The 56,581-nt window shown below is 40.3% G+C and carries 58 protein-coding genes and 2 tRNA genes (2 of these 60 cut by a window edge); 19 read left to right on the forward strand and 41 right to left on the reverse strand.

Annotation, left to right across the window (positions count from 1 at the left end):
- The 9 genes from AAEU30_RS09730 to AAEU30_RS09770 all read right to left on the reverse strand — a co-directional run.
- Positions 1 to 174 carry the beginning of a TatD family hydrolase gene (locus AAEU30_RS09730; RefSeq protein WP_421960330.1) on the reverse strand. The gene continues 609 nt to the left of window position 1, outside the view, so 174 of the gene's 783 nt are visible here — the first part of the coding sequence; its start codon is at positions 172 to 174; its stop codon lies beyond the left edge, outside the window.
- On the reverse strand, positions 174 to 695 hold the full coding sequence (locus AAEU30_RS09735) for a hypothetical protein (RefSeq protein WP_421960331.1): 522 nt from the start codon (positions 693 to 695) through the stop codon (positions 174 to 176). Before AAEU30_RS09735 ends, AAEU30_RS09730 begins: the two co-directional genes overlap by 1 nt.
- Positions 696 to 1,439, reverse strand: coding sequence for a twin-arginine translocase subunit TatC (tatC, locus tag AAEU30_RS09740; RefSeq protein WP_087531289.1), 744 nt, complete (start codon positions 1,437 to 1,439; stop codon positions 696 to 698).
- 46 nt (positions 1,440 to 1,485) lie between these two features.
- Positions 1,486 to 1,815, reverse strand: coding sequence for a Sec-independent protein translocase protein TatB (gene tatB / locus AAEU30_RS09745; protein ID WP_290209980.1), 330 nt, complete (start codon positions 1,813 to 1,815; stop codon positions 1,486 to 1,488).
- Between the two features lie 5 nt (positions 1,816 to 1,820).
- Positions 1,821 to 2,060 (reverse strand): Sec-independent protein translocase subunit TatA, encoded by a 240-nt coding sequence (tatA, locus tag AAEU30_RS09750; RefSeq protein WP_087531287.1) that lies wholly within the window; start codon positions 2,058 to 2,060, stop codon positions 1,821 to 1,823.
- Positions 2,061 to 2,127: 67 nt separating this feature from the next.
- Complete coding sequence (ubiB, locus tag AAEU30_RS09755) at positions 2,128 to 3,732, reverse strand: ubiquinone biosynthesis regulatory protein kinase UbiB (protein ID WP_421960332.1); 1,605 nt, start codon at positions 3,730 to 3,732, stop codon at positions 2,128 to 2,130.
- Positions 3,733 to 3,749: 17 nt separating this feature from the next.
- Positions 3,750 to 4,355, reverse strand: coding sequence for a ubiquinone biosynthesis accessory factor UbiJ (locus tag AAEU30_RS09760; protein ID WP_421960333.1), 606 nt, complete (start codon positions 4,353 to 4,355; stop codon positions 3,750 to 3,752).
- 37 nt (positions 4,356 to 4,392) lie between these two features.
- The gene (gene ubiE / locus AAEU30_RS09765; protein ID WP_087531284.1) at positions 4,393 to 5,148 is read right to left on the reverse strand and encodes a bifunctional demethylmenaquinone methyltransferase/2-methoxy-6-polyprenyl-1,4-benzoquinol methylase UbiE; all 756 of its coding nucleotides are present in this window, start codon (positions 5,146 to 5,148) and stop codon (positions 4,393 to 4,395) included.
- Between the two features lie 98 nt (positions 5,149 to 5,246).
- The gene (locus AAEU30_RS09770) at positions 5,247 to 6,233 is read right to left on the reverse strand and encodes a GGDEF domain-containing protein (protein WP_421960407.1); all 987 of its coding nucleotides are present in this window, start codon (positions 6,231 to 6,233) and stop codon (positions 5,247 to 5,249) included.
- A 433-nt stretch (positions 6,234 to 6,666) separates the two neighbouring features.
- On the opposite strand from AAEU30_RS09770, the gene AAEU30_RS09775 reads away from it, so the two are divergent.
- Complete coding sequence (locus AAEU30_RS09775) at positions 6,667 to 8,367, forward strand: DUF885 domain-containing protein (RefSeq protein ID WP_421960334.1); 1,701 nt, start codon at positions 6,667 to 6,669, stop codon at positions 8,365 to 8,367.
- Positions 8,368 to 8,489: 122 nt separating this feature from the next.
- Positions 8,490 to 9,971, forward strand: a complete 1,482-nt coding sequence (locus AAEU30_RS09780; RefSeq protein WP_421960335.1) for an FMN-binding glutamate synthase family protein — start codon at positions 8,490 to 8,492, stop codon at positions 9,969 to 9,971.
- A gap of 26 nt (positions 9,972 to 9,997) precedes the next feature.
- On the opposite strand, the gene mtnK is transcribed toward AAEU30_RS09780, so the two are convergent.
- On the reverse strand, positions 9,998 to 11,215 hold the full coding sequence (mtnK, locus tag AAEU30_RS09785; RefSeq protein ID WP_421960336.1) for an S-methyl-5-thioribose kinase: 1,218 nt from the start codon (positions 11,213 to 11,215) through the stop codon (positions 9,998 to 10,000).
- Positions 11,216 to 11,347: 132 nt separating this feature from the next.
- Here mtnK and mtnA point away from each other — a divergent pair, with 132 nt between their 5' ends.
- Positions 11,348 to 12,373 (forward strand): S-methyl-5-thioribose-1-phosphate isomerase, encoded by a 1,026-nt coding sequence (gene mtnA, locus AAEU30_RS09790; RefSeq protein WP_421960408.1) that lies wholly within the window; start codon positions 11,348 to 11,350, stop codon positions 12,371 to 12,373.
- Here mtnA and AAEU30_RS09795 read toward each other — a convergent pair.
- Genes AAEU30_RS09795 through AAEU30_RS09810 form a run of 4 tightly spaced genes read right to left on the reverse strand, consistent with a single transcriptional unit; the run spans position 12,370 to position 14,574 of the window.
- The gene (locus AAEU30_RS09795) at positions 12,370 to 12,708 is read right to left on the reverse strand and encodes a gamma-glutamylcyclotransferase family protein (RefSeq protein WP_421960337.1); all 339 of its coding nucleotides are present in this window, start codon (positions 12,706 to 12,708) and stop codon (positions 12,370 to 12,372) included. The two genes, mtnA and AAEU30_RS09795, sit on opposite strands and share 4 nt — an antisense overlap.
- A 26-nt stretch (positions 12,709 to 12,734) precedes the next feature.
- Positions 12,735 to 13,277, reverse strand: coding sequence for a 1,2-dihydroxy-3-keto-5-methylthiopentene dioxygenase (locus AAEU30_RS09800; RefSeq protein ID WP_421960338.1), 543 nt, complete (start codon positions 13,275 to 13,277; stop codon positions 12,735 to 12,737).
- Positions 13,274 to 13,960 (reverse strand): acireductone synthase, encoded by a 687-nt coding sequence (mtnC, locus tag AAEU30_RS09805; RefSeq protein ID WP_421960339.1) that lies wholly within the window; start codon positions 13,958 to 13,960, stop codon positions 13,274 to 13,276. The genes AAEU30_RS09800 and mtnC overlap by 4 nt, the downstream gene beginning before the upstream one ends.
- Positions 13,957 to 14,574, reverse strand: a complete 618-nt coding sequence (locus AAEU30_RS09810; protein ID WP_421960340.1) for a methylthioribulose 1-phosphate dehydratase — start codon at positions 14,572 to 14,574, stop codon at positions 13,957 to 13,959. Before AAEU30_RS09810 ends, mtnC begins: the two co-directional genes overlap by 4 nt.
- 98 nt (positions 14,575 to 14,672) lie before the next feature.
- On the opposite strand from AAEU30_RS09810, the gene AAEU30_RS09815 reads away from it, so the two are divergent.
- Together AAEU30_RS09815 and AAEU30_RS09820 are read left to right on the forward strand one after the other, a co-directional pair.
- Positions 14,673 to 15,815 carry a methionine aminotransferase gene (locus tag AAEU30_RS09815; RefSeq protein WP_421960341.1) on the forward strand — a complete coding sequence of 381 codons (1,143 nt, stop codon included), beginning with the start codon at positions 14,673 to 14,675 and terminating at the stop codon, positions 15,813 to 15,815.
- Entirely contained in the window at positions 15,803 to 16,579 is a 777-nt protein-coding gene (locus tag AAEU30_RS09820; RefSeq protein WP_421960342.1) for an amidohydrolase, read from the forward strand. The genes AAEU30_RS09815 and AAEU30_RS09820 overlap by 13 nt, the downstream gene beginning before the upstream one ends.
- A gap of 642 nt (positions 16,580 to 17,221) precedes the next feature.
- Here AAEU30_RS09820 and AAEU30_RS09825 read toward each other — a convergent pair.
- From AAEU30_RS09825 to AAEU30_RS09835, 3 genes are all read right to left on the reverse strand, one after another.
- A tRNA-Ser gene (locus AAEU30_RS09825) sits at positions 17,222 to 17,314 on the reverse strand.
- A gap of 51 nt (positions 17,315 to 17,365) precedes the next feature.
- Positions 17,366 to 17,456: transfer RNA gene (locus AAEU30_RS09830), tRNA-Ser, on the reverse strand.
- A 212-nt stretch (positions 17,457 to 17,668) separates the two neighbouring features.
- Positions 17,669 to 17,809, reverse strand: coding sequence for a hypothetical protein (locus AAEU30_RS09835; protein ID WP_176372489.1), 141 nt, complete (start codon positions 17,807 to 17,809; stop codon positions 17,669 to 17,671).
- A 374-nt stretch (positions 17,810 to 18,183) separates the two neighbouring features.
- Here AAEU30_RS09835 and AAEU30_RS09840 point away from each other — a divergent pair, with 374 nt between their 5' ends.
- On the forward strand, positions 18,184 to 19,011 hold the full coding sequence (locus AAEU30_RS09840; RefSeq protein WP_421960343.1) for a diacylglycerol/lipid kinase family protein: 828 nt from the start codon (positions 18,184 to 18,186) through the stop codon (positions 19,009 to 19,011).
- A gap of 32 nt (positions 19,012 to 19,043) precedes the next feature.
- Here AAEU30_RS09840 and AAEU30_RS09845 read toward each other — a convergent pair whose 3' ends face one another.
- Positions 19,044 to 19,973, reverse strand: coding sequence for a DMT family transporter (locus tag AAEU30_RS09845; RefSeq protein WP_421960344.1), 930 nt, complete (start codon positions 19,971 to 19,973; stop codon positions 19,044 to 19,046).
- A gap of 116 nt (positions 19,974 to 20,089) precedes the next feature.
- Here AAEU30_RS09845 and AAEU30_RS09850 point away from each other — a divergent pair, with 116 nt between their 5' ends.
- Complete coding sequence (locus AAEU30_RS09850; protein ID WP_421960345.1) at positions 20,090 to 21,532, forward strand: aminotransferase-like domain-containing protein; 1,443 nt, start codon at positions 20,090 to 20,092, stop codon at positions 21,530 to 21,532.
- Positions 21,533 to 21,594: 62 nt separating this feature from the next.
- Here the strand turns inward: AAEU30_RS09850 and AAEU30_RS09855 are convergent, their stop codons facing one another.
- Positions 21,595 to 22,392 (reverse strand): YggN family protein, encoded by a 798-nt coding sequence (locus AAEU30_RS09855; protein ID WP_421960346.1) that lies wholly within the window; start codon positions 22,390 to 22,392, stop codon positions 21,595 to 21,597.
- A 391-nt stretch (positions 22,393 to 22,783) separates the two neighbouring features.
- On the opposite strand from AAEU30_RS09855, the gene AAEU30_RS09860 reads away from it, so the two are divergent.
- Positions 22,784 to 22,972, forward strand: a complete 189-nt coding sequence (locus tag AAEU30_RS09860) for a PA3496 family putative envelope integrity protein (RefSeq protein ID WP_087531252.1) — start codon at positions 22,784 to 22,786, stop codon at positions 22,970 to 22,972.
- A 51-nt stretch (positions 22,973 to 23,023) separates the two neighbouring features.
- Here the strand turns inward: AAEU30_RS09860 and AAEU30_RS09865 are convergent, their stop codons facing one another.
- Both AAEU30_RS09865 and AAEU30_RS09870 read right to left on the reverse strand, forming a co-directional pair.
- Positions 23,024 to 23,512, reverse strand: coding sequence for a glutathione peroxidase (locus AAEU30_RS09865; RefSeq protein WP_421960409.1), 489 nt, complete (start codon positions 23,510 to 23,512; stop codon positions 23,024 to 23,026).
- A 68-nt stretch (positions 23,513 to 23,580) separates the two neighbouring features.
- The gene (locus tag AAEU30_RS09870) at positions 23,581 to 24,450 is read right to left on the reverse strand and encodes a LysR family transcriptional regulator (protein ID WP_421960347.1); all 870 of its coding nucleotides are present in this window, start codon (positions 24,448 to 24,450) and stop codon (positions 23,581 to 23,583) included.
- Between the two features lie 155 nt (positions 24,451 to 24,605).
- Between AAEU30_RS09870 and AAEU30_RS09875 the strand changes: the two genes are divergently transcribed.
- A complete protein-coding gene (locus AAEU30_RS09875; RefSeq protein WP_421960348.1) occupies positions 24,606 to 25,760 on the forward strand; it encodes an iron-containing alcohol dehydrogenase in 1,155 nt (384 codons plus the stop codon).
- Between the two features lie 7 nt (positions 25,761 to 25,767).
- Here AAEU30_RS09875 and AAEU30_RS09880 read toward each other — a convergent pair whose 3' ends face one another.
- A complete protein-coding gene (locus AAEU30_RS09880) occupies positions 25,768 to 26,067 on the reverse strand; it encodes an AzlD domain-containing protein (RefSeq protein ID WP_087531249.1) in 300 nt (99 codons plus the stop codon).
- Positions 26,064 to 26,771: an AzlC family ABC transporter permease gene (locus AAEU30_RS09885; RefSeq protein WP_421960349.1), complete on the reverse strand. Its 708-nt coding sequence runs from the start codon at positions 26,769 to 26,771 to the stop codon at positions 26,064 to 26,066. Before AAEU30_RS09885 ends, AAEU30_RS09880 begins: the two co-directional genes overlap by 4 nt.
- 122 nt (positions 26,772 to 26,893) lie before the next feature.
- Here AAEU30_RS09885 and AAEU30_RS09890 point away from each other — a divergent pair, with 122 nt between their 5' ends.
- Positions 26,894 to 27,550 (forward strand): cytochrome b/b6 domain-containing protein, encoded by a 657-nt coding sequence (locus AAEU30_RS09890; protein ID WP_421960350.1) that lies wholly within the window; start codon positions 26,894 to 26,896, stop codon positions 27,548 to 27,550.
- 61 nt (positions 27,551 to 27,611) lie between these two features.
- Here the strand turns inward: AAEU30_RS09890 and AAEU30_RS09895 are convergent, their stop codons facing one another.
- Positions 27,612 to 28,064: a c-type cytochrome gene (locus AAEU30_RS09895; RefSeq protein ID WP_421960351.1), complete on the reverse strand. Its 453-nt coding sequence runs from the start codon at positions 28,062 to 28,064 to the stop codon at positions 27,612 to 27,614.
- A 139-nt stretch (positions 28,065 to 28,203) separates the two neighbouring features.
- The gene (locus AAEU30_RS09900; RefSeq protein WP_421960352.1) at positions 28,204 to 28,674 is read right to left on the reverse strand and encodes a DUF2721 domain-containing protein; all 471 of its coding nucleotides are present in this window, start codon (positions 28,672 to 28,674) and stop codon (positions 28,204 to 28,206) included.
- A 239-nt stretch (positions 28,675 to 28,913) separates the two neighbouring features.
- Here AAEU30_RS09900 and AAEU30_RS09905 point away from each other — a divergent pair, with 239 nt between their 5' ends.
- A complete protein-coding gene (locus AAEU30_RS09905) occupies positions 28,914 to 32,972 on the forward strand; it encodes a S8 family serine peptidase (protein WP_421960353.1) in 4,059 nt (1,352 codons plus the stop codon).
- A gap of 138 nt (positions 32,973 to 33,110) precedes the next feature.
- Positions 33,111 to 35,294, forward strand: coding sequence for a S9 family peptidase (locus tag AAEU30_RS09910; RefSeq protein ID WP_421960354.1), 2,184 nt, complete (start codon positions 33,111 to 33,113; stop codon positions 35,292 to 35,294).
- 29 nt (positions 35,295 to 35,323) lie between these two features.
- On the opposite strand, the gene AAEU30_RS09915 is transcribed toward AAEU30_RS09910, so the two are convergent.
- The 4 genes from AAEU30_RS09915 to AAEU30_RS09930 are packed head-to-tail and all read right to left on the reverse strand — an operon-like array spanning position 35,324 to position 39,045.
- Entirely contained in the window at positions 35,324 to 36,811 is a 1,488-nt protein-coding gene (locus AAEU30_RS09915) for an ATP-binding protein (RefSeq protein ID WP_421960356.1), read from the reverse strand.
- A gap of 5 nt (positions 36,812 to 36,816) precedes the next feature.
- Complete coding sequence (locus tag AAEU30_RS09920; RefSeq protein ID WP_421960357.1) at positions 36,817 to 37,539, reverse strand: response regulator transcription factor; 723 nt, start codon at positions 37,537 to 37,539, stop codon at positions 36,817 to 36,819.
- A 58-nt stretch (positions 37,540 to 37,597) separates the two neighbouring features.
- Positions 37,598 to 38,332 carry a spondin domain-containing protein gene (locus AAEU30_RS09925; protein ID WP_421960358.1) on the reverse strand — a complete coding sequence of 245 codons (735 nt, stop codon included), beginning with the start codon at positions 38,330 to 38,332 and terminating at the stop codon, positions 37,598 to 37,600.
- Positions 38,333 to 38,343: 11 nt separating this feature from the next.
- Positions 38,344 to 39,045, reverse strand: a complete 702-nt coding sequence (locus AAEU30_RS09930; RefSeq protein WP_421960359.1) for a spondin domain-containing protein — start codon at positions 39,043 to 39,045, stop codon at positions 38,344 to 38,346.
- Positions 39,046 to 39,376: 331 nt separating this feature from the next.
- Here AAEU30_RS09930 and AAEU30_RS09935 point away from each other — a divergent pair, with 331 nt between their 5' ends.
- Positions 39,377 to 39,748 (forward strand): DUF4870 domain-containing protein, encoded by a 372-nt coding sequence (locus AAEU30_RS09935; protein WP_421960360.1) that lies wholly within the window; start codon positions 39,377 to 39,379, stop codon positions 39,746 to 39,748.
- A 68-nt stretch (positions 39,749 to 39,816) separates the two neighbouring features.
- Positions 39,817 to 40,251 (forward strand): YqaA family protein, encoded by a 435-nt coding sequence (locus tag AAEU30_RS09940; RefSeq protein ID WP_421960361.1) that lies wholly within the window; start codon positions 39,817 to 39,819, stop codon positions 40,249 to 40,251.
- On the opposite strand, the gene folX is transcribed toward AAEU30_RS09940, so the two are convergent.
- The 6 genes from folX to AAEU30_RS09970 all read right to left on the reverse strand — a co-directional run bounded on the left by folX (position 40,248) and on the right by AAEU30_RS09970 (position 47,138).
- Positions 40,248 to 40,607, reverse strand: coding sequence for a dihydroneopterin triphosphate 2'-epimerase (gene folX / locus AAEU30_RS09945; protein WP_421960362.1), 360 nt, complete (start codon positions 40,605 to 40,607; stop codon positions 40,248 to 40,250). The two genes, AAEU30_RS09940 and folX, sit on opposite strands and share 4 nt — an antisense overlap.
- Positions 40,608 to 40,610: 3 nt before the next feature.
- On the reverse strand, positions 40,611 to 41,165 hold the full coding sequence (gene folE / locus AAEU30_RS09950) for a GTP cyclohydrolase I FolE (protein WP_087531235.1): 555 nt from the start codon (positions 41,163 to 41,165) through the stop codon (positions 40,611 to 40,613).
- A gap of 23 nt (positions 41,166 to 41,188) precedes the next feature.
- Entirely contained in the window at positions 41,189 to 41,908 is a 720-nt protein-coding gene (gene folM / locus AAEU30_RS09955) for a dihydromonapterin reductase (protein WP_421960363.1), read from the reverse strand.
- Between the two features lie 327 nt (positions 41,909 to 42,235).
- Entirely contained in the window at positions 42,236 to 43,072 is an 837-nt protein-coding gene (gene nadE, locus AAEU30_RS09960) for an NAD(+) synthase (protein ID WP_421960364.1), read from the reverse strand.
- A 58-nt stretch (positions 43,073 to 43,130) separates the two neighbouring features.
- Positions 43,131 to 43,760: a YceH family protein gene (locus AAEU30_RS09965; protein WP_421960365.1), complete on the reverse strand. Its 630-nt coding sequence runs from the start codon at positions 43,758 to 43,760 to the stop codon at positions 43,131 to 43,133.
- Positions 43,761 to 43,772: 12 nt separating this feature from the next.
- On the reverse strand, positions 43,773 to 47,138 hold the full coding sequence (locus tag AAEU30_RS09970) for an ATP-binding protein (protein ID WP_421960366.1): 3,366 nt from the start codon (positions 47,136 to 47,138) through the stop codon (positions 43,773 to 43,775).
- Between the two features lie 234 nt (positions 47,139 to 47,372).
- Between AAEU30_RS09970 and AAEU30_RS09975 the strand changes: the two genes are divergently transcribed.
- The 3 genes from AAEU30_RS09975 (at position 47,373) to AAEU30_RS09985 (ending at position 51,727) form a co-directional block, all read left to right on the forward strand.
- Complete coding sequence (locus AAEU30_RS09975; RefSeq protein ID WP_421960367.1) at positions 47,373 to 49,667, forward strand: penicillin acylase family protein; 2,295 nt, start codon at positions 47,373 to 47,375, stop codon at positions 49,665 to 49,667.
- 210 nt (positions 49,668 to 49,877) lie between these two features.
- Positions 49,878 to 51,410, forward strand: coding sequence for a carbon-nitrogen hydrolase family protein (locus AAEU30_RS09980; RefSeq protein ID WP_421960368.1), 1,533 nt, complete (start codon positions 49,878 to 49,880; stop codon positions 51,408 to 51,410).
- Positions 51,410 to 51,727, forward strand: coding sequence for a DMT family transporter (locus tag AAEU30_RS09985; protein ID WP_087531228.1), 318 nt, complete (start codon positions 51,410 to 51,412; stop codon positions 51,725 to 51,727). The genes AAEU30_RS09980 and AAEU30_RS09985 overlap by 1 nt, the downstream gene beginning before the upstream one ends.
- Positions 51,728 to 51,761: 34 nt before the next feature.
- On the opposite strand, the gene AAEU30_RS09990 is transcribed toward AAEU30_RS09985, so the two are convergent.
- From AAEU30_RS09990 to AAEU30_RS10005, 4 genes are all read right to left on the reverse strand, one after another.
- A complete protein-coding gene (locus AAEU30_RS09990; RefSeq protein WP_421960369.1) occupies positions 51,762 to 52,640 on the reverse strand; it encodes an EamA family transporter in 879 nt (292 codons plus the stop codon).
- A 264-nt stretch (positions 52,641 to 52,904) separates the two neighbouring features.
- On the reverse strand, positions 52,905 to 54,116 hold the full coding sequence (locus AAEU30_RS09995; RefSeq protein ID WP_421960370.1) for a M56 family metallopeptidase: 1,212 nt from the start codon (positions 54,114 to 54,116) through the stop codon (positions 52,905 to 52,907).
- Positions 54,117 to 54,126: 10 nt separating this feature from the next.
- Positions 54,127 to 54,501 (reverse strand): BlaI/MecI/CopY family transcriptional regulator, encoded by a 375-nt coding sequence (locus tag AAEU30_RS10000; protein ID WP_421960371.1) that lies wholly within the window; start codon positions 54,499 to 54,501, stop codon positions 54,127 to 54,129.
- Between the two features lie 81 nt (positions 54,502 to 54,582).
- A complete protein-coding gene (locus tag AAEU30_RS10005; protein ID WP_421960410.1) occupies positions 54,583 to 55,275 on the reverse strand; it encodes a pseudouridine synthase in 693 nt (230 codons plus the stop codon).
- Between the two features lie 83 nt (positions 55,276 to 55,358).
- On the opposite strand from AAEU30_RS10005, the gene AAEU30_RS10010 reads away from it, so the two are divergent.
- Positions 55,359 to 55,664, forward strand: a complete 306-nt coding sequence (locus AAEU30_RS10010; protein ID WP_421960372.1) for a DUF6482 family protein — start codon at positions 55,359 to 55,361, stop codon at positions 55,662 to 55,664.
- Positions 55,665 to 55,686: 22 nt separating this feature from the next.
- The gene (locus AAEU30_RS10015; protein WP_421960373.1) at positions 55,687 to 56,091 is read left to right on the forward strand and encodes a GNAT family N-acetyltransferase; all 405 of its coding nucleotides are present in this window, start codon (positions 55,687 to 55,689) and stop codon (positions 56,089 to 56,091) included.
- Here the strand turns inward: AAEU30_RS10015 and AAEU30_RS10020 are convergent.
- Positions 56,088 to 56,450 (reverse strand): HopJ type III effector protein, encoded by a 363-nt coding sequence (locus tag AAEU30_RS10020; RefSeq protein WP_421960374.1) that lies wholly within the window; start codon positions 56,448 to 56,450, stop codon positions 56,088 to 56,090. The genes AAEU30_RS10015 and AAEU30_RS10020 overlap by 4 nt on opposite strands.
- Before the next feature lie 13 nt (positions 56,451 to 56,463).
- On the reverse strand, positions 56,464 to 56,581 hold the 3' portion of the coding sequence (locus tag AAEU30_RS10025; protein ID WP_421960375.1) for a retropepsin-like aspartic protease family protein. Its footprint extends 1,007 nt past the window's final position; the window shows 118 of its 1,125 coding nt (coding positions 1,008-1,125); its start codon lies beyond the right edge, outside the window; it ends in the stop codon at positions 56,464 to 56,466.

Here is a 56,581-nt window from a genome sequence, read left to right on the forward strand (position 1 = left end):
TAACAGGTGTTTTTTTGCAAGATTCAATGCTTGCTGGCTGCTTGGTATATCGCAGCCAATAAGTAGCATTTGGTTAATGTTTTCTGCTTTAGCGCGGGCAATAACAGCTTCATGGTGGCCATCAAATTGATGATTTGTAAGGTTTATACCCGCATCGATCAGCATAGGGTTCATTAATCAGTACGTTTCACACGAATAGTACGATTTAGCCCTTTTTTCTTCAGCAAAAAGGAATTGAGCATACCACGTTCGATAATGACTGTGTCACCAGAATCTAAACGTAATCGGTCTGAACCTATTTGACGCCATTGCTGGCCGTTATCAAGTGTAATGATCAGCTCGCCATATGGTGCTTCTTTAACATTAGTAACGTTTGCTGTAATTTCGTCATCATTTTCTTTTGCGACTTTTTTGTGCTCTAAACCAAAATCTTCATTTTTTGTTTTCACTATTTGATCTGTAGCTACCACTGCAACGGCTGTTGCATCAGATGCGACCGTCTCAGTAGAGGTTAATTGTTTTGTCGTTGTTGGCTTGCTTAATGATTTTCCTGCCATAGTGTTGTCGTAGCATAAGAGACGATTAAAATCATTTTCAACGAAGGTGCAGGCCTGTAGTGCCTGTAAGTTTACTTCGTCGGCATAAACTGTTGATGCACTTAAAAGTACTATTATTGGTAATATTTGTTTTTTCATTTATTCCTCTGACTCATCTTGCTGAGGCTTAACACTATAAAAAGCCGCTAAAATTAATCCCAATTCAAATAACAGTAGCATCGGAAATGCTAATAAAGTTTGTGATAGTACATCTGGTGGGGTTAAAAACATGGCCACCACGAAAACACCAACCACAATATAAGGGCGTTTCTCTTTTAAACTTTGAGTAGTTGTAGCGCCACTCCAACATAGCAACATGATTGCTACAGGTATTTCAAATGCGACACCAAAGGCAAAAAATAGCTTTAGAGCAAAGCTTAAATAGCTGCTTATATCCGGAGCTAATGTCATCATTTGTGGACCAACACTGGTAAAAAAGCCCAGTATGATAGGTAATACCACAAAATAACAAAACGCAATACCGCTATAAAACAATAGAATACTCGATGCTAATATTGGCATTAACATGCGTTTTTCGTGTTTGTATAATCCTGGTGCAATAAACCCCCAAATTTGGTGTAAAATAACCGGGATTGCAGCAAATAAAGCGACAAATAAGGTTAACTTAAACGGTGCAAAAAAGGGGGCTGTTACATCGGTTGCAATCATAGTCGCAGTACTAGGTAAGTGCGCGACTAAAGGTGCTGCAACAAAGCTGTAAATATCATTTGCAAAATAAACGAAGGCAATAAAAAACAATAAAATAGCTAGTAGTGCCTTCATTAACCTATTACGTAATTCAATTAAATGACCAACAAAGCCAGATTGAGTTTGTTCAGTCATAATTTAATCATTACCTATGAATAGACCACGGACAGCAAAAATAATTTCATTTTTGTTCATCAATATTCACTTTATCGGTTGGCTCAGACGTTTTTTTATAGCTGTGGGTAACTGAGTCAGCTGCTTTTTGAAGTTCATCAACAGAGTCTTTTAAAGCGGGGCTTAAGTCTTGCATACTTTGTTGCTCAGCTTTTTTAAGGTTTTGATGTAACTCATGCACCCGAAGTTCTTCGTTTACTTCTGCTTTGACTGAGTTTGCCATCGTTTTTATTGTTTTAATCCAGCGGCTTACAGTTCTAATTGCAACAGGTAATCGCTCAGGACCAAGTACAATAAGGCCCACAATCAAAACCACAATAAGTTCCCACATGCCCATTTTAATTAAGCCTTATGGTCTTCTTTGCTTTTGTCAGTCGTTTCTTTATTTTGCACTGAGTTATTAGACTGCTCTATGTTGTCAGTGGTTTTTGCTTGTTCTTCTTCAGATACAGCTTTTTTAAAGCCTTTTACAGCGTTACCTAAATCACCGCCGATACCGCGTAGTTTTTTAGTGCCGAAAAGTAGCACTATAATTGCTAACACTATTAATAATTGCCAAATACTGATACCGCCAAAGCCCATGATCTACTCCAAATTTTATTGTATGTTTACGCTGATTATACTCAGCAAAATGTAAATAGCACTTAGTTTATGCGTTTCGCCACGCTAAAATAAAGCCAATTAATGAACAGCTAGCTGCAACAATGCTGGCTATTATGTCGCTTTGTAAGTAACACAAACCTGAGACTATCATTGCGGCGCCAGCAAACACTCCCATGATAAGTGGTTTATGTGACGCTGGTGCTGCTAGTGGTTCACTTGTTTTGCATTGCTGCTTCAAGTTGTAATAAATTAGATCTGGTAATTCGGGCATTTTTTCAGCCCAAAATGGCAAATTAGCATACATTTGCTTAAGTACCGCGAGTGGCCCTACTTGCTGCTTGACCCAGTCTTCTAAAAAAGGCTTCGCTGTTTGCCACAAATCAAGTTGTGGGTACAGTTGCCGTCCGAGGCCTTCAACATACAGTAAGGTCTTTTGTAATAGCACTAATTGTGGTTGAACTTGCATATTAAAGCGACGAGCGGTATTAAATAGGTTGACTAACACATGACCAAACGAGATCTCAGCTAGCGGCTTGTTAAAAATCGGTTCGCACACTGTGCGAATGGCAAACTCAAACTCTTCTACACTGGTATCTTTAGGCACCCAGCCTGAATCAACATGCAACTGCGCAACTTGGCGATAATCACGGTTAAAGAAGGCGATGAAGTTTTCTGCTAAATAACGCTTATCTTCTTTATTAAGTGTGCCAACAATACCGCAGTCTATACCAATAAACTTAGGGTTTTCTGGCGTATCATAAGAGACAAATATATTACCCGGATGCATGTCAGCATGAAAAAAACTGTCGCGGAAAACTTGTGTGAAGAATACTTCAACACCACGCTCGGCAAGTAGTTTCATATTGGTGTTTTGCGCCATTAGGGACTCTGTGTCAGATACCGCAATCCCGTAAATACGCTCCATCACTAAAATATTCGATCGGCTGTAATCACTGTAAACATAAGGTATATATAGCGAGTCAGAATTTTCAAAGTTGCGTCTTAGCTGAATAGCATTGGCACCTTCACGCATTAAATCGAGCTCATCAAGTAAGGTTTTTTTGTACTCTTTGACGACCTCTACTGGGCGCAGGCGCTTTGCTTCATTAACGAGTTTTGCTACTACCTTTGCAAATTGCTCCATTAACGCTAAATCAGCATCAATTTGTACTTTGATATCAGGACGAATCACTTTTATCACCACGTCTTGTGGTTGATTGTGCTCGTCAATTAAGGTGGCAGTATGTACTTGTGCGATAGATGCAGAAGCAAGGGGCGTTTGCTCAAAATCGCTAAAGCACTCACTAATATCGTTTATTTCCAGAGCATTTTCAATAAGCCGTTGCGCAAGCTCGCCTTCAAAAGGTAATACTTTATCTTGCAACAGAGCCAGTTCTAAAGCGATATCATGCGGCAGTAAATCACGACGTGTCGACAACATTTGGCCAAACTTAATCCAAACAGGACCTAGTTGTTGTAACGCAAGGCGTAAACGTAAACCCGGTGGCTTTTCTTTGTGTTTGTTTTTCAACCAAAATAAACTGGCTCGGCCAACTTTGCCATACCAAGGTATTTTTTGCGGTGGAATTAATTCATCTAAACCATAATTAAGCAGGGTTTTGGTTATGTAATAAAGCCGAGCTGCTGACACAAATAATCCTTACTGATTTAGTGGTGCTGAAGTAATTGGTTAATACGTTGCTCAAGTTGAGCAACTTGCCCTTTAAGTTGGCGCGTTTGCAGTTTGAATTGGTCAAGCTCAAGAGAGTGAATCGTCACCTTAAGTTCGTCTTGGCATAGCTGGGTTAAGGTAACAGCCAGTTTCTTGTCAACAATAAGACCTTGGCGTTTCGCATTTCGTATTGCGTACCACAGTTGTTGTGCAGGTGCATCGCCTAAGTAATGAGAAAAATGTTCCGGCCAATCTATATCCATAGCTGAAAATGCGTTGCTAAAGCTTTGCGCTATATTTAAATCGCCTTGTAAATCTAACTTGTCTTGGCGGATTAATTGCGTCAGCATTGCAGGGTTTTTAAGTGCTATCAGAGTTTCAATGTCACCGCTGATCATGCAGTCGTATTGCTGTTCATTGGTGCAATATAAGTGCAATTGCTGCCCAGTAAATACGAGTGAAAATTGCTGCTGCCAATCACGAATATCAATTAATAGCTTTTTATGAGCTACAGGCTCAAGCTTATCAATTAAGGTGTTATCAAGTTTTAAGCTGGTATTTAAAATGCGTTCAACTAGCGCAACAATAAAGTTAGTCAACATAACAACACCTTAATTCGGTTTTGGTAAGAATTATATTTTAATATTTAAAACCACGGTGTAGGGCAACAATACCACCGGTTAAATTTTGATAAGTCGTTTGTTCAAAGCCTGCGTCTTCCATCATGCTTTTAAGGGTATCTTGATCTGGGTGCATACGAATCGATTCTGCCAAGTATTTGTATGAATCGCCATCATTAGCAACGAGCTTACCCATTGTTGGCAGTAGATTAAATGAGTAAAAGTCATAGGCTTTACTTAAAACTTCATGTTCAGGTTTTGAAAACTCTAATACCAATAAACGTCCGCCTGGCTTTAAAATACGGTACATAGAACGTAGTGCTTTATCTTTATCCGTGACATTACGTAGACCGAACGCAATAGTGATTAAATCAAAGCTGTTATCTGGAAATGGCAACGCCTCAGCATTCATTTGCACATAGTCAATATTACCAACGAGGCCTAAGTTATGCAGTTTTTCACGGCCTACTTTTAGCATCGATGAATTAATATCACCTAATACGACTTGCCCTGTATCACCGACAAGTTGGCTGAATTTAGCGGTTAAGTCGCCAGTACCACCGGCTAAGTCGAGAACGTGATGCCCTTTACGAACACCCGAGCTGGCAATGGTTTGGCGTTTCCACAAACGGTGAATACCAAAAGACATGAGATCATTCATTACGTCATATTTTGCTGCAACGGAATGAAACACGTCAGCAACCATAGAAGCTTTGTCTGTTTCGGCAACGGTTTTATAGCCAAAATGCGTAGTCTTTTCTTGATTCTCGTTCATGATAAATCTCTATCGTGGTAATAGAGACTAGTGTACTTGATAGTACCCCTGAGGTGCAATTTGATTATAGAAAAAATGCTTTTGGATCAAGCGTGAGGTTATTGTCCAGTGATAAAGCTGCTTTGTCTTAGTGACTTTGCTTTGTAGGCCGCATTTGATGCTTTACGGGCGAGCTTATTAAAGTCCTTTTCATCTTGGTGCTTCGCAATGCCAAGGGACAGGTCAATGGTGGGTAATTTAAGACCGCTCTTAGAGCTGACAAAACGTAGCTTTTCAACACCATTACGGACTTTTTCAGCAATAACATTGGCAGTTTCAGGATCTATATCAGCTAATAAAATAGTAAAAGCATCTTTGCCCGTGCGACCCGGAAGTCCACTTTCAAACACGTACTTTTGTATTTGCTTGGCTACTTTATTTAAAATAACTTCGCCAATCATGTCGCCATAATTATCGATAAAGTGGTCTAAATTATCAATTTGAATAGCAATTGCACATACAGACTTGTTTTGCTCTAACCAAAGCTGAGTTTGCTGGTTTAAATAATGGCGCTTATATAAGCCCGTTTGCTGGTCTGTGATATGTTGTTTACGCAGCTGTACTAATTGTTGCTGGGTTTTTTCTTGCAGCCTTTTTGCTTTGATAAGTTCTTTTTTAAACTGTTGATGTTGGGTAAGTAATTGAGCTGTATGTTTGCTCAATGTATCAAGTGCTAGTCGACTTTTTTGAACATTCTTTTCATCGAGCGAATGTACGCAATCACTCACTTGGTTAGCAAAACGAACAATATCATGTTCTGTTGATTTAGCACTGCGTGATAGTGAGTTAATTATACCATCGACATTGCGCACCATTGATGTTTCAGTCTGGTGGGCTTGGTCCATATAATCAAAATATAGCTGCTCTATATAGACACAGTCTATTTCTTGGCCAAGCGCAATAGCGCGGTCTAAAGTGGCGTTAAGTTGTGCATTTACTTGACTGATATAGCTATAAACAACGTTATAATTTAAGGGGGAGGGTGGTAATGCATGACGTTCTAAAAAGATACATACTTTTGTCATTTTTTCTTGAGCAATCGCCATGGAGTCATGGAACATCATTTATTTATACCAATTAAATACGCATAACAGCTAAATTAAATAACTCACTCCTTAAGACATCAGCGCAATCCCAGCATTTGATACTTACCTACATTAATCTGTATCGCGCGTATTTAAAAGTAAAAAAGTGCTTTTTACCATGGATATTTACTTTTTTGCCGAACGATAGCTTGTTTTATAAACGATAACAAAGTGCTGTTTAAGCACTAGACAAACCTTGATGTAAATTCAACCTGAGCAAAGTAACTCTTGGTCGCATTTATTTTGGTAAAACTGATCGAATAAGGTAGTTTAAAATCAACTAAAGTTCGCAGAGCCTTTTAAGATGAAAATAAAGTTCAAAAATAAACTACCAGCAGTTTTTCGCCATTCTGTATTAAGCATCGCGTTTGCATGTTCCTTAAGTGCCTGTCAAATGACGAGTGTTGATAGTGATCAACAATTCACTGCAGTGGCGCAATCAATCGTTGATTATCGCAAAAGCATCAGCCCATATAGCAATCCTGAGGGAGTTGATGGTTATTTATTAAATAACCTATCAGCTGAGTTTTTAAAACAGAAATATCAAAAAAATACCGATCTTTTGGCGCAACTTGATGCTATTAATAAAGACACGCTAAGTGAAGAAAACCGTATTAACTTAACCATCATACGTGCTCAAGTGCAAAACAGCGTCGATGAGTATGTGTTTAATAGCCATTATATGCCGCTGACATCTGAGTATGGTTTTCACTCAAGCTTGTCGTTTATGGTTTCGCAATCTGATTTTAAAACCTCAGCAGACTATCAGCTATATTTAGAACGTTTGCAGCAAGTTCCACGATTTTTCGCACAAAACATTGGGTGGATGCGTAAAGGCTTAGAGGTCGGGTTAACTCAGCCTAAAGCGGTATTGGTAGGCTATCAAGACTCAATTACTGCCTATATTGTAGATGATGTAACGCAATCAGAATTTTATAAACCATTTTTAACTAACACCGCAGGCTTACCTAATAATGAGTTTAGTGCGCTGCAACAGCAAGCAAAAAAAGTAATTAAAGAACAAGTGGTTGGTGCATATAAAGATTATCTGACCTTCTTTAACGAAGAATATCAACCGGGCGCGCGCAGTGAAATTGGTATTTCAAGCACGCCAAATGGCGAAGCATTTTATGCAAACCGTGCAAAGCATTACACTACGACAGACATGACACCAAAAGAAATCCATGAGCTGGGTTTAAAGGAAGTGGCTCGTATTCGTAGTGAAATGGACGAGGTAATTAAAGAAGTGGGTTTTGAAGGTTCGTTTGCCGAATTTGTACATTTTTTACGAACCGATCCACAATTTTATGCCACCACACCAGAAGAGTTGTTAAAGGAAGCCTCTTATATTGCGAAGAAAATGGATGCGCAATTACCAAAGTTGTTTCATACCTTGCCTCGTATGCCCTACGGTGTAGCTCCTGTGCCTGCTAGCATCGCGCCAAAATATACAACAGGTCGTTACTCTGGTTCGCGCCGTGATGATCAAGCTGGGTATTATTGGGTAAATACGTATGCACTTGATAAGCGCCCGCTTTACGTTTTAGAAGCGTTAACTCTGCATGAAGCAGTACCTGGTCATCACTTACAAATTTCGTTAAATGCAGAGCTTGAGTACTTACCAAGTTATCGTCGCGATGCATATTTATCCGCGTTTGGTGAAGGGTGGGGGTTATATTCTGAATACCTAGGCCTTGAAGCGGGTTTTTATCAAGACCCTTATAGTAATTTTGGCCGTCTAACTTATGAGATGTGGCGCGCTGCACGTTTAGTGGTTGATACTGGCATGCATATGTATGGTTGGAGCCGTGAGCGCGCGATGAACTTTATGAGTGAAAACACCGCACTTTCATTGCATAACGTCAAAACAGAAACCGATCGTTATATTTCGTGGCCTGCACAGGCGCTATCATACAAAATTGGTGAGTTAACGATTAAGCGTTTACGTAAAGAGACAGAACAAGCGCTTGGCCAAGATTTTGATATTCGTGAGTTCCATAATCAAATATTACGCCATGGTTCAGTGCCATTGTCAGTGCTTGAAGAGCAAATCCAGTTATACATCCAGTCTGAGTTAGCTAAATCTAACGCTTAACTCAAATCTTTATTTATAGGTCAGTAGTTTAATGCTGCTGACCTATACATTTACATTGAATTATCTGCTCTAAATTGTATGCTCTTTATTAAGAATGAAAAATAACCAGCAAGGGGCGTTGCGTGAGTAGTTTTATTATTTTTAGTATCGATGTATTTGCCAGTTTATTTATCGTGGTATTTGGGTGTTTAGTTTTATTAGTAATTTACTTTTATATTAGTGACGTTACTCAATCCAAGCACGCGATTCGTAAAAATTATCCGGTGATTGGGCGGTTTAGGTATTTCTTTGAACGCCAAGGCGAGTTTTTTAGGCAGTACTTCTTCGCAATGGATCGTGAGGAAATGCCATTTAATCGCGCTGATCGTAGCTGGGTGTATCGTGCAGCGAAAAATGTTGACCGCACTACAGCGTTTGGTTCGACTCAAAGTTTAGAAGCAACTGGTACTGTGATGTTTATGAACTGTGCATTCCCAACGTTAGATGAAGATGCTCTCGATCCCAGCGCTGTTACATTGGGTCCTTATTGTCCTGAGCCCTACATAACCAAATCATTATTTAATATTTCAGGCATGAGCTTTGGTGCTTTGTCTAAGCCTGCGGTAAGAGCGCTATCAAAAGGCGCAAAAATCGCTGGCTGCTGGATGAACACGGGGGAGGGTGGATTAAGTCCATATCACTTGGAAGGGGGCGCTGATCTGGTATTTCAAATTGGCACAGCTAAATATGGTGTTAGGGACGAACACGGTAATTTAAGCACTGAAAAACTTAAAGCGATTGCTGCTCATGAACAAGTTAAAATGTTCGAAATTAAAATGAGCCAAGGCGCAAAGCCGGGCAAAGGCGGTATGTTACCAGGCAAAAAGGTCACCGCTGAAATTGCCGCTATTCGTGGCATACCCCAAGGACATGATTCGATTAGCCCAAATGGACACTTAGAAGTAAAAACACCATCAGATATATTAGATATGGTTGCTAAAGTGCGTGAAGCCACAGGCAAGCCGACAGGCTTTAAAGCGGTGATCGGTGCTTATGCTTGGCTAGAAACGTTATTTGCGGAAATAAATCACCGAGGCATAAAGTCAGCTCCTGACTTTATAACTATTGATAGCGCAGATGGCGGCACTGGTGCTGCACCGCAGCCATTAATGGACTCTGTTGGTTTACCACTGAGAGAAAGTTTACCTTTAGTTGTGAATATGCTGGAAAAACATGGCTTACGCGACCGAATCAAAGTGATTGCATCAGGCAAGTTAATTGTACCATCACGCGTAGCATGGGCGCTTGCGCTGGGTGCTGATTTTGTTGTATCAGCCCGAGGCCATATGTTTGCATTAGGTTGTATTCAAGCGTTGCAATGTAATAAAGATACTTGTCCTACAGGTATAACAACTCATAACGAGCGACTGCAACGAGGCTTAAATGTTACAGATAAAGCTCAGCGCGTAGCTAATTATAATAAGTATATACATTATGGTGCAGGCTTAATTGCTCATTCTTGTGGTGTGTTTAGTGCGCGTGAATTATCGCGAGAGCATGTACGTGTAGTTCAAGAAAATGGTTTATCAGAACCGCTTGATAAAATGTATGAAAATTACCAATAAAAATGGCGCCTAGGCGCCATTTTTAATTAGTTGAGTAAGCTGATCAATAAGGCAAAAAAATCATCTTTGTTGTTGCAGCTGTGCGCGTTTACCATCAATTGCTCACCAAGAATCAAGGTTTGCTGTTGCACCGCTAAGCGCGCTTGACTGTCTTCAATCCCATCTATGTCAGCCACATGGGCCAAGCCAATTGTGCGGCGAATTAATTCTGCGCCGCAATAACCTACCGCATCTTGCAGCACTTGTTGTAAGTAATAGCGTGCAAATTCAGGGGTCGCCAAACTTGCATCATTACTATGGTGGGTAATTAAATTCAGCCATTTTTGTTCAAATAAAGTGTAACAATCTTGCAGGCAGGTAAGTAAATGGGTTTGGTATTGGCGGCGTTTTGCCAGCTCAGTTATACGAGCGTTTTGGGCACAATAATTTAATAAGATATTACCCATAAATGAGCCGATATCAAAGCCAACAGGACCAAAAAAGCCAAACTCAGGGTCGATGATCTTAGTTGTTTTTTGATCAACAAAAATACTGCCACTGTGCATGTCACCATGTAACAGTGTTTGTGGACACGCTAAAAACTTAGCTTTTAATTTTGCTGCTGCTAATTTTAGTGCTGAGTTATTACGAATGCTGGCTACATTTTCACTCAGTTCTGTGGGGAAATTATTACGTTCATGAATAATATAGGGGTCACTAAAAAATAAATCTTCGGTGATTTGACACAATTCAGGGTTACTAAATTGGCAGACCTTGGCTTTTTTATGTTGTGCGGTTAGATAAAAATCTGAGTTATAAAAGCCTGTATAGCTTAAGTAATGTGCCACATGTTCTGCAACTAAAGGAAATTGTTCAGCCTTAATTTGTGCGCCCCGTAATATTTGAAGATGGCCTAAATCCTCTAGTACTGTGAGTGCGAGTTCAGGGTTGTAATGCAGTACCTCTGCTGTGTGTTCTGAGCAAATAGCACCGTGATTAACAAGGACTTCAGCCTCAATACGGGCGCGATCTAATGTAAGTGGCCATGATTCTCCAACACAGCGAGCATAGGGCAGTGCTTGTTTTAAAATCACACTGTTATTGCTTTCATCGTTTACTCTAAATACCAGGTTCAAATTGCCATCGCCAAACTCATAGGCTGTCAGTTTTGCTTCTTTTTTAAAAAAATCTAGGCCGCCATTTTTAATAAGGTGTTTAATATAATCAACAGCATGTTCGGCATTAAAAGCAAAGTATTTGGCCATAAATAGAATCTCATAAAATAAGCAGTTGTAGCATTCTATACCTTCAGCTATTTAGATGTCTATACTTCTTGGTTGTGTGATTTAAAAACTGCTGTAGAATAAATAACAGCGAAAACATTGTCAGGATTAATGATGCAAGATCTCATAGCGAGCAGCTTAAAATATCAAAATAATACATTAAGTGTATTAGATCAGTACCTATTGCCACATCAGCAAACGTGGCATGTGTGCGATGATGTAGCCACTATGCGGGATTTAATCTTAAGCTTAAAAATACGTGGAGCACCACTTATTGGTTTAGGTGCAAGTTTACTTGTTGCGCATTTAGCTGAGCAGGGCGCCACAAAAGGCACATTGGCAGCAGCGATTGATGAGCTAGAAGCTACCCGGCCAACAGCGGTTAACCTTATGCACTGTATGGCAAAGTTACGTACTGCCTTACAACAAGATGATTTTGTTACAGCCATTGTAAGCAGTGCGGTCAACTTATTTAATGAAGATATCGCCTTATGCGAAAGCATGGCTAATCATGGCGCGGAGCTGGTGAAAAGTGGTGATAATATTCTTACTCATTGCAATACTGGTGCACTTGCAACGGCAGGGATTGGCACTGCTTTAGGTGTTATTTATAAAGCGCAGCAGCAACATGACAATATCCATGTTTGGGTTGATGAAACTCGGCCACTACTTCAGGGTGGAAGACTAACTGCGTTTGAGCTTGAACGCTGGCAGATACCGTATACGCTTATTTGTGACAATATGGCAGCAAGCTTAATGGCCGCAGGCAAAGTGGATAAGATTTTTGTTGGCGCTGATCGTATCGCTGCTAATGGCGACTTTGCTAATAAAGTTGGTACGTATAATTTAGCGGTATTGGCGCACTTTCATAACATCCCATTTTATGTAGTTGCCCCACTAACAACTTTAGATGTAAACACCGCATGCGGCGAAGATATTGAAATAGAGCAACGTAATAGTGCAGAAGTGCGAGGTGTTAGAGGTAGTTTTGGTGAGGCGTTATGGGCACCAACAAATGCTCACGTTTACAACCCCGCATTTGATGTGACTCCAGCCAAGCTTATTACTGGTTGGGTGTTAGATACAGGCGTCTATAACCAACAACAAGTGTTAGCTGGTGAATTACAAAGGCTGGTTTAACAGCCTTTTGCCACATATACCCATGCATTAATTCCGCTGCTAAATGACTCTTCTATACGAATGTAGTCATCAACTTCATAGCCATCGGCATTGGCGAGTTCTTGCTCGGTGATGATAAAAATAGTGCCGGTTACGGTATCTGTTGCAAGGCCAGTTTTAATTAATGCTGGATGAAACCGCTGGCCACTGCTTTTCAGTACGGCGGCATCGGTGATCTCAACTTCGCCTACCACGTAACCTTGTAGTGTATCGGCTTGGCCCTCAAGTAAGCGGCCAAAGGTATCAAGCTGTACTTGATCAAGTTGCAGCGTACCGTATGAAAATAGCTTTTCCATTTAAACTCCTTTACTAAATGATGCCTTTAATCTAATAGTGGAAACTGCTTAGCAATATTAGATTCTGTACTTTGCGCCACCCATCCTTCAACATTATTGAATAAGCGAATAGCGGTAAACTCAGGATCGCTGCCCATATCAAACCAATGAGGGGTAAACTCTGGTACAGAGATTAAGTCACCTTGTTGGCAAAGCACTTGATAAACCTTGTCGTTAATATGTAGGCAAAATAGGCCTTGGCCTTTAACAAAAAAGCGCACTTCATCTTCACTGTGGGTGTGTTCGAATAAAAACTTAGCACGAAGCTCTTCAGCAGCTGGATTGCCTTTTGCTAATGAAATTACATCAACCGTTTGATAGCCACCTTGTTGTTTTAAGCGAACAATATCAGCGCTGTAGGCTGATATTATTGCTTCATGGCTGGTATCTGAGTTAATCGGAGCACTTGCTTGCCACTGTTCAAAACGAACATTCACTTTATTCAGCTCAGCGGCAATTTGTGTTGTATCTTGGGTATTTAATAAGGCGTTGCCGCCGTTACAATCAGCAAAAATAGTCAGTTCGCTCATGCTAAATGCTCCGCAGTGAATTGGCTAAAGTCATTTATATAGTTATGCTCAGTAGAGTTTGCTTGACCATCACGAATCAAATGTAGGGTCTTTAAACCTGCGGCTTTAGCAGCATCGAGCTCTGCGGCTACATCACTTAAAAATAACACTTCGTTAGCGGCAAAAGGTAACTTGGCAATAATATTCTTATAAGCGCTGGCTTCTTGCTTGGCACCCACTTTGGTATCAAAATAATTCGTAAATAAAGGCCGAATATCGCCAAAATCGGAGTGTTGAAAAATTAAATGCTGAGCTTTTACTGACCCCGATGAATACACATAAAGCTGTTGACCTGCTTGCTGCTGAGCTTGTAAAAATTGGTAGGCATCGGGATATATATGGCCAGTAAAATCACCATTTTCATAGCCAGTTTGCCAAATCAGGCCTTGTAACTGTTTTAGTGGGGGGATTTTTTTATCTGCACTAATCCATTCAAGTAACGTGTTAATTACGGTGTCTATATTTGCATTGGGTTGATCAATAAGCACCTTAACCGCATCTATTTGCTCAGCAACAACAGTCTGTTGCTGATTGGCTTTTACAAATGTAGGCAATTGCGCTGTTGCATAAGGGAATAGCACTTCTTTTACAAACGAAATGCGGGTGATTGTGCCTTCAATATCGGTCAGTAGCGCTTTGATCATGATTCTAATCCAACTAATTTTAAGCGTTCTAGTTCACATGAGAATAAGAACTCGAGGCCTTCTAATTGTCGGCGTACTTCACGAATATCACGGCCAACTACGTATAGGCCATGGCCTCGAATAAGCACACCGTGCTCAATAGGAGTGTGTAAATGATGGTCACTAACTAATAAACTTAAACGGTCAATATCTTGGTCGTTATCAAAAATAGGAATGCTTAAAGTATCTAAATGAGAGGTTACCCCACGCAGTGACTTTTGCATTTCGTAGCCTTGTAGGTTTAAGCTGTGGCCTTTAATAATGCGAGATAAAACAGTCGCTGCGACGGAGTGTGTATGTAACACAAAGTTAGCATTAGGAATTAGTTTATACATGCTTAAATGTAATTCAGTTTCAGCTGATGGCTTAGCAGCGCCGGCTTGTCTATTTCCCTGATGATCCAGCTCAATGAAGGTATGAGTCCCTAACTTCCCTTTATCAAAACCGCTCGCGGTCACTACAAAACCAGTGTTAGTACGGGCAGAAAAATTCCCCCCTGTTGCAGGTACCCAGCCTTGTTGGCTGATCCACTTTCCGGCTTCTATTAGTTCTGAAATAGCGGTATTGTTGTGCATATATTCCTCGAGCTACCAAAGTTGTTTAGACGGCTATACTTCTGCTGTTTGCAATGATAGCATCGCTTCGCGCGCAAAACCATTATTAAGGGTAACCAGTGTTTGAAAGTAAATTGCCGAATTTAGGCACCAGTATTTTTAGTCAAATGACCGGACTTGCAAATCAGTATTCGGCGATAAATTTATCGCAAGGTTTTCCTGAATTTGATGCGCCAGAGTTACTTAAAAAGCAGCTTAATCATTATGTGCTTGAAGGTGCTAACCAATATTCGCCATCAACAGGTGTGCCGCGCTTGCAGCAACAAATTGCCCAACTGGTTAAGCGTAAATATGCAGCTGAAATAGACGCGACGAAACAAGTTACGGTTACCTCAGGGGCAACCGAGGCCTTGTTTGTTGCCATTCAGGCATTGGTGCGCGATGGTGATGAAGTCATCGTATTTGACCCCGCTTATGACTCATACCAACCTGCGATTGAGCTAGCCGGTGGTAAGTCAGTTAATATTGCTTTGCAGGCTCCGAGTTATGCAATTGATTGGCAAGCGGTTACTGAGGCAATAAATAGTAAAACGCGGGCGATTATTATTAATACACCACACAATCCAAGCGGTAAAACGTTAAAGCAGCACGACATCAATACCCTTAAAGCCTTGGTAGCCGAGCATGATTTATATGTAATAAGTGATGAAGTCTACGAGCATATTACTTTTGATAACCAGCTACATTTAAGTGTGCTACGTGATGAAGAGTTGTTTGCTAGAAGCTTTGTGATCTCAAGTTTTGGTAAAACCTTTCACAGTACCGGATGGAAAATGGGGTATTGCATTGCGCCTGCCGAGCTTGCTGTGGAATTTCGAAAAATTCACCAATACGTCACTTTCTCAAGCTTTACACCTGCTCAACATGCGCTGGCTGACATGTTAGAGCAGCAGGGTGAGCATGTTGATCAGTTGAGTGAGTTTTATCAACACAAACGTGACGTGCTCAGTAATGCACTACAACAAAGTCGTTTTACTATATTACCAAGTGAAGGCACGTATTTTTTATTACTCGATTACAGTGATGTGTCGGATTTGAATGACGTTGAATTTTGCCAGTGGCTGGTAAAGCAAGCGGGCGTTGCGGCTATTCCATTGAGTGTGTTTTACCAACAACCCAGCAATGATAAAGTAATTCGCTTATGCTTTGCTAAAAATGAAGCCACATTGATTCAAGCTGCGGAGATTTTATGTCAACTTTAACCATCGCCTCTATTCAAACATCACTAAACTGGCTCGATAAAGAAGCTAACTTAGCTATATTTGACGGTATAATTGCTGATATTGATCATGTTGTCGATCTGATTTTATTACCTGAAACCTTTGCCACTGGCTTTGCTATTAATCTAGATTGTGCAGAGCCTGAAAATGGTAAAGTCCTTAATTGGATGATTGCTACGGCCAACTCAACCAATGCGGTTATTGCAGGCTCGGTACTCGTGCAGCAAGGTGATAAAAAAGCCAATCGCTTTTATTGGGTTTGGCCTGATGGCGAGGTGAAATTTTACGACAAGCGACACTTATTTTGTTTAGGCAAAGAAGGCAACTTTGTGAAAGCCGGAGAGCAACGCGAAGTGTTTACTCTCAATGGCTTTAGAATTTTACCGCAAGTGTGTTATGACTTACGCTTCCCGGTATTTCAACGTAACCGCAACGACTACGATGTGATGGTGAATGTTGCCAATTGGCCAGCAGCACGACGCAAAGTGTGGGATACCCTATTAATGGCCCGCGCCATGGAAAACGTGTGTTATGTGATAGGTTTAAACCGCGTTGGAGAAGATGGCAACGGTGTCGCTCATAACGGTGGCACGGCTGTGTATGATTTTAAAGGAGATACATTGGCTCAAGCGAAGGACAATGAAAGCTCTGTGTTGATCACAACACTTGATAAAGAGCCACTTGAGACATTTAAACAAAGCTTTCCAGCGCACTTGGATGCGGACGAGTTTAGTTTGGAGTGCTGAAATAAAACGATAGGCTTTTCATACTGATATTTGTGTCAAACGTGGGGATGGGCTTGCTTACGTCCATGTAATCAATCGCTTCGCGACGCTTGCAGCGGCCCCAAATGTTCCTGACATGTGAAAAAATACATCCCTATATTTTGCCCTTCGGGCCGCACTGCGTGCGTTTAACTTTGTTCCAGACAAAGTTTGGTCGAACCCTGGTCGAGGGTTCTCACCCTCCTTCATCGGTGTAAAGGTTACGGACATAAAACGATAGGCTTTTTATACTGATATGTGTGTCAAACGTGGGGATGGGCTTGCTTACGTCCATGTAATCAATCGCGGGAAGCGCTTTGCAGCGGCCTAAAATGTTCCACACATTTTATCGAGCCCTAGTCGAGGGTTCTCACCCGCCTTCAGCCATTTTTAACAACAAAAAAAGCCCCACAATAAATTGCGGGGCTTTCTTCGTTATTAAATGGCGGAGAAGGAGGGATGGGCTTGCTTACATCCATGTAATCAATCGCTTCGCGACGCTTGCAGCGGCCTAAAATGTTCCTGACATTTTATCGAACCCTAGTCGAGGATTCTCACCCTCCTTCATCGGTGTAAAGGTTACGGACATAAAAAAACCGCAATTAAGCGGTTTAATTTAATAAATGGCGGAGAAGGAGGGATTCGAACCCTCGATAGAGCTACAAACCCTATACTCCCTTAGCAGGGGAGCGCCTTCGGCCACTCGGCCACCTCTCCGGCGCATAAACTGTCATTTTGATGATCGAGTGAACCACCAAAATCTAATAATGGTGGAGAGATAGGGATTTGAACCCTAGAGGGGCTATAAACCCCTGCCGGTTTTCAAGACCGGTGCATTCGACCACTCTGCCATCTCTCCGTTGGGAAAGAATAATACGCAGGTGATTGAGGTGTGTAAATAGGAAAAAAGATCGTTTGCTGGTTTTTTGTTCTAAAAAGGGAGTTTTTTTCTAAAAGGGGAGAGTTTTAATAGTTTTAAGAAGAGGTTGCAGCAAACGAGGGAGCTAAAGAAGTATCTTCGTTTAGTGGTTGGGTGTTTGCTGCACCGCTAAAATAATCATGGTTGGGTGATTATTTGTATTGAATTACACCGCCTAATGCGAGTGCTTTGCTGTATCGGTTAAGTCTAGCAAGCATTTTAGCTTTGCGATTGCTTGATTTTACGGCAACATGGGTTGCTGCATTTTCATTTAATGTGTTTACTGGTTTCATTACTTTTGCTCCGGGCTATATCTGTTTTGAGAACGGGGCTATTTTGACGCTAAATTGCACAAAAATAAAACGATAAAAAGTAAGGTGAACAGATAAGAAAAACTAATGGATTGGCTTGTTATTAACGTGCGGTTAAGTTTCGTTTTTAACTAGGGTTTGCATAGTTATGTGTTTTCACCTGTTGCTAAGACGCTTTTATATGGGGTTTTTATAGTTTTTATATTTTTAATATGCATCTCACGCTGAATAAAGTGACTATTTATTCAGATTAATTTATTTTTTGTTTATATGTGTTTTTACATGGTGGTATAGGTTTGCCTATCAATGCTAATAATAATTAAGCCGAGTACGAAAAAAATCATAAAAAAATGTGCATGTGGTTGTATAAAGAGTGCGAAAAAAGACAAATTCGATTTGATGTCTTTATCACCACAGGCAATTTTGCAGTAGATTGCGCGGCCATTGCAAAATTAGCAAAGCCGCATAAGCGCGTGGTTGTGATTGGGGGAGATGGCACATTGCATTTGACGGTCAATGCGTTAATTAATACTGAGTGCTCGCTGGCGTTATTACCGCAAGGCACTGGCAATGATTTCGCTCGGGGCTTTTCTTGTAATATAAGCGATTGGCAAGAAAGTGTTTTTTCACAAAGTGATGAGCTTATCGATATTGGGCAGATAAATAACCGTTACTTTATAAATATTGCAGGGATAGGGTTTGATGCTTATGTAGTTAAAGCCTTACAAGATAAGCCTGCAATGTCTTCATTTGGCTATAGCTTTGCAGGGTTTAAACATTTACTCAGTTATAAACCGCGTAGGTTAGTGGGTAACTTTGCAGGACAGGCTGTATCTCAGATTAATTTAATTACTGTGTTTGCTAACCACCGTTACTTTGGTGGTGGGTTAGCCATTGCTCCCAAGGCACAATTAAACAATGGCCTGCTTGATTGCTATGCTATGAATGCGCGAGGGTCATTCGCAAACTTATACCGCTTTTTGCGTTTACTATTGCGTAGCCACCACAGCATGAAGGGGCTTATCTATCAGCAATTAAATAGCGCTGTGATTACAAGTGAAGGGTTATCAATAGAAGCAGATGGAGAGCTGATCGGCGAAACGCCGGCTACTATTAAAGTCCACCCGCAGGCACTACGGTTTTGTATCCCCGTTAAGGGCAATAAAAAAGCGCCTAACAAGTAGGCGCTTTGGCGTTAGTTGCGCTATTGCGCATTCTAACTGGGGATGGAGCTTTTTTGCTGAATTGCTCTTGCAGCAAAAAAAGCGTTTATTTTTTTAGTGGGCGTCAGCACGATTGCGTTACCAAGTAGTACTAAACTAAACCCTAAAAAGGTATTGCCTTGCCAAATAAAACCTTCGAACAATGTACTCAATGTTACTGCTACAAGTGGAAATAAAACGATAACGTAGCTTGCTCGTTCTGGTCCAATATTTTTAAGTAGTGCAAAATAGCAAGCAAAGGCAACAACAGTGCCAAAGACGGCTAAGTACAGCAGTGAATACCAATAACTTGCTGGTGCTGAAAAGCTAAAACTAGCATCGCTCAATAGTAAATAGATCAACAAGCCAACAGCGCTGTATAACATACCCCAAGCGTTGCCTTGCATTACACCGATGTGCTGTTTTGAGTTACGTACGCTCACCATATTTCCTAATGAAGCCACAAAGGTGCCACCTAGAGCAAGTAGTAAACCGACCAACACCTCGTTATTCAAGTCGAACTGCTGTAATTGTGGCCAGAACAAGCAACCAATACCTATCACACCGAGTAGTGCACCAAAGTAAATGCGTTTCGCGATGGGTTTGCCAAAAAATAACCGGGTATTCACTATGTTCATTAAAAGTAATAGCGAGAATGCAATTGACGCCATAGCTGACGTTAAATGGTTTTGTGCCCAATACAGCATTATGTAATTTAATCCAAAATTACATAATGCTAATAAAGCGAAGAAGCCATGATCTCGCTTGCTGTAATACATAGGCAGTTTTTTAACACTTACCCAACACCACATTAAAATGGCGGCTAAACCAAAGCGGTAAAATAGCGAGGTTTCAACTGCTATATCACCTAATTGAAATTCAATTGCGAGCCAGGTTGAGCCCCAAATTAAAACGGTGACAATATAAAGCGCGATACTTTTCATGGCTTTTTATCCAATGGGTTGACTAAGTGTGTATTCTAGTGCGGATGTGTATACTTAACATATACAGAAAACCATAAATGTAACCTATACAGATTTTGGGTTTGTGAGGCCGTGCTATGTCATTAGTGATCAGTAAGAGTAAGCAAGAATTTTTATACCAACAGGTGATGCAGTTAGTTCGCGAATTGTGCGATCAAGGTACCTTGCTACCGGGTGAAAAGTTACCTTCTCTGAGAAAAATGGCTGATAAATTAAATGTTAGTATTCCGACTGTTAAATTGGCTTATCAAACTTTGGAGTCGCAGGGGTTGGTTGAGGCGCGCGAAAAGTCAGGTTATTTTTTAAAGTCCGTTGCTATGCAGTCAGCCAGACCTAAGCGAGTTAAATTAAGCCGTGAACCAGTGTCGGTTAATATGCAGGTCTTAATTGAGCAGGTCTACGATGCAATTCATCAGGCTGATGTGGTGCCTTTTGGTATTGCAAACCCAGTGGCCGCTGCGCCGACCGACAAAATGCTTGCTCGGACTATGCGCCGAGTTATGTCGATGGCAGGTAGCCGAGCAATTAATTATGGGGCGATTGATGGCTATGCACCGTTAAAGCAGCAGTTGGTTAGACGTTATTTAGATTTTGGTATTGGGGTCGATAGCCAAGAGTTGGTGATCACCAATGGTGCTCAAGAAGCATTAACCATAGCGTTAAAATGTGTAGCAAAAGCTGGGGATATTATAGCGATCGAATCACCATGTTATTTCGGTATCATTGAATTGATCGAAAGTTTAGGACTTAAAGCACTGGAGATCCCTTTGTGTCCAGATGATGGGATCTGGCTTGATGATCTGAGTCAGGCTTTACAAGATCATGATATAAAAGCCTGTGTTTTTTCAACGGCGATCAATAATCCGGTGGGTAGCTTTATGCCGGATCATAAACGTAAAAAGCTGGTTGAGCTGTTGGAATCACAGGATGTAGTATTAATTGAAGATGATGTATACGGTGATTTGCACTTTGGCGCTGCGCGGGGCACACCCGCTCAAGCCTATTCCAAAAAAGGCTTAGTGTTAACATGTTCGTCGTTCTCCAAAACAGCGGCACCGAGTTATCGAGTCGGCTGGTTGATCGCTGGTAAATTTGCTGCACAAGCACGCCGTTTTAAGCGAGCATTTAGCTGCTCAACATCGTTGATCAATCAATGGACATTGTATGAGTTTGTTGCCAGTGGGGAGTACGAACGCAATTTAAAATTACTCAGACAAACACTGCGTAGTAATAAAGAGCGAATGATCTGGTGTTTACAACAGACCTTTCCTAGCTCCGTAAGAGTAAGCGATCCGCAAGGTGGTTGTGTAGTGTGGATTGATTTAGGTAAAAACTATGATAGCGTCAAATTATTCCAATTGGCATTAGAGAGTGGAATTAGCATTTCACCGGGTTATATTTTTTCAGCAACTAATAAGTACCGAAGCTGTATTCGTTTAAGTTATGGTCTGCCGTGGAGTGATCGTTTGGAGCAAGCAATTAGTACATTAGGTGAGTTGTTACCTTTGGCTAAAAAATAAAAAAGCAGCAGGGGCTGTTAAGACCAATGCTGCTAAAGGGATATCAAATTTTATATATTGATTTAATTATTTTGCTTATAGCTAAATAGTTGGTAATTTTTAAGTTCTGGAACAAGTTGTACGAGTTGCTGCTCTTGTTCTGCAATGGTTGAAAAATTACCACATAATGCATCGGCACGCTTTTCAAGTTGATTAGCTTGTAACTCTACTTTTTGTTCTATTTGCTCGCCCATGTTTTCCATGCGTTGCTCAAATGCTTGCATATCGCCGCCAGAACCCATTAATTCAGAGCCTAGTGCCATTAATATACTGCCCATTGATTGCATCATGGCCGACTCGACAGCGCTTTCGATTTGCTCATCAAAGTGGCTTTCAAAGTTTTCACCAAACTCATTGAAGCTTTGCTGACCCATTACAAAGGCGCCTTGCTGATAGAATGTATTCTCTACTTCAACTTCAATGTCGGCCATTAATTCATTTATACTATCAAAGCCTTGAATGTTAAACGCGCTAGCGACTTCTTCAATGGCGACACCCGCTATTTTTACGCCCTCAAGCGCAATATTTGCAACTTCAGGAAGTTGGCTACGTAAGCTGTCTGAGTAATCACTGATTGCTTGGCGTTGCTCGCTATCAAGCGCTAGTGTTTGGCCATCAATTAGCAGCTCACCATTATCACTAAAAACCATACTGTGATTATCAGCGGTGAAAATTTCTAACTCACTTGGTTTGATACGCACATCATTTTGAAATTCGACTTCACATGAATCACCACTAAATGAGATATTTGTATCGTGATCGTCATGAGCAATTGCACCTGTAGCAATAAATAAAGAGCCGACTAATAGTAATTTTTTCATTTTTGTAATCCTGCTAAGTGTTGAATTTAACTTTTGTTGATAAAGAGATATCAAGTTTGATGCCAACAATATAAATCAATTAAAAACAATGGTTTAATTGTTTTTAATGCAATTTGATATAATTTAAAAATTTAAAGAAACACTATAAATTAGTCATTTTGACTAAAATATTTAAATGCATAAAAGATGTTTATCGTTTCGATAAAAAACTCTCACTTTCCAGAATTCAAATTAAGCGCTATTTATTCACATTACTGACATACCTTCTTTATAAGATAGAAGGGTGGCTGTATTTGATGCTTTTTTACTGTTTAAAAGGCACTAAAATTTTTAACTTTACCAATGCTTGTATGAAGCTTGCATTGGTCTCAAACACTTTATGGAGTGGGTTGTGGGTAAGACATTTAGTTATGATGCGCTAGATGATGATTTTGTTGAAGACGAATATGAAATGGTTGGGCGCAATCAACACGACAAGAAGAAGCAAAAGGTGAAAAAAAAGTTGGAAGACTATCTAGAGCAAAAGCGTTTGCGTAAAAACTTAGGTGATGATGACTTTGATGAGTATTTAAATCACTAAGGGGATTTAAATAGGCTGTTAGTTAATACAAACAGCCTTTTACTATCTGAGCTAGCTTTTGTTCTGTAAAGCTTTCACTATGGTGCTTTCTATTTGCTGTGGTTTAGTAAACGGGGCAAAACGTTTTATTGCGTTACCGTCTTTACCTATTAAAAACTTGGTAAAGTTCCACTTTATTTTACGAGTTAAAAAACCAGGTAATACAGACTTTAAATGCCTGAACACAGGGTGTGCGTGTTTGCCGTTGACATCTACCTTGCTCATTATTTGAAAATCGACACCATAATTAATTAAACACCCTTGTTTAATTTGCGTTGCATCACCGGGTTCTTGCTTACCAAATTGATTGCAAGGAAAGCCTATGATCACTAAGCCTTGCTGATGGTATTTTTCATGTAATGTTTGTAAGCCAGCATATTGCGGGGTAAAGCCACATTGGCTAGCAGTGTTAACCACAAGCACAACTTTTCCTTCAAAGTTATTAAATTCAATAGGTTGCCCTTGCAGGCTGGTGGCACTAAGCTTATAAAAGTCGTTCATGGTGAAGGTTTTTTTATTTTTGTTTGTCAAAGTTTATCCTGTGTAGCAACAGACTTAAAGCCTAATTTTTAGTCATCAGAAAAACTAGCTAATAAGTATTCAATGAGTAATCGAACGCGGTACGGCATTAAATCCTTGCGCGGATACACCAGCCATGATGCATTATCTGTCACTTGGTATTCATCAAGTAAAGTGACTAGCTGACCTTGTTGCACATAGGGCTGTACAATATCACTGGCTAAGTGCGCAATTCCTAAACCAGCTAAAGTAGCGCTCAGTAATGCTCTTGGGTGGTTACTGCGCCAATTCCCATTTATTTTTACTTCTTTTATGTCACCAGCAAAACTAAACCGCCAGCGCTTACCCATGGCAACTAAGCAATTGTGATCTATCAGCTGTAATGGTGTAGTGGGAGATGTGTGATGCTCTAAGTATTCAGGGCTTGCAACTAAGGTCATAACACGTGAGCACAGTGGCCGAGCTATTAAGTTTGAGTCTTGCATGCGACCAAAGCGAATTGCTAAGTCAAAACCTTCTTCGACTAAATCAACATTACGATTGTTAAAGTCCATATCTACTTCGACTTCTGGGTAACGCTTTACAAACTCAACAATTTTAGGTGCAACATTGGTTGCGACAAACTCACCTGCACCCGTAATACGAATAAGGCCTTTTGGCTTGCGCTGCTCACCTTGCAATTGGGTGTTGGCATCAATTAACTCTTGTTTAATTGCTTTGAGTTTGATGGCGTACTCACGCCCGGCATCGGTGAGGCTTATTTTACGAGTGGTGCGTTGAAATAATACTGAACCTAAGCGGTTTTCTAATTGCTGAACCTGGCGGCTAATATGAGATGTTGAAACTTCCATCGCTTTTGCAGCATGAGTAAAGCTGCCATGCTCAACAACATGTAAAAATTCATCCAGGCCTTGCCACATTATTCTATCTCATAAAGTAAGTAATATAAGTATATTGCATTAATTATTGCAGCTGTGCAAAAGTGATTGCCTGATTTTAGTCTTTAATTTAGCGTTTAAACACTTACAATTACTTGGTCACCGAAAATACACACTATTCAAGCAATGGAGCAAGCATGTTAAATTTTAGTTTTGCAAACCCAACCAAGATTCATTTTGGCGAACAACAAATCGCGTTAATTAAAAATGAAATCCCAACTGACGCAAAAGTATTGGTTACTTATGGCGGCGGTAGCATTAAAAGTAATGGTATTTATGATCAGGTTGCTGAGGCTTTAAGTGATCATACTTGGTTTGAGTTTGCCGGTATTGAACCTAATCCTAGCTACCAAACATGCATGAAAGCAGTGGCTGTAGTTAAAGAGAAGCAAATAGATTACATTCTTGCTGTTGGAGGTGGTTCAGTCATCGATGGTAGTAAATTTATCGCTGCAGCGGCTAATTTTTCTGGCGAGCCGTGGGACATTCTGGCTAAAGGGGCAGAGATTAAATCTGCTATATCGATAGGTGTAGTACTAACTTTGCCAGCCACAGGCTCAGAGTCGAATAAGATGAGTGTGATATCAAACCTCGATACCGATTCTAAATTACCGTTTGGTAGCCCATTTGTACAACCTGAATTTGCAGTACTTGATCCTGCAGTTACTTACTCGCTGCCAAAGCGCCAAGTAGCTAATGGGATTGTTGATGCATTTGTGCATACGATGGAGCAATATCTAACCTATGATGTGGGCGGCAAGTTACAAGATAGATTTGCTGAAGGTATTTTAATGACCTTAATGGAAGAAGGCCCTAAAGCATTTAGTGAGCCTGACAACTATCAAGTACGCGCTAATATTATGTGGTCAGCGACGATGGCATTAAACGGCTTAATTGGCGCAGGTGTACCGCAAGATTGGGCGACTCACATGCTTGGGCATGAAATGACTGCAATCTATGGACTTGACCATGCACAAACGTTAGCGATTGTATTGCCGCGTATGATGGCTGAGCAAAAAGAAGCGAAGCGCGGTAAAATTTTACAGTATGCTCAGCGTGTTTTAGGGCTTGATACCAGCGATGAAGATGCGGCTATTGAGCAAGCGATTGCTGCAACAGAAGCGTTTTTCCACAGTGTTAATATGCCAACACGCTTAAGTGATTATGAGTTGGGCGAAGAAGTGGCAGACAAGATTGTAGAGCAACTAGAGCGCCATGGTATGACTGCCCTAGGTGAGCGCGAACAAGTGACGTTAGATAAAAGTCGAGCAATTTTACTCGCCAGCGTTTAACACTCGCTTAGTTTAATATCAAAAATAAACCCATACCGACCAGTGTTGTGTAGTAAATGTTGTGTGTTTTATACGCGACAATTATTGCAGCAATAGCAGCACTCAGGTATGGGTTTTGCCAATCAAGATTAATACCCTCCTCATTGACGAATACAATAGGTACCCATATTGCGGTAAGCACCGCAGGTGCACTAAAACTCAAAAATTGCTGCATTTTAGGGCCGACTCTAAAAGGTAGCGTGTGGTGTAAAAATAAGTAACGCGTGAAAAAAGTGATACAGGCCATGAGTAAAATTGTGCTCATCATAGTTTATGCTCCTGTGTTACTTGTAAGCGACTAATCATGTAACCAACAGACATGGCAATGAGTGCCGCTGTCACAAGCCATAGCTCAAACCCGTGGCTTTTTAAAATGGTTGCAATAACCCCTGCGGTGATCACTGTAGCCAAGGTGGCAATATTTTTAATGCCGGGGATAACCAAGGCAATAAACGTTGCTGCTATCGCAAAGTCTAAACCTAAGTTTGTTAAATCGGGTAATAAGCTACCGGCGAGGATGCCAATCAAAGTCCATAGGTTCCATGCTATATAAAAGCTAAACCCAGCGCTTAATGCATAGATCAATCGTGTTTTTGTACGATACGCCTTACGGTGATGAGAAAATGCAAATAGCTCGTCGGTCAATACAAAGCTAACTGGTAAGCGCCAACGCAAAGGTTGGTTGATTACTTTGTGGCGAACGGCTAAGCCGTATAGAAAATGCCGAGAACTGATTATAAAAGTGGTAAATAAAATTGTCATTAAGGGAGTATTACCCGCAATTAATTCAATGGCAACGAGTTGCGCCGATCCTGCGAAGACCAGTAAAGACATGGCTTGGGTTTCAACTGCAGTAAAGCCATTTTGTATAGCTAAAGAACCACACAATATGCCCCATGGGATCACTGCCAAGCACAGTGGTAGCATATCTAAAAAGCCTTTCAATAAAGCGCGCTTTGTAGTTAGTTTCATTATTTTTATTTATTATGAAATTTATATCGGTAGTCTGCCATAGATCAATTAACTATGAACAGTAAAGATGCTAACTTAGTGAAAGTTTGGGATAATAATATTTTTACTTAAAGGGGTTAATAATGGGTAAGCTTAAGGTGTGGGATGGTTTTATCCGAAGTTTTCACTGGTTATTAGTTATTGCAATTGCCACTTTGTATTTTAGCGCTGAAGAGGGCATGCTCGAACTACACTTTGTTGCAGGTTTTTTTACTTTAGCATTACTACTCACCCGTTTAATTTGGGGGGTAATTGGTAGTAAAACCGCAAAACTCACTGCGCTCATTCATTCTCCACTGGCTGCTATAAAGTCATTTAAGCTTGGCGATACTAAGCCTGGACATGGGGCTGCTGGCAGCTATATGGTTATCGCATTTTTTATTCTGATTTTGACACAACTGATCAGCGGCCTAATGACCACTGACGACATTTTAACTGATGGGCCGCTAGTACAATACGTATCGAGTAATATTGTTGAGTGGGCAGGTTGGGTGCATCATAGGAATTTTGATTTACTTTTCTACGCCATCATTTTGCACATTAGTGCGATTGTTATATACCGTTTAAAAGGCAAAAAGCTCGTCAAAGCGATGATCACAGGCAAAGCTGACGCTGAGCAAGAAAATGATCACACCCCGGTAACTAAAGCACCTTGGACTGCATTTGTCATCTTTGTAGTGCTATTACTCGTGTTAATGACGACATGGGGTGCAGAGCCGTTAAGCTATTTATTTAGTTAAACTTGCTTTGAAAAATAAAAACGGCGCTTTTAGCGCCGTTTTTATTGAAATTGAGATTTGCTTAGTCTTTAAAAGATTTATGGCAATCTTTACAACCTTTAGCCCAAGGGCCAAATGCTTTAGCAATGGCTTTTTTGTCGCCACTTTGTGCTGCAACGGCTAATTCATCAGCGTACTGCTGAAAAGCGACCGCTTTTTTCATAAAGGTTTCGTTGTCACTCCAGATAGCGGGTAACGCAGAAGTGTCGCCTTTATCTGAGCCCTCAACAAATGCTTCCCATGGCATTTTTGACAATGCAGCTGCATTATTTGCGCGGTGCTTAAAGCGCTCAGCGTCAAATTCTACTTTGCCTTTTAGCATGTCGCCCATGTCACCGATTTGTACTCGGATCATCGAAAACGCTGCTTGACGATATTCGATTGCGTCTTTAGGTTCTTCAAATGCTGAGTTAGCTGATGCGCCAAGTGTAAGAGTTGATAGGATAGTTCCTAAAAATACCTGCTTAAATTTCATTCCTTTTGCCCCTTGATAGATAATATTAGCTTTACAACGTCTGTTGTATCTTAGCATTAATAAGAATACAAGTTTATTGCGGTTAAACTTAACTGAGCTTTAACCGTTAAACGTAAGTTATCGTTTTTGATTCATATTTTTAGTCATTGATATCTATGTCAGCAAATATCATTCCTCTGCGCATACTGCGTGTGGCTAGGAATACTTCGCCAAGTAGCGACATGAATGCACAAATTAACAACGCCATCGCACCTACAAAGCAACTACCTATAGTCACCCCTAAGTTAATAGATTGAATGTGCGACAAAAATAGCAGCATGACCACTGCACACACTAATACCGCACTTAATACACTTAAACTAAATGCGATGTGAATACAGCGAGAACGTTTTAATAGAGCTCTAAGTTCAGTGGTAAGAGATAGGTTAAAATCTTCATCAATGCTTACTTTAAGTTTACGTTCAAGCTGGCGAGCGCGATCGGTGATACGTGCTAAACGATTTGAAAGCACGCCAAGAGTTGCGGCGATACCCGTAATTAAAAATACCGGAGCAACGGCCGTTTGAATAACTTTGGCCATTGTTAATATGTTAATAACTTCGCTATTCATTTATTTCCTTTTAATATTTTTCTGCTGATTTTTACAAAGTTTTACAATTAATGAAAAATCAATAAAGTTGTTTATTTACATGTTGTTATTGCTTTTTTTTGATGTTTTTAATTACTTTATGTAATCGATATGTAACTATGTTGTTGTCAATCTTTGCCAGGTAGTTTTATATTAGCTCACGAAATGTAATTTTAACCTTCGCTAGACACAATAATACAATAACTCATCCAGGGGAAATCATGTCTAAAAATCTAATAAAAAAAACAGCTGTCGCAACTGCTGTAACCGGTGTATTAATCGCAGGTGCAGCAAATGCCAACTCATTAAACCAAAGTGCACTTAAACACACCAGCTATACATCAATTTCGCAGGCAGAGGTCGCTGATAAAAAAGAGCCAACATCATTTTTAGTAGTATTAAAAGCAACCACTGCAGCAGATATGATGGAGCAAGGCACTTACAGTGTATCAAGTGCACGCACTAGTTATGACAACGTAGCTACACTACAGAGCCAAGTTAAGGACACCTTACTTTCTCTTGATAATAACGTAAAAGTATTGGCTGAAACCAAGGTTTTAGCGCCAACACTTATCGTGCAAGCAAGCCCAGGAGCACTCGAAAAAATAAAGAGTGATCCTCGTGTAGAACGTGTTCTTCCTATGTTTGACTACGATTTACATGTGGCAGCAACTGCTGACTATATTCAAGCATCTCCGCTAGTAAGCAGTGGTACATACACAGGTTCTACTCAAACAGTTGCTGTGTTAGACACCGGTATTGATTATACCCATTCTATCTTTGGTGGTGAAGGTACTGTAGAAGCGTATGAGGCAGCTCAAGCAGACCCAGAGTCAGTTACTTGGCCACAAGGTCAAGTTATGGGTGGTTACGACTTTATGCGTGACGATGCCGATCCAATAGAACATGATCCTGAAGTAGTAATACCTGATGTCGATGAGCCAACAAGTCATGGTACGTCAGTTTCTCACTCAGTTACCGGTATTGCACCAGAAGTTGAACTTTATGTATATTCTGTGTGTGGTGGAGGCTGTCCAAGCGCTGCGCAAGCTTCAGCTCTTGAAGCTGCAATGGATCCAAATGGCGATGGCGATACTGCTGATCATGTTGATGTTATTAACATGTCACTAGGTGGTGAATTTGGTGATACTTATATTGGCGGCGGCACACAATTTTTAATACAGCAAGCTGTTGAAGCTGGTGTAAACGTTGTTATTTCTGCAGGTAATGATGGTGATAACCCATTCCGTATCGGTGGTCCGTCTACGACTCCAAATGCTCTTTCTGTCGGTGCGATGACGCACCCTGCTAATGATGTAGGTGTTGCATCTGGTACAATTGCTGGTGAAGAAGCAATCATTCAGCCTTCAGGCTTTGGTCCACAAACTGCTTTTGCAATGACAGAAGCAGATGCTGAAGTAGTATACCCAGAAGAAAATCAAGATGGCTGTGTTGAATTTTCAGAAGAAACAGACTTTACAGGTAAAGCGGTAATCATAGATCGCGGTGCATGTAACTTTACTCAAAAAGTATTAAGTGCACAAAACCGTGGAGCGGCATTTGTATTTATCGCAAATAATGTTGACGATGGCACACCTGCACCAATGGGTGGTTTTGATGCTGCCGTTACTATTCCTAATGTAGGTATTAACTTTGCTGCAGGCGAGTCGCTAAAATCGGCTTTAGAAGCTGGTGAAGTTGCAACTTATAGTATTACCGTTGAGCGTAAAGTAACAGCTGGTGCTGTTGCATCGTTCTCATCACGTGGTCCATCAATGGACGGCTTGTTAAAGCCTGAAATCACAGCTCCTGGTACTGACATCATGGTTGCAGCTACAGGTACTCAAGATGGTCTTGCTCCAGCGACAGGTACTTCGTTCTCAGGTCCTATTACAGCAGGAGCTGTGGCACTTGTACGTGAAGCCCACCCAGATCGTACTGCGCTTGAAATCAAAGCAACTATCATGAACTCAGCAGACTTAAATGTGACTGTTGAGCCACTAAGTATTAACCCAGATTCGCCACTTGCACCAATAAGCTTAATTGGTGCTGGTTTAGTTAATGTTGATAAAGCAGCTAACCTACCTGTTGCCGCATGGGTTGAAAGCGATGAATTCCAAACAGCACAAGCTGCATTATCATTTGGTTTAGAGCGGATGACTGAAGCGACTAGTTTCATGAAAACAGTAACGCTTAAAAACTTCTCAGATGAAGATAAAACGTACGACCTTCGCATCGAAGAACGCTATATGAATGATGTTGATAGCGGTGCTGTTAGCTTTGATATCCCTCGCAGTGTAACGGTTGCAGCTAATTCAGAAACTACATTCGATGTAACGATGACTGTTGACCCAACTAAACTACATGAGTGGACTCTAGAAAACCCATTTGATGCAGATGATTTAGCTGCTCGAAGCCCTTCACTTACAATGGCAGAGTTTGATGGTGCACTCGTATTTGATGATACAGCAGATGCTGATTCAGACCACGCTTTACACCTTGTTTATCATGCACTACCTAAAGCAGGTGCTGAGCTTGAATTCTCATATGAAGAAGTAAATGGTGTTGGCGAGTTAGTTGTAACCAACGTAGGTGCTGCAACGGCTTATCCAGTTGCTGAATCTGTAGTTGCTACTAGTGAGGAGAACTCAGAAGCTGATTTTGATATCCTAAACACGACGTTTGCAGCTTATGCATCTGAAAACTGTGAGTCGGGCGTATTTATTACATCTTCTATCCAGTTACGTGATGAGATTACTCATATGCGCCAAGTAGGCGTTCGTATGAACTTAGATACTGATAACGATGGTGTTTATGATCACTTCATGATGAACTTGAATGATGTCGGACAAACTGCTGCAATACCTGGCCGTAGTCGTACATTAATTGGCACAATTGATGCTGATGGTATAGATGGTTGGCAGTGGGGCACGCCAATGTTCCATGCTGCCGGTGAAGATACTGTTACCTTCTCGGGGTGTAGTGAATTACTTGGCTTAGATGCAAATATGTTAGGTGGTACTGTTAACATTGAAGCTTCTGTTGGTTATCCAAGTTACCAAGCTGGTGTTTACTTTGAAACTGACAGTGTAGTTGGCTCTACAGTATTTGGTGCAAACCCTGTAGTAGATTTAACATCGACTGAAGATGCGGATACTAAAGTATCAGAGTTAGCTCCAGGACAAAAAGCGGTTGTAACAGCAGAAGGTGGCTTTGCTCTTGCTTCTTACACTGGAACGGATGTTTACACTAACTCTATGACGGACATGCCTGAAATGCCGGCCGTTCCTGACATTGTTGCTGCTGAACTTTCAATTAACGAAATGGCGCTTGATGGTATTACTATTGGACGTATTGAATTTGTTGAAGAGCCTACTTTACGTATTACAAACTTCACTGTAGTTGATATGTCTGCTCCGGGCTTAATGGTTGATGCAGAAACTGGTGATATTATCGTAGCAGATAGTGGCTTATTAGACTTTGAGTCAGATGTGAAAGAAATTTTATTAACAGTGAAAGCTACAGATTTATTAGGCTCTGAGTCAGAAGCTGCCGTGATTAAAGTTATGATCACCAATGATGCTGATGAAGTGCCAGTTGTTGCACCAGGTCAAAGTTTTAGCGTGATTGAGACTGCTGCAGAAGGTACTGTGATTGGTATGCTTGATTACACATTGTTTGAAAGCGCAGCAACTATGGTTACAGGCGGTAAAGTGTCTAATAGTACATCCGTAAGTGTAAATGACAAGGGTGAGTTAGTTGTGTCAGGTAGCATGAGCTACTACGATACACCAACACTGGCATTAGACGTAACTGTAATGGATGATAGTGGACTTGAATCTGAAGTTGTACAAGTAATGCTTAATGTAACTGCAGATCCAAAGGCTCACGCACCTGTAATTGAGGGCGGTCAGAAATTCCGTACAGATGAAAATGTGCCACTTGGTACAGTGTTAGGTCAACTTGCATTTTCAGACCCTGACGCAGAAACTTCCCCAATCACTCGTTTCATAGTATCAGGAACTACATTGGTTAAAGTTGAGCTTGATGGTTCAATTGTAACAATGGGTGAAATTGACTATGAATTTGATAACGAAATTGTATTTAGTGTTCAAGCTGAAGATAGTAAAGGTTATGTTTCAAAAGCTGTCAGTGTAGAAATTGACGTAAATAACCTACGCTCTAATGACGATGATGATAATGATACATCAGGCTCATTAGCTTGGTTATCATTACTAGTTGCACCATTTGCGTTTATGCGTCGTCGTAAACAAAAATAATAGTATAACTAGTAAATAATGATAGTTAATAAAGGGAGCTTAGGCTCCCTTTTTACATTGTGTTACAAAGCGCTATTGGTAACATACAAGTACATATATATTATGGAACATGGAAAAATAATAACTTTAGGGAATACTATGAAAACTCTCCATTCTTTTGCACTCGCAGCGCTATCTGTCGCTGTTTTATCGGCATGTGATAAAGCCTCAGAACAAAAAACACAATCAACAATGAACAGCACACAAAGTGTGACCGAGCAAACTCAAGTGAATGCGCCAGTGGCAAAAAAAGTGCCTCATAAAATGACTATTCATGAAGATACGCGGATCGATAACTACTACTGGATGCGTGATGATGAACGAAAAGACCCTGCAGTTATAGCGCACCTTAATGCTGAAAATACCTACACTGATGCGATGTTAAAGCACACTGAAACGCTACAAGCGACTTTGTTTGAAGAGTTAAAAGGGCGGATTCAAAAAGATGATGATTCAGTGCCGACTAAAAGTGGAGAGTATTACTACTCATCACAAACTCGCGGGGATAATGAATATCCAACGTATGTACGCAGCACAGATGCTACAGGCTCTGACCAAACGGTTATTTTAGATGTAAATAAATTGGCTGAAGGGCATGATTATTATTCAGCGACGGGTTTGTCTGTCAGCCCTAACGGTAATCTCCTTGCGTATGGCGAAGACACTGTTAGTCGTCGTATTTATACTATTTTAGTAAAAGACTTAACCACGGGTGAGCTATTAAAAGATAAGCTTGAGGGCACGAGTGGCGATATTGTTTGGGCCAATGACAATAAAACCTTTTACTACATCAAGAAAGACTTACAAACATTATTAGGTTATCAAGTATATCGTCATACGCTTGGGTCGGCGCAATCAGAAGATGAGCTAGTATACGAAGAAGCCAATACCAGTTATTACACTGGCCTAGGCAAAAGTAAAGACAAGCAAGAAATTTACATTTGGCATGGTAGCACGAGTGCGTCAGGCGTATCGGTTATCGATGCTAACAATATTAAAGCACAAGCCAAGCGCTTAATTGAGCGTGAAGAAAACCTTGAATACGATATATCTAAGCATGGTGATTGGTACTACATTGTAACGAATTTGAATGCAGTAAACTTTCAGCTCATGAAGGTACATAAAGACAAAGCACACGATAAAACGAATTGGCAAACGGTGATTGCACCGCGCGAAGATATTAAACTCGAAGGAATTGATTTATTTGCCAATCACCTTGTTTATAAAGAGCGTGAAATGGGGCAATCTCGTTTAACTGTGCGCAATTTAACATCGGGCGATGAGCAAACATTGAGCTTCAATGACAGCAGTTATATGGTTCATGCTTATGGCAATAACGAGTTAGATAATCCAAGTTTACGTGTTTACTATGCCAGTATGACGACCCCAGGTACCTCATACGATATTGATTTAGATAGCGCTGAAAAAACCTTACTCAAACAGTTAAAAGTTGTCGGTGATTTTAATGCTGATAATTACGCATCGGAACGCTTATTTATTACTGCTCGAGATGGCGTGAAAGTACCGGTGAGCTTGGTTTATCGCAAAGACAAATTTAAACAAGACGGCACCAATCCATTATTGCAATATGCGTATGGTTCATACGGTGCGACAATGGATCCTAGCTTCTCAAGCTCTCGTTTAAGTTTACTCGATCGGGGTTTTGTATTTGCCATCGCTCACATTCGTGGCTCACAAATGCTGGGACGTCCTTGGTATGAAGATGGCAAGCTCCTTAATAAAAAGAATACGTTTAACGATTTTGTTGATGTCACTAAGGGTTTGGTAAAACAGCAATATGGTGATGAAAATCAAATGTTTGCTATGGGTGGTAGCGCTGGGGGCTTATTAATGGGCGCGGTGGCTAATCAGGCCCCTGAGCTTTATCAGGGTATGGTCGCAGCAGTACCGTTTGTTGATGTAGTAACTACGATGCTTGATGCGAGCCTTCCGCTGACAACGAATGAATATGGAGAATGGGGTAACCCGAATGACAAAGTGTATTATGACTACATGTTGTCGTACTCTCCTTATGATCAAGTAAGCAAACAAGCTTACCCAAATATGTTAGTGACAACGGGCCTACATGATTCACAAGTACAATACTTTGAACCCGCTAAATGGGTTGCTAAGCTGCGTGAATATAAAACAGATAACAATAAATTGTTGTTTAAAATAGATATGGAAGCTGGGCATGGCGGGGCATCAGGACGCTTTAAGAGCCTGCAAGACACCGCACTTAATTATGCTTTCTTATTAGACTTAGCGGGTATCGAGAAGTAACTTTAAAAATACTAAGGCGTGATTTAATATCACGCCTTTATTTTTTGCACTAAATTAAAGCTAAATTGCGTACCTTTACCCAGTTCACTTTGCACATTTATTTCGCTGTCCATCAGTTTGAGTAACCCTTTGCAAATAGCCAGCCCTAAGCCGCCTTGTTGCCGACCTGCTTTATTGGAGTTACTCGCCTGATAATGAGGTTCAAAAATTGCAGTGAGCTCCTCTTGTTTAATACCAACCCCAGTGTCGGAAACATCAACATAAAGCTGTTCATTATCAACGTTATGTACATGGACTACTACTTTTCCACCTGTGTCAGTGTGACGTAGAGCATTATCAATTAAATTACTAAGCACTCTTTCTAATTTAGCAATATCTGCTTCTACGGTAAAATCACAAATGGCAGGTTCAACACTAAGTTGAATGCCTTTTTTATCTGCAGCGATACAAAACTTGGCTACACAATCATAAATTAGCTCACCTAGGTTAAGCGTTTCAGTGTTTATTGTAATTTGACCATTTTCTAAATGAGCAAGCTCAAATATTTGTTCAATTAAGTTTTTTAACTGGTGGCAGTTATTAGCGGAGACGTGTAAATAGTGCTGTTGTTCTTGTGGGCTTAATTGGTTATTAGGTTGTATTAAGACCTCTAAAAACCCTTGCAGCGAGGCAAGTGGAGTGCGTAAGTCGTGAGATAAATGAGTAAGTAGCTCTTTTCTTTTTTTATCACTTTGTTCAAGGGCTTTAAACTGCTCGTCGATACGTGTGACCATTGCTTGAATACTACGCCCTAAGATGTGTACTTCATTGTTTTTTTGTGTTGAATAATTACTTAACTTTGTATCTGTAAGGCTGTAATTGGCTGCTTCAATATTACTTACATCACGGGCTAGCTGTTGAATTGGGTTGGTAAAAAAACGCAGTAAAATAAGCATAGCAATCAGTAAAAAAGCAAGTGCAGAACCTAACCATAAAGCAGCGAGCCATAAGCTATCGTTACTTTTTATATCTTTTAGTGAAGTATCATAAGCTTCGCCACCAATAATCACATATAAGTAACCTTGTAATTTGTCATGGTTGTACACCGGTGCGACTGAAAATATTTTTTGCTGTGCTTGATTACGCGGATTATCACCATAAACGGGAGCTTTACTTGGGTCATTAATCAATTTTTTAAGGGGAGCCAAATTGATATGAGTACGTTTAACTTTGCCAGGTTCTGCAGAGTAGGTAAGAATTTTTCCATTTTTATCAACAAAGTAAAACTCAAATGCAGGCCCTAAAAGCATTAAAGTATGAAATAGATTTTCAAGCGCTTTGTAGTCGTATACACCCTCTTTTATGAGCGGGTTATCTTGTACTAAGTGTTCAGCGAGTGCTAAGTGTAAATTTTGTTCGCCATGATGCTTTGAATTCAATTCTAACTGCTTACTCCAGCTATAAACGAGTGCACAAATAAAGCAAAATATAATTACCAACGAGATGGCCAGTTTTTGATACAAAGAAAAATTAAGCATGTAAGTTACCCTAGTTGGCTTGGGTTAAGCTTATAGCCTACACCCCATACAGTTTCGATAAATGGCGCTTGATGATGCTGCTCAAGCTTTGCACGAAGGCGGTTAATATGTGAATTAACAGTGTGCTCATAGCCACTGTGTTGGTAGCCCCATACTTTATCTAATAATTGTTGGCGGCTAAATACGTGGTTAGGGTGGCGAGCAAAGTATACGAGTAGGTCAAACTCAGTTGCGGTTAAGTTTAATGCCTGTTGGTCTAAATATACTTGGTGTGAACTAAACTCAATATTAAGAGAGCCTACGATTAGTGATTGCTCGCAGTGTGTATCATTATCGTTATTTTGAATGGCAAGTAATTGTGCTCTGTGGCGTAACTGTGTTTTAACACGTGCTTGTAATTCACGGGCAAAAAAGGGTTTACAAATATAATCATCAGCGCCCATTTCTAGCCCAATCACACGGTCCATATCGCTACTAAGTGCAGTCAGTAAAATAACTGAAATAGTAGGGTAGTGCTCTTTTATTTTACGGCACAGGCTAAGCCCATCCATTTGTGGTAGGTTTATATCAAGTAGAATTAGTCCGTAAGATTGCTTGGCTATTTTTTGTAGCGCAAGCTCGGCGCTTATTACATGATCAACGTGTAAATTTAAAGAGCCAAGCTGTGTTGTGATTAATTGCCCAATCTCTCTGTCGTCTTCTACTACCAGTAACTTTTCGTGCCGCATGGTACACCTCGTATAAAAGGGACATCCATGTCTCTTCATTTCCCCATTACAAGCTGTTTTACTGTGTACGAGTGATCACGATTTTCGATACTGGATTATCAAACTTAAACTCAGCACCAAGTGCAGAAGTTGATAAGCTATCTTGATTAGACACAATACCTGGATGCATAGTGATCATATCGGCAATATCGTCACGTAATTCATTAAATCCTTCGCCGCCAGCAGCAGGGCCTGGCACAGTTTCAGCTGTTTCTGTATTTGCTTCTGTACCCGCATCGTAAGCAGCGGTTGTTCTTGATATTGAACTGCCTACTTCCAATGTTGATACATCTACAGAACTAAGACCGGTAAAAGCGTCATTTGTATTCCCAAGCATTGCAGCAAAAGATAAATTAAGAACATCTTGTGCATCAACAGAGATAGTGACAGTGGTTGTTTCACCAGGACCTGTACCGCCTTCAGCTGAGACTGCAGCAAGTGCATTTTCGTCACTAAGGTACTCTTCGTTAGCGCCGCTTTCTGCAATCATTTCTAAACCAACAGAAGCTGGCTCACCAAATTGCCATGGCGCGGTATCATCAAATGCAATAACAGATAATGGCGATAGAGGCTGGCCGGCTGTTAAGTTACTAAAGGTAATAGTATATTCATAGACTACTGGTTCTGGCTCAACAACAACGACAGGCTCTTGATCTTCAATAGGGTCGTTACTATCGTTATCGCCACATGCAGCTAACGAACTGGCTAACATTAAAATAAGCGCACTTTTTTTGAAATTAGAAAGAGATGACATAATTAACTCTCCTATTTAACCGTCACAGTTAATTTTGCAACTGGGTTTAACCATCTGTGTACAGTGTTACTTAAATCACTATTACCACCTTCTAGGTTGTCATCGCCTAAGCTACCAGGGTGAATGTGCACCATAGTGTTTGTATCCCCCATAGCTACACCTGTGCCACCGGTGCCGGCATCAGCACCTGGTGCAGCTGGAATGCCTAATGTACCTGGTGCACCAGAGCCTTCTACAACAAGCTCGTTATTTGCTTCTGTACCAGCATCGTAGCCATTTAAGTACACGGTGTAAGTACCCGCTTCTGTTGGTACTTTCCAACTATCAAGTCCGACAAAGCCATCATTTGTTGGAAGTAGCATAGCGGTTACTGATAGGTACTCGTTGCCATCGGTAGTTGTTAGTTCTGCTGTTGCTGACGCTGCTGGAGCTAATAAGCCAGCAGCTGGGTTTTCTGCAATATCGCTACTTGATGCTGATGCCTGAGTTACAAGAGCTGAAATATCGCCGCCTTCAGCCATTGCTTGCAGTGCAGAAGAGGCTTCGGTTGCGACTTCAAATAATTTGTCTTCACTGTCGTGCGCTGTTATTAGTACCGGTGTAAAGTAAAGACCTTTAGTAAGGTTCGTAATTTCTACTTCTAGTTCTGCAGCAATAGTTGATTGGCTTGCTACTGCTAAAAGAGATGCAATTGTAAATGTTGAGGCTTTCATTGTTAGTTCCTGTTATTGATGATTCAGCGTTAGTATCAAATAGCAAAATCATGAAAGCCTCACAAACTTATCACTTTTTTATCACAGGGCTATCAGAGCACTTTTTGTAATGTATTAGGACTTTCATCAATACGTGTTTTAACGACTTGGTTTTGTTCATCTAACAAGATTAAACGCGAGGCCTTGCACTAATGTGGATTGTTGCAGTTGCTTAATAACTCTTTGTTAATCAGAGTACCAAGTGGTAAAAAGAATGACTAACTTTCATTGTTGGTTGTTTTATAGACATTATGCCTTAAAACCGTCAATATAGATAAAAAAGGAGGTTATAATGAAAGAAAACCAACAGGTTGAACCAATTGAGGTGGATAAAGAGCAGCGTACATGGGCAATGCTATGTCATTTAAGCGCATTAGCAGGATTTATCGTGCCAATGGGCAGTATTATTGGGCCATTAATTGTTTGGTTAATCAAAAAAGATGAAATGCCCACTGTGGCTGAACACGGTAAAAAATCGTTAAACTTTCAAATTACGATGCTCATTGCTTACATAGTGTGTTTTATTTTAATGTTTGTTGTGATTGGCGTTATTTTACTCCCTATCGTTGCTGTCTTTTCATTCATAATGATAGTGATTGGAGCTATAAAAGCTAATGACGGCAAAGAGTTTAACTACCCAATTACGCTAAATTTGATAAAATAATCTATCAAATTCATTATAAAAACCCAGCACCATTGCTGGGTTTTTATTTGCTTAACCAATAGAGCAATATGGCGTATTTAAGCTTATTTTTAACGGCATTCATCTCGGCAACCTTATTGCCTAGTTCTTCAGAGATTGTGTTAACTGCAATGATAACACAGGGAGATTACCTGCTTTGGCTATTGTGGTTGGCAGCCACAGTGGGTAATGTTTTAGGCAGTTGTATTAATTACTGGCTGGGTACACAAGTAATGCGGTTTAAAGATCGTAAATGGTTTCCTGTTTCGCAAACAAATATAGACAAAGCCCAAGTGCGTTTTGAAAAATACGGTGTGTATAGTTTATTGTTTGCGTGGCTACCCATAGTAGGCGACCCGCTCACTGTTGTTGGGGGGATTTTTAAGGTGCGCTGGTGGACATTTTTGTGGTTGGTCACACTTGGCAAAGGTGCACGCTATTTGGTGGTGCTGGCCTTTGCCGTTGGCTTAGATAAAGCGCTTTAAGGTTTAACCCAATCTAGTGTAAGAGACACCGAATCTGCGAAACGTAACGCATGTGGTTTATCTACACGTGCTTTTGCATAATGTACACTGTGGTGACTATGACAAGCCGCTAAAATCTCTGCCACGAGTTTTTCTAAAAGCAAGAAGTGCCCGTTTTCTACTATGTTTATCACCTCTTTGGTGATCACTTTGTAGTTTAAAGCTTGATCAACCTCATCGGTTTCACACGCTTGCTCAGCAGGGTAATGGATTTCTAGATTAATCACGACATCTTGTTTTTTTTCACGCTCTTCGGGATTAAAACCAATAAAAGTTCGCAGCCGCAAGTTAGTGACATTAATGATCGCATTGGCCATAGCTTACCCTTTTATCAACTGTAAAAACTCATTGCGGGTTTTAGGATCAGCTCTAAAGTTACCTAGCATGACCGATGTACGCATGCTTGAGTTTTGCTTTTCAACACCACGCATCATCATACACATGTGTTTTGCTTCAACAATAACGCCGACGCCTTTCGCGCCTGTTACTTCCTCAACAGCTTTGGCTATTTGATGGGTCAGTTGTTCTTGAATTTGAAAACGTCGTGCGTACATATCAACAATACGTGCAAACTTAGACAAGCCTAAAACTTTACCATTTGGGATATAGGCAATGTGGCAACGGCCAACAAAAGGCAATAGATGGTGCTCACACATTGAATAAAGCTCAATATCTTGGATCAAGACCATATCATCTGCATCTGATGTGAATACTGCATTATTGGTAATTTCATCTAATGTTTCGCGATAGCCTTTGGTTAAATACTCCATCGCTTTAGCTGCGCGTTTTGGTGTATCAAGTAAGCCTTCGCGTTGCGGATCTTCACCCACAGCACTGATTATTTCTTGGTAGCTATTTTTTAATTCATTGTGCATAAAGTTCTCAATTTTTAAATAGGTTATTTTAAATGTCTACCACCATCCACTGGAATTGACCGCCCAGTGATGTAGTGGCTATTTAGTAATAGTTCGACGCTGTTTATAATTTCTTGGCAACCTGGCTCAATACCCATCAGAGATTTTTTTAGCGTTTTTTTGCGATAAGCTTCGTCGTCGTCCTGATTAAATATAATCAACGAGGGAGCAACAGAGTTAACTTTAATTTGCGGTGCAAACTTAGCTGAAAAAGACTTTGTTAGGTTATCCAGCGCAGCTTTACTTGCTGCATAGGCTAGATGTTTTGGGCTACCAGTTTCAACAATATAGTCCGTTAGATGAATAATATCAGCTGGGGTATGTTCATTGTTTTGATGAGCTATTAGAAGATCAGCACAATTTAAATTAATTAAATAAGGTGTTTTAGCATGTATGCGCATCATATTGTCGAACAAGTCTGCTCTATTAGAGTTATTCGCTTCGCAGTCCCAGCTAGATGCATTGTGAATAATTGCTTTTAGTGACTGAGTATGGCTTTTCAGCGTTACTATAAACTCATTAATCGCTTCATCACTATTAAAGTCAGCGGCAATACAGGTCGCGCCTTTTGCTGCTAATTCATCTATAGATTTGTGGCGGGTGCGATAGGTAATAATGATTTTTTGCCCTTGAGTGAGCAAATGCTGTGCTAGTGCTAGCCCAATTCGTTGGCCGGCACCCGTAATTAATATGGGTGATGTCATAAATATGATTGTTCTCTGCTAAACGCTATGTATTGACTTGCGTTACTATAAACTAATTTACAGGATTATTTCACCCTCAGTGTTGTAGGGTTGCTGTGTGTTTTTACGGATTAATCTGTTTATTCGATCAATGTATTAATTATTACTATTTAGAGGCGGTGAATAATGAAGTCGAAGCCTATTTACTTGCTGTAATACCCGTTGTCGTTATAGAGCGCCGCTTGGAGCGTACTTGTGTGCCAAAATGAAAAGCGGGCAATTAATTGCGTTTTTATTGCTATTAATTGCCATTGAGGTGGTGTTTACTTTGTACGAATTAACTCACTACTACTTTTCGTCATAAACAGTTGGAATAGCTTGGCGTTTATGCTGAGTACGTTGGTATATAGCAATCAGTTTGTCACTTACTTCATCAGTTACTGGTTTGTTTTCTAAAAAGTCATCTATTTGCTCATAGCTAAGACCTAACGCTTCTTCATCAGTTAAGCCTGGGCGATCGCATTCTAAGTCAGCAGTTGGCGCTTTATTTACCAGTAATTCTGGAGCACCTAGCTCTTTAGCCAGCGCTCTAACTTGACGTTTTGATAAACCAAATAGTGGTGCTAAATCGCATGCTCCATCACCAAACTTGGTATAAAAACCCGTAATGTTTTCAGCGCTGTGATCGGTGCCAACCACTAAGCCTTGAGTAAAGCCTGCAATCTCGTATTGCGCTATCATGCGTTGACGTGCTTTAACATTGCCTTTAATAAAGTCAACTTGGGCTTGTTCTGGCACGGCTTCACCACAGCCTACAATCGCCGCAAGAGCCTGTTCATGCATCCCATCTGCTGCCGGTTTAATATTGACGGTTAAGCGCTTACTCGGTTGAATAAAATCAACGGCTAGTTGCGCTTCGTCTTCATCGGCTTGTATTCCATAAGGTAAACGTACAGCAATAAATTGATACTTATCAGTATTTTGCTCTTCATTTAACTGGTTAACAGCAAGTTGACACAAGCGGCCACAGGTTGACGAGTCAACGCCGCCGCTAATCCCTAATACCAATGAACGAGAATGTGCCGCAACAAGGCGATTTTTAATAAAATTAACTCGACGGTTAATTTCATTGTTTATATCTATATTCGGCTGAACTTTCATTTCCGCCACTATGTTGGCACGCATCTAGAGCTCCTGACTATTTAAGGGGGTTGAGTGTATTATGTTATTCATCGGACTTAATTTAAAGCCCTAAATGTTGCTTAATTTTTTGTAGTTCGGTTTTTAACTCGTCTATTTCAGCAAGTAATTCGTCCATTTCTTCGCTTTTCATTTGTGCGGGCTCAGGCTCATCTAGCGCAGGGTCATCAACGCTTGGTGAATCAGTAAATAAATGACTGTAACGGCTTTCTCTTTTACCTGCTTCTCGCGGGTGTTTAATTATATATTCTTGTGAAATAAGCGTATTAAGTGCAGCTTCTACTTCTGCCACATTAGAAAAATCGGCAAGGCGATTACTTCGGGTTCTTAGCTCACCGGGTGTTTGTGCGCCACGCAGTAGCATTAAGCATATAATTGCACGTTCTTGCTCAGTAAACTTGAGGTTGCCAAACTCAGTATTGCAAAACCGGTGTGCATATTTACTCACACGGCCAGATAGCCCTTCATCCTTGGTAACGAGACGTTGAGCTTCAAGTTCGTCTAAGGTGTTTTGCACTTGGCTTTGTGTTAAAGAAAGTACAGGTTCTCTGTTAGATTTTTGGTTACACGCATTCACGAGGCTGTTCAAAGAGAGCGGGTAGTGCTCAGGGGTTGTACTTTGTTTTTCTAATAGGCAGCCGATTACACGTTGCTGGTTTGCGGTTAATTGCATTAGATGTCCTTATTATTGTTTTTGGTTGAGCCAGTGATCTAATTTAGGGTTTAAAGCATCGAAGTCTAGAGGCTTTGTGAGGTAGTCGCTCATGCCTGCTGCTAAACATTTATCTCTATCACCTTGCATTGCATTAGCTGTCAGAGCGATGATAGTGACGTTTCGGTACTCTTCGCCAGCTTCACCTTGGCGAATAGCTTGGGTTGCTTGATAGCCATCCATTTCAGGCATCTGGCAATCCATTAATAACAATTTATAGGGTGATGTAGTGTTATTTTTTAATTTATCAATTGCTTCTAAGCCATTTTCAGCGATATCAAAATTGATACCTGCTTGCTTCAAAAGTGCAGAGGCAACCACTTGGTTAACCTTGTTATCTTCAACTAGTAGTATTTTTATTTCACTTGAAGAGCTAGGACTTGGTGAATTAATTGCAGCCAGTGGGAGAATATTATTTTGTTGTTGCTCTATAAACTTATCATTGGCCAGTGAATCGAATAGATCCGAAGGCGTTAATGGCTTGAAAATAATGCAGTCAGCTTCTATTGGTAGGTTCGCATTGTCTTGAGAAAAACTCATTGGTGCCATTAATATTAGTTTTACTTTGTGGTTTTTTAAGTAATTCTTAAGTTGATTTATGGCGTCGTTATTGACGTTTAAAAAGTAGCTATGGTCAACTAGCATTGCGTCTACCGCAGCTAAAGTTGTGTCTAGGTGCTCGCTTAGTACGTTATAGTCATTAATAATAGTCGGCTTTGCCCCCCATACGGTTAGTTGCTTGTGTGCAATCGAGCTATTTAGTGGGCAGTTATCAACGATTAATATGTGTTTGTCATTAATCAGGTGACTAGGTAAACTATTTTCTTGATTTAGCAGGGGCTTCACTTTGATTGCAAAAGTAAACGTACTGCCTTGTCCGGGTACACTAGTGACGTTGACCTCACCATGCATTAAGTGACATAGTTGCTTAACAATCGCTAAGCCTAACCCTGTGCCGCCATATTGACGAGTAGTTGAAGTATCTGCTTGAGTAAATGAGTCAAATAAAGCCGCTTGCTTATCTGCTTTAATACCAATTCCCGTATCAACGATTGAGCAATGCAAGAAGGTGCCATCAGTGGTGTTTTTTAAGTCTGCAATAACAATTATTTCGCCATTTTCAGTAAATTTAACAGCATTGCCCAGTAAGTTATTAATAATCTGGCGTAACCTATTAGGATCGCTGCTAATCTCATTTACGTTGATTCTAGTTGCGTCTAAAATGAGCTTAGTATTGTTTTGCTCAACTTTTAGTGCAAAAGATTCCACCACTTCTCCTAATAATTTAGGTAAGTTAAAAGCAACATACTCAATATCTAGCTTACCAGCTTCAATTTTAGAGAAGTCTAAAATATCGTTAATGATATTTAGTAATGAGTGACCAGAGGATTGCGCTAGTTGAATATGGTGTAATTGTTGTGGATCGAGTTGTGTTTGTTGCACAATATTCAGCATTCCTAAAACACCATTCATTGGTGTGCGAATTTCATGACTCATACTCGCTAAAAATTCACCTTTTGCAGCCACGGCATACTCAGCAGCTTCTTTTGCTGCTACTAACTGTTGCTCGGTTTCAATGCGCTGTTCACTTGAGTGTAAACTACCGATGAGAGCTGCAACTGCAATTAAGAAGCTTTCTTCATTGCGAGACCACCTTCGAGGATTGTTACAATGTTCTGCGCAAACAACACCAATTACACCGCTTCCTCCTACTATGGTAACAATAAGAATAGATTCTATCTCTAAAGGGGTTAAATACAACTCACTAAGGGGTTGTGTTAAGGGGTTACTCAGGGCGTTAGGCGTATTTATAACGGCTTGATTATTAATGGATGAAAATAAAGCACTTAGGTCTTTTTGTTGCCAAGACGTAGTTATTATAAAATCAGCAGTGTTTTTACCGTGATAAGCGTACGTTTGTAGCTGATCTTTATTTTCATTAAAAAACCAAATACTCGCACGATCGGCATCTAATGCCTGGCAAATAGCGTGTGTTATCACATCTTTTGACTGTTTTAGATGCCCTGTCAAAATTGCTTTATTTGTAGTTAAAGAAGCTAGCACTTCATTATGAAGTGCTATTTTGCTATTTTCAATTTCTATACGTTTTCGGGTATCAATATCTTGTAATGAGCCAAATATTCTCACGCAGCGGCCATTACGCATTTCGGCTTCGCCGTGTACTAATACCCAAATTGAATTGCCATCTGAGTCAACAACTTCAATTTCTGCTTCGTAGTTTTCACCAAATTTAATTGCTCGTTCAATGAGGTTTCTTATCGTATCTCGACTTTCACCTGCTTTGAAGTAATTTAAATTAGTTGGCCAGTCTGGTTGTTTATCAAGTGAGTATTTAAATATTTCTTTAGTCATATCTGACCAATAAACTTCTTGGGTATCTAGCCTAAATGACCAAGCGCCTATTTTAGCCAAGCTACTCATAGTAGATAGCATTTTCTCACTTTTTTGCTGGCGATTGAGCATTTTTAAAAAGAACAAAAATGCCCATATTAATAAAGCGATTATTGTAATAATAGCTAAGCGGAGCGGCCAAATAGTTGATGCAGGAGGTGACCAACCTGATTTAGGTGTTACATATATTTCCCACTCACCGCCTTGAAAAGTTAAGTTAAACTGTAGCGGGTCACGAGTTAAAATGTCTGCATTACCAAAAAAAAAGTCCCCATTAAGACCTAACCCGTTTTGTCCTTGAATAGCGACATCAAAGTCTTCTTCTAATTGGCGTATACCTGAATTTTTGTAAATTTTCTCAATATCTAAAACAACGGATAATAAACCCCAAAACTCGTTACTTGGGGGAAGGTAAACGGGTACTCTTGCAATAAGTGCTTCACCGCCTTGGATTAAAGTTAAAGGACCTGCCATCACTATTTCATTGTTATCACGTGCGCGTATAGCATCAGCCCGTTGAATTTTATTTTCTAAAAAATTAAGTCCAATTGCCTTTTCATTACCCTCTAATGGATATGTCATACGAATAACCATATCTGGGGCGCCGCCAATATTACTTAATTCAGAAGAGGTAGAAAATAAAGGAGCTGCAATTTGTGAAAAGCGCTGTTGATCTAAATTTGGTTCAGCAGCTACAGCGACGGCAAGACCTCTGACAAGTTGAATATTAGATACCAGAATTGATTCTAATTGAGTTCGATAGCTGCTCACTTCAGATAAAATAAGTAGTCGATGAGATTCTTTAGCACGATTGTAATTAATATGATCAAATGCGACGCTCGTTATCACTATAAATGAAAGTGACAGCCAAAATGTCAGCTTAAACTTTGAAACTTGTATATGGTCTTTGGTTGGCGACAATGGCATTTTTGCGTTTACTTTTAAGACAAGGCAACTCAACTATAGCTAATTATTAGCGGAAATAAAAATCTCTACTAGAAATAACAGTGTTAATTTCATCGAATTTTATTAACGTTTTCAATAATATTGAAAACGTTAATAAACATTTTTGATTAAATGATAAGACTCACGAAAAATAACATTAATATTTCATAAAACTGTGAGTACTATGGAAAAACTCATTAAGTAAGGAATCTGATTATGCTCAGAATTATCAAGTGGTTGGTTTTAACAATCGTTATTTTAGGTTTGGCGGCAACCGCCATTGTTTATGGTGTATTGTCACTAAGCTTACCTGCTCTTGATGGTAAAGGCCGTAGCCAAGCAATCACCAATGAGGTACAGCTTAAGCGAGACAGCTTAGGGCAAGCGGTTATAGGTGCTGTTAATCGTAACGATGCAGCCTTTGGGCTAGGTTTTGCTCATGGTCAAGATCGCTTTTTTCAAATGGATTTATTACGACGCAATGCAGCAGGTGAGCTGAGTGAGTTATTTGGTGAAGCAGCACTAGAGCTTGATAAAAAAATGCGTTTTCATCAGTTACGTAAGCGCAGCACTGAAATTGTTAAAAAGCTCCCTTTAAAAGATAAAGAGTTACTACAAAGTTATACCGCAGGGGTTAACGAAGGGCTGGCACAAATAGGATTCCCAAGTTTTGAGTATTTACTCACTGGAGCACAGCAGCAACCTTGGCGTAGTGAAGACAGTTTATTGGTTATATTTAGTATGTATTTGGATTTGCAAACAGCAACCTTTGAACGTGACCACAGTTTAATTCAAATTGCAGATTTATATGGCAAGCAGATGGTGCATTTTTTAACGCAACCGAGTCAATATCAAGCTTCTCTTGATGGTAGTCAATTACCCGCTTATGAGCTTGGTATTCCAGAGCTTCCCGTTAGTACAGCGTATACTTACCAACATATTGAAGCCAATCAAGAACGTGGAAGTAATAACTGGGCAGTAACGAGTCAGCTAACCTCGAATGCTGCTGCATTATTATCAGATGACATGCATTTATCTATGGCAGTCCCCGTTATTTGGTATCGTGCACAACTCAATTATGAGCAAGGTGGCGATGCTTATCAGGTGACGGGTGTATCACTGCCTGGAGCTCCGGCAATTGTGGTTGGTACAAACAATGAAATTGCTTGGGGATTTACCAATGGTTATATAGACACGGCTGATTGGGTGGCTTTAACTCGCAGCAGTAAAACGTGGCAGTTAACTGAGCGCATAGCATTACCCGGAGGGCGTTCTGAGCCTTACCAGTTAACCATGAGTGAATATGGCCCCGTACGTAAAATAAATGATAAACAGTATGCACTCAGTTGGGTAGCGCACATGCCTTATGCGGTGGATATGAGTCTACTGCAATTAGAGCAAGCGAAAACAGTGGATGATGCCCTTTCAGTTGCCAGTGATGTGGGAATTCCGGTGCAAAACTTAATGGTTGTTGATAGCCAAGGCAGTGCCGCTTGGAAGCATATGGGAGCAATCCCAGCACGTAAAGAGCCTAGTGAGCTGGCTGTGAGTGAAGCTGATTACTCGTCATTATGGCAACAAAATGAGTCTGAAAGGCCGAGTGTCAAAAATCCAACTGATGCGCGTTTATGGACTGGAAACTCTCGCGTTGTATCTGCTGCAGACGATGTGCGATTTGGTAACGGCGGTTATGCCATGGGGGCTCGTTCAATGCAAATACGAGACCGGTTATTTGCACAAGAGCACTTTGATGAGGCTGATTTTAATGAACTTCAACATGATAATGAAGCGCGATTTTTAACATCTTGGCATGCTTTATTGTTAGCGCAATTAAGTAAACAAGCAGATGTTAATCAACAATACATATCACTTCTTAATAATTGGCAAGCTTGCGCCTGCCCAAGCTCAATTGGTTATACTTTAGTAAGACGCTTTCGTGATGAGGTGATTAATACGGTATTTAGTCCATTGCAAACTCGACTTAAAGGCGTCGGAGGCTCACTGAAGTATATAAAGCGAGACCTAGAGCCCGCTGTTTGGCAGTTAATAGAACAACAACCATCAAGCTGGTTGAGCCCAGCTTATAATAATTGGGATGAACAATTAGCCGGTGCGTTTACGAAAACCATAGCAAAGTTAACTAATAAATTTGGTAGTGATACCCAAAACTGGCGGTGGGGAGTGGTTAATGAGCTTGCCATTAAGCATCCTTTTGCTCAGCAAATTCCTCAATTAAGTAAGTTATTAAATATGCCGAAAGCCCCAGGTTTTGGCGATAGCTTTATGCCTGCAGTGCAAGGGCCTAGTTTTGGTGCTTCACAGCGCTTTATTGCGCAACCAGGTCACTTAGATAATGCAGTAATGGCTATTCCAGGAGGGCAATCTGGTCATCCGCTTTCACCGTTTTATAGAGCAGGTTTTAATGATTATATTGAAGCGAAATTGACACCTTTGTTGCCACAAGCTGTTAATCACCAAATTGTTATTCAGCCTCAGTTGCGTGAGTTCTGAGGTTATTAAATTGATTAGCAGTGCTTATATAATGACGGCCATTGTTTTGTGTTCCACAGGGATTGTGGCTGTGTTTTTATAAGCGGCTATTCAGGGCCATTCAATTACACTGTTTTATTAATAAAAAATAAATAATTATACCTTGTAGGTATAAGCTGTTTAAATGACAGGTAGCAAAAGAACTATGTCTTGCACCTCAAGGAGTTGTGTATGTCGGTAGAAAAAACTCATTTAGAAATTTGTAACTTAACCAAAGAGCAATACCCACAAATTAAGACTTTGATGGATCAAGCTTACCCGGACTTAGGCGGTGCATGGCCAACTCACACTATTTTTAGACTAATAGATCAATTCCCAGAAGGTCAATTAGGCATGGTTGATGATGGTGTGTTGGTCGGTATTGCGTTGAGTGTGCAAGTTGATTACGGGCGGTTTTCTAATCCACATACTTATGAAGATATTGTTGATGGCCATGATCGTGTATTTAGTGATCCAGAAGGGGATGCCTTGTACGGTCTAGACGTGGTCATTTCGTCCACCCACCGAGGTATGCGTTTAGGGCGCAGGCTTTACGATGCGCGTAAAGAGCTATGCCGTCAGTATAATTTACGTGCTATATTGGCCGGTGGGCGTATTCCGCGTTATTACAACTATAGCAGTGAGATGACGCCGACGCAGTACATAGAAAAAGTGGATCATAAAGAATTATACGACCCTATTTTAAGCTTCCAATTATCGAATGACTTTCAAGTAAAACGATTACTCAAAAAGTATCTGCCGGAGGATCAAGAGTCGGTAGGTTATGCCACTTTACTTGAGTGGAATAACATCATGTTCGAACCAACAGATACGGTGCTTGAATCAACTAAATCGATTGTGCGAGTTGGCGCAGTACAATGGCAAATGCGGTGTGTAGAGTCGGTTGATGAACTGCTAAAACAAGTCGAATACTTTGTTGATACGGTCTCTGATTACAAAAGTGATTTTATTCTATTTCCAGAATTTTTTAATGCACCGTTAATGGGGCTGACGGAACAAAGCAATCAAACCGAAGCAATTCGTTACTTAGCCGAATATACCGAGACGTTCCGTGATGCGATGTCACGTATGGCGATTGAATATAATGCAAATATTATCACCGGCTCTATGCCTCTTGCAGAAGGTGATAAAATTTATAATGTGAGTTACTTGTGTCACCGCAGTGGTAAAATTGATGAGCAGCGTAAAATTCATATAACACCGCATGAGCAAAACGACTGGGTGATTCAAGGGGGTGATAAAATTGCCGTATTTGATACTGACGCAGGGCGCGTTGGTATTCAAATTTGTTACGATGTTGAGTTCCCTGAGTTATCGCGAATTTTAGCTAAGCAAGGATTAGATATTCTATTTGTACCATTTTGGACAGATACCAAAAATAGCTATTTACGGGTGCGTCACTGTGCGCAAGCGCGTGCGATTGAAAATGAGTGTTATGTGGTAATAGCAGGCTCCGTTGGTAACTTACCTGAGGTAGAAAGTTTAGATGTACAATATTCGCAATCAGCGGTATTAACCCCGTCTGATTTCTCATTCCCGCATGATGCCACTTTAAACGAAGCCACACCAAACACTGAAATGTTGTTGTTTAGTGATTTGGATATGGATAAGCTGAAAATTCTTCATAGCGAAGGTACGGTGCGTAACTTAAAAGATCGTCGTGAAGATCTGTATGATGTAATATTGAAAAAGAGAGAAAATTAATGGCGTGGATTTATTTGATTATCGCGGGTTTGCTTGAAATAGGTTGGCCAGTTGGTTTGAAAATGTCACAAGAGGGCGAGAATCGCTGGTTGGGGATTGGTATTGCGGTTGCTTTTATGGTCGCTAGCGGCTTTATGTTATGGCTCGCCCAGCGTGATATATCTATGGGCACTTCATATGCCGTATGGACAGGGATTGGTGCCGCAGGTACATTCCTAGTAGGTATTTTATTTTATAACGATGCCGCGACATTCGGCCGTATTGCGGGTGTACTAATGATTATAAGTGGTGTTATCACTTTGAAAATTAGTCACTAATACTTAATAAGCGGTTATTTTGATAACCGCCTATTTATGCTGGCAGCATCACTAAAATTGCCGCAATGGCAATTAATAAAAGCCCTGCGCTGTCTTGGCGTTTAAGAGGTTGTTTTAACCATAAAATAGAAATTAGCATAGTAAAAAACACTTCCACCTGTCCTAAGGTTTTTACATAAGCTACGTGCTGCAAGCTCATTGCGCTAAACCAACCAATTGAACCGATACAACTAAAAAAGCTAACCAAACAAACCATTTTTTTATAGTGCCACATTTTATTTATTGTTTTTGGTTCTTTAACTAGTAAGTAAATAAGCAGAATAAGGCTTTGTAGGCTAATCACAAAGAGCAACACCCAGGCAGCAGAGTGGGGAAACATCAAACCTGAATTTAAACTTGCTTCGCGCACCCATAAAGAGGTGAGAGCAAAGCTCGTACCGCAGGCAAGACCTAAGAATGCAGTTTTGGCATTAAAGTGTTTTACACTGGTTATACCGCTAAGTAAAAGTACCGCAATAGCACCTAAAAATACCCCAAGCCAGCCAAATAAAGTTAATGCAGAGCCAAAAAATAATATCCCTAATATAGCTGCAACGAGCGCTTCACTTTTCGCAAGGCCTGCACCTACGGCGTAATTGTTCATTTTAAAGAGCTTAACCATTAAACCAGTGGCGAGTATTTGCATCACACTTGCACCAATAATAAAGATCCAAAAAGCGTTATTAAATGTGGGTAAAGCGGCGTCTCGGTATTGATACAGACCATACAAGTAAATCGCAGCTATGGGGCTGGCTACAATAAATCGAGAGAGGGTAACACCCGCCAAACTCATATCAGTACTGAGCTTACTTTGCAGAGCATTTCGCCATGCCTGCATAAAGGCGGCTAAAAAAGTAAAAAATATCCAAGTCATAATGAATACAGTGTATTTAAGAGAAAGTCAAATTATCAGGAGAGTAGATAGATTGCGAACTAATAATGGGTAAGATGAAAATATATCAGCTGCGACAATATGTCACAGTTTCAAAATGGTGATACTGAGCTATAGTGAAACTGATGTTATTGTTAGCCGCTATTGCTTGATAAGTAATGGCGGCTTTTTTATGTTAATTGGCAAAAACGCCAAAGCAAGCGACTTAAAAAAGGCGCTTGCTTTGAAGTTTTTCGTTACCGATGCTTACTTAGAAGCTACCGTGATCTTTTCTACTAAATCTTTTGATTTGTAATTGTCATCGATTGCAAAATCTAACTGCACAAGTACGTTTTTGAAGCCTGAGGCAGACGGCTTGTATTGCCATTTTGTTAGCGCTCTCTTTGCTTCTTTATTAAATACGTTTTCAGGAGTCGCACTGACAACGGATACATTTTGAGTTTTACCTGTTGGACTAATATCGTATTTCAATACCACTGAGCCGCTAATTCCTTGCTCTGCAGCTTGAGTTGGGTAAAGAGGTTCAATTCTCATAATAGGCGAAATTGAATGTTTGTCTGTTTTGACTTCTGGTTGTTTAGCACTGGCAAAACTACTGAGCATGCCTGCAGCAAAAATCAGTAATGCCCCCTTGGCAACGAATGAACTATTACCGTTGTGTTTAATTTGCTTGAGTCGTTGAAGCATCGTGTTTTTATCTCCATAGTGTGAATAGGCCATCAAACCTGTGCGGGTATTAGCCGCGCAATTAATGAGGGCTTTGCTGTATAAAATCCGTTGGTGTGTATTCTTTGTCGCAAGTACGGTCTCATCGCATGAGAGTTCTTGTAAGCGACGAAAGCTCATGTAACCAAGCCATGCAATAGGGTTAAACCAAAATATGAGAGTGGCTAATAAGCACACCATATTAAGCAAGTTGTCTCTGCGTTTTATGTGGACTTGTTCGTGTTCGATTATCAATGCAAGAGATGCATGGTCTGTTTTTTGTAAATATCCTGTTGGCAGTACAAGTTGTGTATTTAATAGGCCGATTACCATCGGTGTATTTACCGTGTCACTTTGCAATAGAGTGATATTAGGGGTTTGCTCAGCTAATTGCTTATTATGCAAAGGAGCCAGTTTTAGCTGTTTTATAAATTGCTTGTGTGTCATAACCGCGATTACCGCTAAAAAGCAAAATACCATGGTATACAGTAATACCCAGCTAATGCTGAAGTGACTGTTTACATGTTGATTCGGTGTAATCAACATCGTACTCATTGCCGTATTTTGAATTGGCTTATAATGTTCTGGTAAGTTAACCAGTAGCAGTGAAAGCGGCACCAATAACCATAATTTATAAACAAAATTTGCACTAAGCCATTTTAATGAATAGCGCTCTAGAATGAGTAAACTCAGAATTAAAGTGGTTACTAATAGCTGCTGCTCAATAAGCCAGTTAAACGCGCTTTCTAACATGGTTGGGCCCTTACTTTTGTTGTTTTTCCCAGTCATCAATCACTTTTTTAAGTTCGTTGATGTCTTGTTGAGAAAGCTGTTCGGACTTAGCAAAGCCACTAACCAGCGGTGCTATACGGCCACTGAAAAAGCGTTCAATAAAGTTTTGGCTTTCTTTTTGTGTATAGTCAGCGCGCTCCATGCAAGGAGTATAAATATACAGACGGCCCTCTTTTTCAAAGCTAAGTGCACCTTTTTTAACTAAACGGCCTAGTAATGTTTTGATGGTTTTTTCATGCCATTGCTTTTCATCGCTTAAGCGTGCAATGATTTGACTTGCTGTTGCTGGGTAGTCTTGCCAAAGTGCATCAAGCACTTCAAATTCTGCTTTTGATAATTCGATCATAGATGTTGCCTACAAGTGTAATCTTTTATATTAGATTACGCTTGTAATCAATTTTTGCAACTGTTTTTGTATAAAAAGTGATTAATTTTTTAAAATGTCGGATTTGCTAATTTTAAGGTAACTGTTTTCAGCAAGGTTGAGGGTCGTTAAGTTAAGCTCACTAATTTGCTCACGGTATAAATCAATAACCCGATAGCCACAGTAATGCGCCATTTTGCGAATTTGCCGATTAAGCCCTTGTTTTAAGGTGATGGTGAATTGATTCTCTGTTATTTTTTCAACAATACAAGGCAAGGTTATTTGTTTATCTACAGGGACTCCATTTGCCATTTTTTGGCAAAAATTATCATCCAGTGGTTTATCTACTTTAACAATATAGCGTTTGGGCTGGTGGAAGTCAGGATGAATGAGTTGATTACAAAATTCACCATCATTGGTCAAAATAAGTAAGCCTCTTGAGTCTTTATCTAATCTCCCGATAGGGTAAACACGTGTTGTATTAGGTAAGTGGTGGATTAAACTGCTGGGGTCGGTGTGGTTTAATTTGCAGTCGATGCCTACAGGTTTATGATAAGCAAAATAGACGTGTCTTGCTTTACCTTGAACACGATTACCGTTAACAACAATAAGGTCGTTATCATCAATGTGATCAATATGGTTTGCCGCACGGTTATTTACTGTGACTACGCCTTGATCAATGAGTCTCGATGCTTGTTTACGAGAACATAAGCCTGCATGGGCGAGGTATTTGGCAAGACGGATTTTTTCAGTCATAAGTGTTATTAAAAGTTCTAATTGATCAAAGTATAACAAAGCCACGTATTGAGCCTAACTATACTTTGCAAAAGAGTAAGATTATGGCGATTAAATTATCAGAGTTGGCTAATCACCAGCCTATCCAAAAAGTGATTGTTCACTCTCTTGAAATGGCGCTTTATCAGGTTTCTGTAATGATCAATAATGTGGAATATTATGTCACAGATGAGCATGATGAGTTTATTCGTGGCCTGAGCCCATTACATATTCAAAAGCGATTAGAGCATTTAAGCTACGTGCAAATGGTATTACGCCATACCAGTGCATATGATGAAATGTGCGGTCAGCCTGAAAAAGCTGAAAGTAATATGCTCGAGGTTCCTTATGGGAAAAACCATTTGTACTGAGATTAAGATTTTATGGGTTTAAATGTATACCTTAGTTAAAGACGATTCCATTGAGCTAAGTGCTCAGCTACGCTCAGAAGTAGTTGCATTTAACAACACGCACTTTAACGCAGAGCGTATTCCTTTGGGCTTTAAGATAATTGAAAAAACGGACCTGGTTGCAGGGATCTCAGGGCACGTTTTTGGTAATTGGTTATTAATCAGCTGGCTCTGGTGTGATGAGGGGGTTAGAGGTTGTGGTTTTGCCAAGCAGCTATTGAATGAACTTGAATTAGCCGCTGTAGAGCACGGCGCTATTGTTGCGCAGCTTGATACGTTAGATTTTCAAGCTAAGCCGTTTTACGAAAAAAACGGCTATCGTGTTACATACCAAATGAATAATTACCCACTCGATGGTACTCGTTACTTTATGGAAAAAGTACTTTAACTCTTGCTCGTAAGAACCTGTTTATCAACAAAAGTTATCCCTAAAAATGGAGTGGCTTCTGGTGCAAGCATAAAAGTACGAATATTCATGTGGTCTTCGCCATCAGGATTGCCTAATACCTCATCGCGATAAAAAGCACCAAAGCAATCTAAAGTATTTTGTTTACTAAGCTGATTCAGTTTCGCGAAGGCAAAAATTTTACATGAACCATTATTTTCATTAGCACCACTGACTAACCCATGGTTATTAAAACCTGATGGCGTAAATGTGTAGTTGTTATCAATGACAGCCATAGTATCGCTAAACGCAATACTTTGCGGGTCATTGGCTAAATTGCTGAGAAAATCGTTGAGGTTCATAGCTATCCTTAATTTATTGTTTGTCTAACTCTAGCTGATTTGTTTGCTGATTAATATTAAATTTAAAATGCTGCAAAAAGTTCATCCCTAGTAAACCATGCCCGGAATGTTGGCTGATAGCTAAAATATCA

The organism is Pseudoalteromonas mucoides (assembly GCF_049257175.1).
GTDB lineage: Bacteria > Pseudomonadota > Gammaproteobacteria > Enterobacterales > Alteromonadaceae > Pseudoalteromonas.

What these genes read in the sequence shown, in the direction of transcription:
- AAEU30_RS09735 (WP_421960331.1), bottom strand. Translation starts at nt 695, where the DNA reads ATGAAAAAACAAATATTACCAATAATAGTACTTTTAAGTGCATCAACA.
- tatC (WP_087531289.1), bottom strand. Translation starts at nt 1,439, where the DNA reads ATGACTGAACAAACTCAATCTGGCTTTGTTGGTCATTTAATTGAATTA.
- tatB (WP_290209980.1), bottom strand. Translation starts at nt 1,815, where the DNA reads ATGGGCATGTGGGAACTTATTGTGGTTTTGATTGTGGGCCTTATTGTA.
- tatA (WP_087531287.1), bottom strand. Translation starts at nt 2,060, where the DNA reads ATGGGCTTTGGCGGTATCAGTATTTGGCAATTATTAATAGTGTTAGCA.
- AAEU30_RS09760 (WP_421960333.1), bottom strand. Translation starts at nt 4,355, where the DNA reads ATGTTGACTAACTTTATTGTTGCGCTAGTTGAACGCATTTTAAATACC.
- ubiE (WP_087531284.1), bottom strand. Translation starts at nt 5,148, where the DNA reads ATGAACGAGAATCAAGAAAAGACTACGCATTTTGGCTATAAAACCGTT.
- AAEU30_RS09770 (WP_421960407.1), bottom strand. Translation starts at nt 6,233, where the DNA reads ATGGCGATTGCTCAAGAAAAAATGACAAAAGTATGTATCTTTTTAGAA.
- AAEU30_RS09775 (WP_421960334.1), top strand. Translation starts at nt 6,667, where the DNA reads ATGACGAGTGTTGATAGTGATCAACAATTCACTGCAGTGGCGCAATCA.
- mtnK (WP_421960336.1), bottom strand. Translation starts at nt 11,215, where the DNA reads ATGGCCAAATACTTTGCTTTTAATGCCGAACATGCTGTTGATTATATT.
- mtnA (WP_421960408.1), top strand. Translation starts at nt 11,348, where the DNA reads ATGCAAGATCTCATAGCGAGCAGCTTAAAATATCAAAATAATACATTA.
- AAEU30_RS09795 (WP_421960337.1), bottom strand. Translation starts at nt 12,708, where the DNA reads ATGGAAAAGCTATTTTCATACGGTACGCTGCAACTTGATCAAGTACAG.
- AAEU30_RS09800 (WP_421960338.1), bottom strand. Translation starts at nt 13,277, where the DNA reads ATGAGCGAACTGACTATTTTTGCTGATTGTAACGGCGGCAACGCCTTA.
- mtnC (WP_421960339.1), bottom strand. Translation starts at nt 13,960, where the DNA reads ATGATCAAAGCGCTACTGACCGATATTGAAGGCACAATCACCCGCATT.
- AAEU30_RS09810 (WP_421960340.1), bottom strand. Translation starts at nt 14,574, where the DNA reads ATGCACAACAATACCGCTATTTCAGAACTAATAGAAGCCGGAAAGTGG.
- AAEU30_RS09820 (WP_421960342.1), top strand. Translation starts at nt 15,803, where the DNA reads ATGTCAACTTTAACCATCGCCTCTATTCAAACATCACTAAACTGGCTC.
- AAEU30_RS09835 (WP_176372489.1), bottom strand. Translation starts at nt 17,809, where the DNA reads ATGAAACCAGTAAACACATTAAATGAAAATGCAGCAACCCATGTTGCC.
- AAEU30_RS09840 (WP_421960343.1), top strand. Translation starts at nt 18,184, where the DNA reads ATGTGGTTGTATAAAGAGTGCGAAAAAAGACAAATTCGATTTGATGTC.
- AAEU30_RS09845 (WP_421960344.1), bottom strand. Translation starts at nt 19,973, where the DNA reads ATGAAAAGTATCGCGCTTTATATTGTCACCGTTTTAATTTGGGGCTCA.
- AAEU30_RS09850 (WP_421960345.1), top strand. Translation starts at nt 20,090, where the DNA reads ATGTCATTAGTGATCAGTAAGAGTAAGCAAGAATTTTTATACCAACAG.
- AAEU30_RS09855 (WP_421960346.1), bottom strand. Translation starts at nt 22,392, where the DNA reads ATGAAAAAATTACTATTAGTCGGCTCTTTATTTATTGCTACAGGTGCA.
- AAEU30_RS09865 (WP_421960409.1), bottom strand. Translation starts at nt 23,512, where the DNA reads ATGAACGACTTTTATAAGCTTAGTGCCACCAGCCTGCAAGGGCAACCT.
- AAEU30_RS09870 (WP_421960347.1), bottom strand. Translation starts at nt 24,450, where the DNA reads ATGTGGCAAGGCCTGGATGAATTTTTACATGTTGTTGAGCATGGCAGC.
- AAEU30_RS09875 (WP_421960348.1), top strand. Translation starts at nt 24,606, where the DNA reads ATGTTAAATTTTAGTTTTGCAAACCCAACCAAGATTCATTTTGGCGAA.
- AAEU30_RS09880 (WP_087531249.1), bottom strand. Translation starts at nt 26,067, where the DNA reads ATGATGAGCACAATTTTACTCATGGCCTGTATCACTTTTTTCACGCGT.
- AAEU30_RS09885 (WP_421960349.1), bottom strand. Translation starts at nt 26,771, where the DNA reads ATGAAACTAACTACAAAGCGCGCTTTATTGAAAGGCTTTTTAGATATG.
- AAEU30_RS09890 (WP_421960350.1), top strand. Translation starts at nt 26,894, where the DNA reads ATGGGTAAGCTTAAGGTGTGGGATGGTTTTATCCGAAGTTTTCACTGG.
- AAEU30_RS09895 (WP_421960351.1), bottom strand. Translation starts at nt 28,064, where the DNA reads ATGAAATTTAAGCAGGTATTTTTAGGAACTATCCTATCAACTCTTACA.
- AAEU30_RS09900 (WP_421960352.1), bottom strand. Translation starts at nt 28,674, where the DNA reads ATGAATAGCGAAGTTATTAACATATTAACAATGGCCAAAGTTATTCAA.
- AAEU30_RS09905 (WP_421960353.1), top strand. Translation starts at nt 28,914, where the DNA reads ATGTCTAAAAATCTAATAAAAAAAACAGCTGTCGCAACTGCTGTAACC.
- AAEU30_RS09910 (WP_421960354.1), top strand. Translation starts at nt 33,111, where the DNA reads ATGAAAACTCTCCATTCTTTTGCACTCGCAGCGCTATCTGTCGCTGTT.
- AAEU30_RS09915 (WP_421960356.1), bottom strand. Translation starts at nt 36,811, where the DNA reads ATGCTTAATTTTTCTTTGTATCAAAAACTGGCCATCTCGTTGGTAATT.
- AAEU30_RS09920 (WP_421960357.1), bottom strand. Translation starts at nt 37,539, where the DNA reads ATGCGGCACGAAAAGTTACTGGTAGTAGAAGACGACAGAGAGATTGGG.
- AAEU30_RS09925 (WP_421960358.1), bottom strand. Translation starts at nt 38,332, where the DNA reads ATGTCATCTCTTTCTAATTTCAAAAAAAGTGCGCTTATTTTAATGTTA.
- AAEU30_RS09930 (WP_421960359.1), bottom strand. Translation starts at nt 39,045, where the DNA reads ATGAAAGCCTCAACATTTACAATTGCATCTCTTTTAGCAGTAGCAAGC.
- AAEU30_RS09935 (WP_421960360.1), top strand. Translation starts at nt 39,377, where the DNA reads ATGAAAGAAAACCAACAGGTTGAACCAATTGAGGTGGATAAAGAGCAG.
- AAEU30_RS09940 (WP_421960361.1), top strand. Translation starts at nt 39,817, where the DNA reads ATGGCGTATTTAAGCTTATTTTTAACGGCATTCATCTCGGCAACCTTA.
- folX (WP_421960362.1), bottom strand. Translation starts at nt 40,607, where the DNA reads ATGGCCAATGCGATCATTAATGTCACTAACTTGCGGCTGCGAACTTTT.
- folE (WP_087531235.1), bottom strand. Translation starts at nt 41,165, where the DNA reads ATGCACAATGAATTAAAAAATAGCTACCAAGAAATAATCAGTGCTGTG.
- folM (WP_421960363.1), bottom strand. Translation starts at nt 41,908, where the DNA reads ATGACATCACCCATATTAATTACGGGTGCCGGCCAACGAATTGGGCTA.
- nadE (WP_421960364.1), bottom strand. Translation starts at nt 43,072, where the DNA reads ATGCGTGCCAACATAGTGGCGGAAATGAAAGTTCAGCCGAATATAGAT.
- AAEU30_RS09965 (WP_421960365.1), bottom strand. Translation starts at nt 43,760, where the DNA reads ATGCAATTAACCGCAAACCAGCAACGTGTAATCGGCTGCCTATTAGAA.
- AAEU30_RS09970 (WP_421960366.1), bottom strand. Translation starts at nt 47,138, where the DNA reads ATGCCATTGTCGCCAACCAAAGACCATATACAAGTTTCAAAGTTTAAG.
- AAEU30_RS09975 (WP_421960367.1), top strand. Translation starts at nt 47,373, where the DNA reads ATGCTCAGAATTATCAAGTGGTTGGTTTTAACAATCGTTATTTTAGGT.
- AAEU30_RS09980 (WP_421960368.1), top strand. Translation starts at nt 49,878, where the DNA reads ATGTCGGTAGAAAAAACTCATTTAGAAATTTGTAACTTAACCAAAGAG.
- AAEU30_RS09985 (WP_087531228.1), top strand. Translation starts at nt 51,410, where the DNA reads ATGGCGTGGATTTATTTGATTATCGCGGGTTTGCTTGAAATAGGTTGG.
- AAEU30_RS09990 (WP_421960369.1), bottom strand. Translation starts at nt 52,640, where the DNA reads ATGACTTGGATATTTTTTACTTTTTTAGCCGCCTTTATGCAGGCATGG.
- AAEU30_RS09995 (WP_421960370.1), bottom strand. Translation starts at nt 54,116, where the DNA reads ATGTTAGAAAGCGCGTTTAACTGGCTTATTGAGCAGCAGCTATTAGTA.
- AAEU30_RS10000 (WP_421960371.1), bottom strand. Translation starts at nt 54,501, where the DNA reads ATGATCGAATTATCAAAAGCAGAATTTGAAGTGCTTGATGCACTTTGG.
- AAEU30_RS10005 (WP_421960410.1), bottom strand. Translation starts at nt 55,275, where the DNA reads ATGACTGAAAAAATCCGTCTTGCCAAATACCTCGCCCATGCAGGCTTA.
- AAEU30_RS10010 (WP_421960372.1), top strand. Translation starts at nt 55,359, where the DNA reads ATGGCGATTAAATTATCAGAGTTGGCTAATCACCAGCCTATCCAAAAA.
- AAEU30_RS10015 (WP_421960373.1), top strand. Translation starts at nt 55,687, where the DNA reads ATGTATACCTTAGTTAAAGACGATTCCATTGAGCTAAGTGCTCAGCTA.
- AAEU30_RS10020 (WP_421960374.1), bottom strand. Translation starts at nt 56,450, where the DNA reads ATGAACCTCAACGATTTTCTCAGCAATTTAGCCAATGACCCGCAAAGT.